Source organism: Sulfurospirillum sp. MES, assembly GCF_000789415.1.
Taxonomy (GTDB): Bacteria; Campylobacterota; Campylobacteria; order Campylobacterales; family Sulfurospirillaceae; genus Sulfurospirillum; species Sulfurospirillum cavolei.
This window is the reverse complement of the sequence record NZ_JSEC01000009.1, coordinates 1-57,671: the sequence shown is the minus strand read 5'-3', so window position 1 is coordinate 57,671 and position 57,671 is coordinate 1. Positions and strand designations below refer to the sequence as shown.

Sequence of the window (57,671 nt, the reverse complement as noted above, 5' to 3'; positions counted from 1 at the left end):
AAAATATAACGACGTTTGTGGTTGATCGCAATATCAATTATACCAACGTGTGTTGGGTCGATTGTAAATTTTGCGCGTTTTACCGTCATGCGAAAGAAGAAGAGGCATACGTGCTCTCGTTTGAGCAAATCGGAGAGAAAATCGAGGAATTGATCGCTATCGGCGGCACGCAGATTTTATTTCAAGGCGGCGTACATCCGACGTTGAAAATCGAATGGTACGAAGCGTTGGTGGAATGGATAGCCACGCATTATCCGAGTATTACGATCCACGGATTTTCGGCAATAGAGATTGATTATATCGCGCGCATTTCCAAGCTGAGTTACAAAGAGGTTTTAACCAGACTTCACGCCAAAGGGCTTTTCAGTATCCCCGGAGCCGGAGCGGAAATTTTAAGCGACCGCGTGCGCGATTTGGTTGCACCGAAAAAACTGAGTGCGCAGCAGTGGCTCGACGTTCACAAAAGCGCGCACGAAATCGGCATGAAAACAACCGCTACGATGATGTTCGGAACGCTGGAGAGCGATGAAGAGATTGTGGAGCATTGGGATAAAATTCGAGCATTGCAAGATCAAACGGGTGGATTTCGCGCGTTTATCATGTGGAGTTTTCAAAGCGATCATACGAAGTTAAAAGCCGAGCATCCCGAAATTCAAAAACAGTCTTCCAATCGTTATTTACGGCTTTTAGCGGTCAGTCGCTTGTATTTGGATAATTTTAAAAATATTCAAAGTTCATGGGTAACGCAAGGCAGTTACATCGGCCAGTTGGCACTTCTGTTCGGAGCAAACGATTTGGGAAGTACCATGATGGAAGAAAACGTCGTTAAAGCCGCAGGTGCGGCTAATCGTATGAATCAAGCCGAGATGATCAAACTCATCAAAGACATCGGCTCCATTCCCGCCAAACGGGATACGGCGTATACGATTTTGGAGAAATTTGCATGAAAAAATTAATAATCGCATTGGTGATTTTGTTACAAGGAGTAGTAGTGGCTCAAGAGATTAGTCATATCAAGGTCGGCGAGGTTGCCGTTCCCGTGGTATTTGAAAAAGATACGACCTTACCGATAGCATCCGTTCAGATCGTGGTTCAAAACGCCGGAAGTATGGAAGATAAAGAGCATGAGGGAATTGCAAAGTTTTTAGCGGCGATGCTCGGCGAGGGAACCAAAGAGATGGGAGCAACCGCGTTTGCCGAAGAGCTTGAGTTTCGCGCGATCTCTTTAGATGCACATGCAGGCGTTGAAACGCTGGTATTTGAAGTTTCATCGCTCAAAGAGCAGTTCCCTTATGCGCTTGAGATGTTGGGGAAATTGGTCAAAAGTCCTAATTTTTCCAAAGAGAGTTTCGAAAAAATCAAACTTTTAACGTTGGGAATGCTCTCCAATAAAGAGAGCGACTTTGACTATATCGCCAATCTCAACCTTCAAAAATTGATTTTTAAAGAGACGCCTTTTGCACACCCCTATAGCGGAGAAGTGAAAAGCATCAAAGCCTTAAAACTCAAAGACGTTGAAGCATTCTACAAAGAACGCGTCAGCTTACAAAACCTCATTATCGTTGCAGGCGGCGACATCGAGCTTGAGGAGCTTAAAACGATGTTGCTTCCCGTGTTAAACGAGTTCAAGCACGGACATATCAAGGCGATGCCGTATTTTGACGCGAATAAAGACGCCAAAGAGCAGATCGTCTACAAAGAGAGCGAGCAAGCTTATATCTATTTCGGGGCACCTTTTTACATGAAAAGCGGCGATTCGGAAGCGTACAAAGCCAAAGTCGCAAGCTTTATTTTGGGCGAGAGCGGTTTTGGAAGCCGTTTGATGGAAGAGGTACGCGTGAAGCGAGGATTGGCATATTCGAGTTACAGTAGAAGCAGTATCGGCAAATCGCATAGCAGTTTTACCGGTCATCTTCAAACGAAGAACGAAAACCTTGAAGAGGCAAAAAAGATCGTCGCGCAAGAGATCAAACGTTTTGTCGAACAAGGAGCGACGCAAGAAGAACTCGACCAAGCCAAACGTTTTTTACTCGGTTCCGAGCCGCTTCGTAACGAAACGCTTTCGCAAAGACTCTCCCGCGCTTTTTTTGAGTATTACAACGGTTACGAGCAAGGACACTCCAAACAACAGCTCGAAAAAATAGAAAAATTGACGCTTCCCGAGTTAAACGCGTTTATCAAAAAACATGACGAAATTACCGCGTTAAGCTTTTCGGTCGTAACCAAACGTGAAAAACATTGAATGCGATCCTCTCGATAAGGAACGTTTCAAAAAATTAGGAGTAGGAACGCTTTTAGATTTAGCGCTTCTGCTTCCCTCTGCGTATGAAAATACCTATCTTTCTCCTTCGCCTCTGCTGGATCGCGTCAATACCGTCTTCGTGAAAATAACGGCTCTTACGCAAACGCCCAAAGTGCTTCAGATTCGTTTTTTTTGCGAAGCGTGGCAGATGCATTTTGAGGGTGTCATTTTTGCGCTTAAGCCTTATCATAAAGCGGTGTTCAAGCGAGGGGGAGAACTCTTCGTCAGCGGCAAGTTGAGTTACAACGGTGGAAGATGGCAGATGATACAACCGCAAGTCGTGACACAGGTCAATACACTGACATGTAAGTATAAAACGCCGCTTCAAAGTAAAACCGTGAGCACGTTGATGGCGCGTTACGTCAGTGAAAAAACCTTGCTCGAAGAAGGCTTACATGTCAAAGAGGCGCAAACGCTTTTAAGCCTTCATTTTCCTACGCCTCAAGAAGCGGCGGCATTTTCGAACGCTTATACGCATGAGACGATTTCCTGCCTCAAATTTGTCGAAATTTTCAATTATCTTCAAAAGCTTTCCGCCAAAAAAACGACCTTTCCTTCGTGTGCAAAACTGGTCGGCGACGAAAAAGCGTTTATCGCAACTTTGCCTTTTCGTTTAACGCACGATCAGCAAAAAGTCATTGCGGAGATTAAACGCGATTTTCAAAGTGAAAATGCCGCCAAACGCGTTATTATGGGCGACGTCGGTTGCGGTAAGACGATGGTCATTTTAGCGTCCGTGATGATGGCATACCCGCAAAAGACCGTTTTAATGGCACCGACAAGCGTCTTGGCGACGCAATTGTTTGAGGAGGCAAAGCGTTTTTTACCCTTACATGTTAAGACGCTTTTGGTCACGCAAGAGTCCGATACGAAAGAAGATTTGGCGCAGTTTGACTTTTTAGTCGGTACGCATGCGCTTTTGTATAAAGAATTGCCGAGGTGTGCATTGGTAATGGTCGATGAACAGCACCGTTTCGGTACCAAACAACGAGCCTTGCTTTCGGCTTTAGTCTCTTCCAAAGGAACGTGGTATCCGCATTATTTACAGTTTTCGGCAACGCCGATTCCCAGAACGCTGAGTATGATACAATCGTCGTTGGTCGATTTTTCGTTCATTAAAACTTTGCCGTTTCCCAAAGACATCACGACGTATGTGATCGCAAAAGCAAATTTTAAAATGCTTTTGGAGCATATTCGCCGCGAAATCGAAGCAAAAAGACAGTGCATTATCGTCTATCCGCTGGTGGAAGAGAGTGAAGTGATCCACTATCAGTCGATCGACGAAGGGCGCGGTTTTTGGGAAAAACACTTTGAGGGCGTTTTTGTCACGCACGGAAAAGATAAGCACAAAGAGAGTGTCTTAAAAACGTTTAAAGAGGAGGGCAATTTGCTCATCTCGACGACCGTCGTGGAAGTGGGCATTTCGCTTCCGAGGCTTTCGACTATCGTGATCGTCGGTGCCGAGCGTTTGGGACTGGCAAGTTTGCATCAACTACGAGGTCGCGTAAGTCGTAACGGGCTTAAAGGGTATTGTTTTTTATACACCAATACGCCGCAAAACGAACGCTTGGAAAAATTTAGTCAAACTTTAGACGGTTTTGAGATCGCCGAGCTCGACTTAGCGTATCGTCAAGGCGGTGACGTGGTGGAGGGCGTGATTCAAAGCGGTAAGAAATTTTCGTGGTTTGAGATGGGACGCGATGAAGCGATTTTAAAAGAGGCTCAAACTCGATTGGCGGTACAACGTTAAACGAAGGCGGAAATATACAGAAAAGCCCACGTCAAGCAAACCTTGACGTGGGCATGAAGATTAATAAAGACCGAATCGTCCGTCGGTTTTTTTATACATAACGCGGAATTTATCTTCCATATCGTGGAAAACGAGGAATTGTTTATCGGAAGCTTTAAGCTCGTTCATCGCGTCTTCTACTTCAATCGGCTTGTAGCTGTCTAAACGCATCGGAACGATCTCATCGTCGCTACCTTCTTGATTTTCGACGACAAGAGGGGCTTCTTCGACTGCTTTATAATTGGTAATTTTATCATGGTGGCGACGTAGAACTTTTTTAGCGCGCTCAATCGCAAGATCGACCGCCGCATAGACGTCTTTGTCTTTTTGTTGGATAACGATCGTATTTTTATGTGCCATGTTAATCGCAAATTCGACGTTAAAGCCTTTTTTACCGTTTTTTTCGTCTGCTGCGATCACCGTACGCACGGAGATAATATCCAAATTGTATTTGCCAAGAGCATCAACCGCTCCTTCGATATAAGCCTTAATCGGCTCGGTCAAATCAAATTGTTTACCTACGATACTCGTGTTCATCTTGTCTCCTTTTCCTTCCCGCACGGTGCGGGTTTATGAGGTCAGTATAACAAATGAAACCTTAAATGAAAAGGAGTTTTCAAGCTTGAAATTACGGCTTTTGGATCGTACGGCGATGCAAGCGAATCGGTTCGGTGGAGATGTTGTTTCCGGGCGTTGTTTCAACGACGGTATCGATAATGACGGTAACATTGGAGTCGGTGGTTGCTAGGGCATTATCGCCTAAGATATTGCATGCCAAAGGAAGCCCGTTACCGATGTAATAAATCGTAGCATTGATATCAAAAAGAGCATTGACTCCGGCCTGGGGGTATTGTGCATTCACTGTGTTAATGCATCCATTTGTTGCGTTGATTTCATGAGCGCTGATGGCCAAAAGCGCAAATTCGGTTCCGCTTTGAAGTAAAAGTTCGGCTTGTTCTCTAAGATAGAGATCGCTGGTTTGTTTGGTAGAAAACGTTGAAAAAGAGAGGGATAATGCCGCAATAGTAGCAATTAAAACGATAAAGATAATGGCGGTAATCAGTGTAAACCCTCTTTTCATTAGTAAATCACCTTTTCTTTGCATGCGCTAAAGTCAAAATTACTGGCAATACTTTGGTTGGCATCATGAATGCAGAGTTTGATACGAATACTATCGCCGTCTTGTCGAATACGAAACGTACTGACATGCTCGGCAAGTACCGTCGGTGTACCGTTTGTCGTATAGGTTTCGCCTTCCCACGGTTGATAATTGTAATAAAGCGTCAGATTAAAATCATCGGCAGCTCCTACGGGTGCGAGAGCATAAGCACTATGGGCGAGGTAGTATTGTTCAAAGATATCTCTATTCCCATCACCGTCATAGTCGATCAAATCATCATTGGCTGCATTGGATAGAAGTTGTAAAATGGAAAAATTCGCCGCACAATTATTACCCACGCATCGAACCTTTCTTGCATAAGGGTTGTTCCCTATAGTAATGGCATTTTCATAATAATTTGAAAAAGTACCAGGCTTTGCTCCTTTAAAAATAAGTGCAGGGTGCTTAATTGCCGTTCCATCCATGGCAACATTATTGTCGGTAAGAGATTTGATAATATTGTTGGTAAAATCCAACCTGCTTCCCGGTGTGGAAAGCGTTCTTGCCGCATGGCTTGTATTAACCGTATCGTTCATATCGATTAAGCCGCTCCATCCCGGAACGACGGAAGTTCCGTTATGTTCGCCCAAAAAGCTTTCGTTGCTGATCCCGATCCACTCGATTGTGTCGTATCCTGCTATCGCATTTGGTAGTGCTCGCCACGAGGCACCGTTATCGTTGCTTGCTCTTACGCTATCTTTGATGCGATATTGTAGACGCTTGGCAACTTGCTCGAGCGTAATTTCGGTTTGGCTCTGTAGGCGATTGATCGCGCGCGTTCGCAAATAGTTTTCATACATTTTCGTGATAATCTCGGCTCCGATACTTGCGATAATACCAAAAATCACGATGACCATCACTAACTCTATCATCGTAAAAGCGGAGCGTTTTTTCATTGGTACGGCCTTGAGGGAAGAAGCATGGATTCTCCGATGTTACATGTAAAGGCACGTAACGTTATATTTTGGTCGCCGCCTGAAACAGTCACTGAAATCACTTTTATATTTGTCGGTGTTGTAGGTGCATTGTTAGGATTAAACGTAAAATCATTCAGTGTGCCATTACTACTATAGGTTGCGTTATCTTCTGCATAATTAATGCTTGTTGTTAGGTTCAAGTCAAAAATATAATCTAACGTTCCAGCATCTTCTCCTGCTGTAACGACCAATGTAGTGGGTGGTAAACCGTTAAAATCGTCGATATCGGTAAAATTTCCGCCGTCACCCGCATCTGCACCGATAGCACTTGCCGATGCGCCCGTGGCAGAGCATTTACGCCGAGAATCGGCATTGACGTGACCAAGACGGCGAAATGTCGTTCCATTACAATCAAGTTCCGTATCCGGGCTAACGGTAGTAAGGACAAAAGAACGTGACGCTGTTGAATCGTAACTATTGTGATCCCACTCATACGTGAGGATATTGCCTATTTTTGCCTTTGCTGCTAAAATTGCTTCTTGTTGCATCGCAAAAGCATCGTTTCGTTGAACTTGCGTGAGAATAAGAGGCAAACTCATCACGACAATCCCCATAATGACGATCGTAAAGACAAGCTCAATAAGCGACATAGCAGAACGCATTACCATTCCATCCTACGGTTGGTACGTGTTGAAGTGTTTAAATCAACGGTTTGCCCCAGTGACCCTTGCCCCGCCCAATCGCCTTGTCGTGTAAACGCAACCGAGAAGTCATTGGTTACTGCTGCTGCATTGTACAAATTAAAGAGTAACCATGGCGATGGTGTCATTTGTATAGTATCGGTATAGGGGGCATTATTTGCAGCATTATTGGTTAAAGTATTGTTTTCAAGACCATTGTTAATGTTATTAGAAATAAGAGGAGCAACACCCGTTATACCACGAGATGCAAAAGCGTTTACACTGCCATCAGCAATTACATGGAAAGGATTTTGGTACCATGTTAGTGATGTTGGGCTTTGTGTCCCTATCGCCGTAAAAGCACTAGTGTTACAATCTTTACAATAAACTTCATAGCGAATGGTAGCAGTTATTGGACTTTGTCCTCGATAATCCGTTGAATAAACACGACCGTAATAAAGTGTTACATTTTGATCATTTGTACGATTAAAGTCTGTGCCTGTAACACCGGTAGTATCCGTAATTTGTATAATATTAAAATCTTTTGTAAAAATTCTAAAAGGTTCATCAGGCATATTTATCGCACGTGTAAAGTTGAAGAACATTTTGAGATTGCTTGCAGTACCGTTGGTAAAATTTCCTTCTGTTGAACTAAAAGTAGCTCTTGCTACGGTATTATTGTTTTCAAAATTCGAAGTGCTTTCATCTTCAAAGTAGCGAATACGATTACGCTTATCTTGCGTTGTCGCATTTAATTCAACAGTATAGGTAATATCTTTTGCATAACATTTTTTCGTATAATTTGTAGCAGCCGTTAAATTATCATCCAAGACAGCCGTCGTCGTAAAAAGAAGTTTAGCACTCATATTTTCGTCATTTGAAAGATATGTAAAATTACCGTCATTAAAATTTTTCAGTTCTAACGTATTCATAAATTTTTTTGGACTGAAAGTGAATGTTTGAACTTTTTTAATTTGGCATCCAACTTTTCCATCTGCATTTGGAGTTGATGAAGTGCTTCCTATGAGGCAATCACCGCTTTTTTGATCATTTGCCGTCCAATCATTATCTAAAATTGTAACATTTACATCTCCTACATTATTATATATAAAATTATCAAACGTAGAAATTCCATTATTGAATGTCATAGGCGTAAGAGGTGTATTTTCTTCTGGAAGAGTACATTCTTCGGGAATAATCAGATCTAAAATAGCCTTTAAATTACCGCTATTCGTAGCAACAACTTGGTCATATCCGCTTGTTGGAGCATTTGCGCTAGTGATGGCTTTGACGGTAAGCGTATAGTTGGCACCGCCTATAAGAGGTTCTTCATCGGGTGTCATCGCATAGGTATAGGTTGCTGGGCGAATCGAAAAGCTATCTTGTGAGCAGACGTATTTACGTACGTTATTAGCGTCGGTATAAGCTATTTGAAAAGCAACATCCCTAGAAGCGGATCCATAATTAAGCGTTTTTATTTGTTCACTATTCCCTGTAAAAGTTACTTTTGTTATACCGGAAAGAGGTGTTGCAGCATTACATAACTCTTGGTTAGCGGCATCGTTGTGCTCAATATATGCGGGTTTGGCGATAAGACTTAAATTGACGTCGCCTGTATAATTTTTAAGCGTTGAGTAATCGGAATTAAGTGCCAATACTTTGACTTGAAAATCTTGCCCGGCAATTTGTGTGTACAGCGACGTATTGTTAAGAGAACCGTTATAGTTGACGACGTTGAAAAGACCTAGAGGAGGTTGAATAACAGATGCCGTCGTGTTGAAATCAATGCATTGTTCTATAGTTTGAGCTTCGTTAGGATCAATAGTGATGCTATCGGTTTTAAAGGAAGCTTTAAAAATTAAATAATTAGAGAGATTGATCGTTGTTTGATTGTTTTCGGGTAATTGATTGACTAATTTTACATAAGCTTTTTTACTATTATCTGTAAAATCCGTAGCAACATCTAGCGTACCTCCTTGAGTTCCGGTAGCACCCGTTCCAAGGCGCCATGTACTTAAATTCGTGGTAGCGTTATGTTCTCCAATATCACTATCTTTATTATCCGTAATAGTATCATAGGTGTTCTTGCCTATATTTTTAATAGAAGTTGATCCAGCTTGATAATTCATCGTCGTCATATTTAAATCAATTTTAACGAGCTTTGCCGTTTCGATATCTGTGTCGCTTGTTGACCGTTTCATATTGGAAATCCACATGTCAAAGGTATAATTTTTATTTGCTTCAATGGAATCTATAAATTTTTTATTTTCAAAAATTGTTTTGTTGCTATCATCACTGATGCGTTCGATATAATAACACACGCGAGGTTCATAGAGCTGCGTTGCAAATGCAAATACGGAAAGGTAGTACACATCGCTGTTTGTGCCTATGGTTAAAGAGGCACTTGTGTTATTGTTTTTAATGATATTTAAGCCTGTACTTCCAACATCATAGGTGTGAATATCAATACCTAAGTTATTTTGACATGAAGGTTGTCTTGTTGTGACATAGGCGTCGTCTTTTGTGATACTTGCATTAAATGTATTATAATCGCCAGTATTTGTACTATTATCGTTGAATCGTGTTAGTCTTGTGCCATTCATAGTGACATAATCACCTTTTAAATTGACATCGCCTTCACCTGTGAAAATTAGAAACTTAGAGTTTACGGCTCCTTTAGATGGGGTTAAAAATCCAGAAAGCGTAAAATTTTCCGAGTTATTGGTAGCAATTGTTTTGTATCCGTCATAGATTGTAATATTACGTAAAGTTTCGTCGTCTTTAGTATAAACGACGACGATACTCCAAGCACCGTAAGCACCCAGTCCGTCTATATATTTACCTGCATAGGTTGTAATATCCCCGACAGTATAAGTTCCAGGCCCATTCATATAATTTGTAATTTCAACCGAGCCTTGATAGGGAAAATAATCTTCTCTGCTACCATCCCAATGCATGTTAGCAGATGGAGCGTTTAGCGTAACGTAACTTTTTCCAGGAGCTTTGAGTTTGATTTGTGCAGCATTGGCGGAATTGCTTGAGGTGGTTCGTCCTTGCCAGTACAAATAAGCCTTTTTGATTGTAGCACCTGTGGGAATTTGAAGATCACTTGAAGAAGAGTTAAACGTAGAACTATCCCCATCCACATCCCAATAGCGAGTGACTAAATTATCGTCTGCATTATTCGTTGTATTTCCAGGGCAGGTGGTGCTTCCATTATCGTTTCTTCCTAAAATAGTGTTGCCAATTTGGCGAATATCTCCACGTAAATTTTCAGTATACAAAATAGAAAAATCTTTATAATTATTTCCGGAAAATATGATTCCACGGGTAGCATTTAAGCTATATCCGGTTTTATTGTTTGTACTGCGCGTTAATTGCAACGTATATGTCCCAGCAGAAAGATTTAAACTGATTGAATCAGAAGATCCTTTTGTTATGGTGCTACTCCATATAGCTGATGATGAACACGCATTGTTTGGATATAGGCTTACGGTAAATGTTCGATTTGTCCAATCAAGCCACCCATTGCTACTTATATTATCAATGTTTAGGTTGATTGTATCGGCTTGAGAAAGAGTAATCGTATAATAATCAGCTGAGAAGCTATCATTACTATTATTATAAGTTCCTACAGTACTAGCATTCCATGTGCCTTTAGCTGTTCCACTGCAAGCTGCCCACGTAAAAGGGCTAAAGAGAGTCATTAAAAAAATAAATAAAATAAAACTACTTTTTTTCATGCATCACCTCTGACATATCTTTACATGTAAAAGCTAAAACGCATCAAATGCGTCACGTTCTACTCAGATTTCTCTTTATTCAAATACTGAGCGATTCCTTCCATCAAACCGAATTCCGGATATTTGTTGGCGTCTAAGACCACTTGTGCCATTGCGCCGTTATCGACGTTAAAAACCAACGGGGCTAAAAAGTTTATCGTAGAGGCTTCAATGGGCGTGGCGATAATCATAATATTGAGGATAAGAATGTTTGATTTTTCGTTAATATCGAGGAGTGTTCTAAAATATTCGGGGATTTCAAATTCGTAAGGTCTCAGCATAAAGGGGTTGATAAGCGTGAATGTTGTCGTATCGGACTTTGAAATAAATTTAACGAAGAATTCGTCGATTTTTTCAAGTTCCACTTCTTGAATCGATTCAAACCCTAAAAGAGGCATTTTAAGACTAAAAACCATACAATTCCTTTTGAAAAATAGTTATTTTGATTTATTGTAGCATTTTGTTGGTTAAATGGCTCTCATTTTTGCTGAAAAAAGAAAATTAATCCGTTATATAGTAAGATAACGAAAAAACGGGTACAATAAGATTTTTACTGTAACGAAAAGGATAGAATGAATGAAGATAGCAAATATGCTTGTCGCCGCGTCGTTAGTCGCTTTTATCAGCGGATGTGCTTCCAAGGATAAGGAAGTTTTTAACATGCCCGCAACGTATTGGTATGAACAGATTGCCAAAGAGATCAAAGCGCAAGATCTCGAAAAAGCCGACGGATTTTACACGTCGCTCGCGAGTGAACATATCGAATCGCCGCTTTTGCCTGAAGCGATGATGATGCTTGCCAACGCTCACATGCAAGACGAGGAATACGTTTTAGCAAACTTTTATCTCGACGAGTATCTAAAACGTTACGGTAGCCGTGAAAATGCCGATCATGTCCGTTTTATGAAGATTAAAGCCAATTATGAATCGTTCCCCAATCCCAATCGCAATCAGCAACTTTTGATGGATACGATTGCGCAAACCAAAGAGTTTCTTACCAAATACCCCAACTCTAAATTTCGTCCTTTAGCGGAAACGATTTTAGTGCGTTTGGAATTAGGCGAGTACTTTTTAAACGAAAATATCAAAAACCTTTACACACGTGTCGATAAACCCGAAGCGGCAAAAATCTACGAAGATAAAATCACTAACTCTTCTTTAGGAAAAGCACAAATGATTGAGCCGAATATGCCGTGGTATCGCTCATGGTTTGAAAAATAGACTTTTTATTTACTTCTTTACTCTATAATCTAATAGGCACATAAAAGCTCAACTTTTATGTGCTACTTTGTAAAATACTATAAACGTTACATTAAATTTATACGGAGTGATAAACGATGAAGATCACCGATTATACCGCATTTCCTGCGGATATCCCGATTGTTGTCGAGGATAATTTATTCTTATACCCATTTATGATCTCACCGCTCTTCTTAGCCGATGAAGAGAATATACGAGCCGCTAACGAAGCGTTAGAACACAACTCTTTAGTGATGGTCTGTACGGCCAAAGTCGGAGGGGAACAAGGACGAGATTTTAATGCAATTTATCCTGCGGGCGTGATAGGCTCTATCATGCGCAAAGTCGAATTACCCGACGGTCGCGTCAAAATTTTATTTCAAGGGATGCAAAAAGGCAAAATTTTAAAAGAATTAGGCTCTATGCCGCTTCGCGCGACAATCGATCTGATTCAAACGCACCGATCCGAAGCGATGAAAGTCGAAGCGGCACTATCGGTTTTACGCGAGAAAATTACGCAACTTTCGTCTTTAAGCGGTCAATTTCCTCCGGATTTGCTCAAAACCGTTGAAGAAAACAGTGACGTTAATCGTATTATCGATTTGATCGCAAGTACGATGAAGCTTAAAAAAGAACAAGCCTATAAACTTTTTGTCGAAGCCGACGATGAAGTCAGACTTTTACAAATTATCGATTACGTGATTGAAGAGATCGAGTCGAGTCGTTTGAAAAAAGAGATCAAAACCAAAGTTCATTCGCAAATCGAGAAAGTCAATAAAGAGTATTTTCTCAAAGAACAGCTTAAACAGATCCAAAAAGAGCTAGGTACGGACAATCAGCGCGAAGAAGAGATCGAGGAATACCGTAAAAAACTCGAAGCAAAAAAAGAGTATATGGAAGAAGATGCCTACAAAGAGATCAAAAAGCAGATCGATAAGCTCGCTCGAATGCATCCGGATTCTGCCGATGCAAATTTGATTCAAAGCTATCTTGACTGGGTTATTGAAATTCCTTTTGGCAAAGCGGCTAAGAAAAACCTTGACGTGCTTGAGGTTAAAGCGCAACTGGATAAAGACCATTATTCGCTTGATAAGCCTAAAGAGCGTATCGAAGAGTTTTTTGCCGTACGCGAACTTTTAGCCAAACGCGGTATCGCCGACAAATCGGCAAACGGCGCGATTTTATGTTTTGCAGGTCCTCCGGGCGTGGGTAAGACCTCTTTAGCCAATTCGATAGCAAAAGCACTTAAACGCAAACTTGTTCGTATCGCTTTAGGCGGTTTGGAAGACGTGAACGAACTTCGAGGGCACAGACGCACGTATATCGGAGCAATGCCCGGACGCATCGTTCAAGGCATTATTGAAGCCGAAGAGATGAATCCCGTCGTCGTTTTAGACGAGATCGATAAAGTCGCCCGCAGTTACAGGGGCGATCCGACGGCGGTACTTTTAGAAGTGTTGGATCCCGAACAAAACAATAAATTTAGAGATTACTACCTCAATTTTAATATCGATTTGAGTAAGGTTATTTTTATTGCGACGGCGAATGAAGTCGGTTCTATTCCCGCACCGCTTCGCGATCGTATGGAGTTTATCTTCGTGAATTCCTATACGCCGCAGGAAAAATACGAAATTGCTAAAAAATACTTAATTCCTCAGGAATTGAAAAAACACGGACTTAAAAATAACGAAGTGGCGATTTCGAAAGCAACGTTACAACTGATTATTTCCAATTATACGAGAGAATCGGGAGTCCGTAATTTACGTCGCCGCATCGCCGACATTTTGCGTAAAGTTGCCAAACATCTTTTAATGGATCCTAAACTAGAAAAAGTCAGCATTACCAACAGCAACCTCAAAGAGTATCTTCCTAAAACGGTTTTCGAGATCGACGAAGTCGATAAGGAAAATAGCATAGGAATCGTCAACGGACTTGCATGGACGAGTGTCGGAGGCGACGTATTGAAAGTCGAAGCCATTCGCATTCAAGGCAAAGGCGGCATACAAATTACGGGTTCGTTGGGCGATGTCATGAAAGAATCGGCAAAAATCGCGTTAAGTGTCGTCAAAGTTTTGATCGACAACGGCAAAATTAGCGTTCCTCTTTCTATTATTCCGACGACGGGCTTGGACAAAGAAGAAAATGCCAAAACCGTTGAACCTAGCGACGTATACCGACGTTACGATCTGCATATTCACGTGCCTGAAGGCGCAACGCCCAAAGACGGTCCGAGTGCGGGTATAACGATGGCAACGGCGATTGCGTCCATTCTCTGCGACAAAAAAGTCAAAAGCGACGTTGCGATGACGGGCGAAATAACCCTCAGCGGTAAAGTGTTGCCGATCGGTGGACTTAAAGAGAAATTGATTGCGGCGTATAAAGCGAAAATCAAAACGGCATTGATACCGAAGAAAAATTACGAAAAAGACCTCGAGGAAATTCCGGACGAAGTGAAAGAAAAAATGACGATTATCCCGGTCAGTAAGATTGAAGAAGTGTTGGAGTTCGCGCTCGTAAAATGATGTAAAACGTAAGGTTTGGAAGCGCGTTCCAAACCTTACATGTAAGCTTTATTGTTGCAATTGCTCAAAAGGCACGGCCACGACTTTTTTCGTGTCGATGATGTATGGGATAACCGCCGTCGCACGAGCGCGTTTGATCGCAAGTTCGACCATCTCTTGGTGACGTTTGCAGTTACCGGTTAAACGGCGAGGCATAATTTTGTATCTCTCGGAAAGTGAGTGTCTCAAAATTTTTGCATCTTTATAGTCAACGTATTCTATTTTTGCTTCACAATATTTGCAGTATTTACGTGCAAATTTTCTTTTCTCTGCCATCTTTTTATCCTTCTTTATTTACTAAAACGGTATTTCGTCATCGTTAATATCGATGCTCGGAATATCATGACCACTCATTTCGGGAGCTGATTGTCTTGGTGCGCCGGCCGGTTTTGGGTTGGGGGTATAACCGACGTTTGGCATAGAACCGCTTGTCGAATCACCGTAACTTCCGCCCATATCACTTTCGTTTTGTCCGCGAGAATCAATCATTTGAAGCGTTTCAACCGTGATGGAGTGTTTCGAGCGTTTAACGCCTTGTTGATCCGTCCACTGATCGAGTTTCAAACGACCTTCCACCAATACTTTTTTGCCGCGGCTTAGGTATTGGTTGGCAATTTCCGCCGTGCGTCCAAAGAAAGTGATATCGATAAAGCAAACCTCTTCACCTTGGCTACCGTCTTGTTTTTTGAAGCGACGGTTAGTCGCAAGTCCCGTTGTGCATACGGCACCTCCGTTTGGCAGGTAGCGAAGTTCGCAATCGCGCGTGAGATTACCAAGCATAATCACTCTATTGAACATCGTGGCTCCTTATTTAAGCTTCAGTCGTAACAGTATCTTCTACAATCTCTTTAGTCTCTACAACAGCGGGCGCATCACTTTTTTTCGTGATTTTTTCCACTTGTTTGTTCCAGAAACGAAGTTCTTTTTGATTTTCAAATTTTACGGTCATAAAGCGGATAAACTCTTCCGTAATACGGATAAGTCTTTCAACTTCTGCAATCGCAGCCGTTGGGGCAGTAAAGTAGAATACAACGTATGTACCGCGCTCAAATTTATCGATTTGATACGCAAGTTTGCGGGTACCCATATCAAGTGTGGCAGCGATAACCGCGCCGTTTTTTTCTAAAATTTCTTTTAGAAAGCCTAGTTTTGCTTGTAGTTCTTCTACGGTTAGCGTAGGTTTAACTACGACAAGCAACTCATAATGTCGCATAATGTCTCCTTATGGATTTCACCCAAATAATATCTATTTGAGTAAGGATTTTTAGAATAGACGCGGATTATACTATAAAAAACTTTGAAATTTTATTAAGGTAGAGAGCAGATAACTGCTTTTTTCAATATTTCCGGCTTTTTTAAGTCGGTATTCGGCATCGGTTAAAAGCGTTAAAAGCCGTTGGTAGGTTGCCAAGTCGATTTTAATGGAAATTTTAGAGCGTTCGGCGGCGAGTTGCGGCGGAAGAGGGTAACCTAAAATCGCTTTGGCGTCAAACGTGCCGTGAAGTTTGATGTAGGCGTGAAATAAAAAAAGTTGCGAAATATGCGTTTGCAGAGCATTGACGATACGAATTTCTTCAATGCCGTCGCCTTCGACAAGGCGTAAAAACTCCTCTTTAATATCTTTTTTTTCCAATAACTTACCCATAAAACGGTCCATGGAAACCGCTCCGAGACCGTAAACGTGCGTATGAATATCGGCGGTTTGAATCTCTTTCCCCAGAACAAGCAGTTTTTCGCACTCGTTAACGCACAACGCTAAATCTTCCGCATGCAAAACGTACAATTCTCCCAAAGCGTAACGATCGATCGCGAGCCCGATAGCGTTTGCATGTTGGGCTAGAAGCGATACGGCTTCGTTATAGTCGGCTTTGAAGAGACGAACGAAAAATTTGTCGAAAGCTTTGGTCATCGGCGTTGCTTTTTTATCTTCACCGAAATATTGGTAAATAAAATAGCTAGAATCGTTTTTCGTACACAACTCGACTAAGGTTGAAAGTTCTTTTGCGGGAAGCGGCTTATCGGTTTTAAGGATTAAAATATTGCGATCACCGAAAAGCGAGGCTTGCGAAAGAAAATTTTTTGCCGAACCGAAATGGTATTCGTCGTAATACATCATGAGTTTTTCTTCGCCGGATGCATTTAAAAGTTCCAACAAAGCACGGGTTAAAAGATTGTTTTGGTAAGCACATGCGCCGTAAAAAAGCGTTGTTTTGGGAACCTTTTTGGTTTTTAAAAGATTTTCAAACTCTCTTTTATACATCAAAGCTCCTCGTAACGCGTGCATAAATCCTTGCCGTAGCGATGTTGCTCTCGACGATTTTAATCTCAACGCGCTGCAAAAGATGCACGTCATCATCCAGCAAAAAGATGCGAGCGCCCTTGATCGTATCGTCTAACTTTGCAATCGCGTTTTGCTCGGTTTCAACGACGATTGCTTTGAAATTTTCGCCGACATGTAAGGCCATATAGCGTGCAAATTTACGGTCCATATAATCCCAAGCGACTTTGTCGCTTTCACGCTCGAGAAGGCTAATTTGTTCGCATAAAGGCGCGATGTCTTTGAGCAAAAATGCCAATTTTTTATCGTCGTGTGACGTTTTGGCTTTCAAAAGGCGGTGCAACGTCAAGTCGCTGTAACGACGAATCGGTGAAGTGAAATGGGTGTACATGTCAAATCCGAGTCCGAAATGCCCTTTGTTTTCCGGTTCGTAAATGGCTTTCTTTTGGCTTTTGATAATGAGTTTATCGACTTCGTCGCGAAGGTTCAGCGTATCGGCTTTTTGTTGAATCTCTCGAATCATTTGCGGCAGATCCGAGCGGAGCTTCACGTTAATACCGATCAGTACCAAATCGCTCAAAAGTGCTTCCATTCGTTCATAAGAAGGGCTTTCATGCGTTCTAAAGATACCGAATCCCAGTTTTTTAGCGGCGGCTTTGTTGGCAAGAAGCATACAATCTTCGATCAGTCCGTGAGAAGGGGTCTCTTCTTCGATGCTCGTCGAGATCAGATTTTGGTTTTCATCGACGCGCATTCGAATTTCCGAAGCACGAAACGAAAAGGATTTTTCCAAGCGTATGGTACGCAATTTTTTCGTCAAAGCATTCAGTTCTAAAAGGTATGCCAAAATAGGTTGGTCCGTTGCGTCGGCATCGCTAAGATCGCCTTTTAAAAACAGATCGATTGTCTCGTACGTATAACGTTTTTGCGAATGAATGACGCTTTCGAATAACTCTTCTTGGATCGGTTCACATGTCAGCGGGTCGAGCGTTATTTTAAACGTATAAGCGAGTCGATCGACGTTTGGTTTGAGCGAACAGATATTTTCGCTTAAAGCGCGTGGTAGCATCGGAATCGCTTTATGCGGAAAATAGATCGAAAAACCGCGAACGAGAGCTTCTTTATCGATATAACCCATAGCATGTACGTATTCGCTTACATCGGCGATAGCAACGTATAAAACGTGGTTTTGCACGTCAAAATAGATAGCGTCGTCAAAATCTTTGGCATCCACGGGATCAACCGTGCAAAAGGGTAGATGTGTTAAATCGACGCGATGTGCATAGTAGCTTTTGTCGACAAAATCGCCGTGGCTTTTGGCTTCGGCTTCGGCTTCCGGGCTGAAAAACTCTTTTTTATCGAAAAGAGCCAATGAAATCTTTTCATCGACGCTCGGATCGTCTAAAACGCCTAGCACCTCTTCGATCGTATTGGACGTATTGTCGATTTTGAGGACAGCTCCCAACGGTAATTGTTTAAGCGATTTTTGGCTGGCGGTTATCTCAAAGAGTGCTTCGTTTTGCACGTTGGCACCGACGACTTTGCCTTTGCTCATTTTGGTGTAGACGATGCTTTTGCTAAAGGCGCGTTGAGCGATGTAAACAACCACGGCTTTAGGACGCGAACTTCGTTTATTGGCAACGCGTTTAACGACGACAAGATCGCCTCTCATCGCACCGTGCAAGCTTGAAGATTCAATGAGAATATCTTTGGCGCTCGTCGGCTCTAAAGAGCTTAAAAAACCGGTTCCGTTAAATGCGACGTCGAGTTTTCCGGCTTTGTAAGAAGGATCTAAACTGTAAAGATCGTTTTTTTGAACTAAGGCGCGTAGTTGAAGCAGTGCTTGAAAATGAGGCAAAAAAGCGGAAGGCACATCGTGTCGTGCCACTCCGCGACTCAAACTTAAAAGAAAATCTCTCACTGTATGAATTGCTCGTACGTTTCTAGAAACGGTTCTTTTTGAAGGCGGTACTCTTCCAAAAGCACTAAGGCGTTTTGAATCGACGTATCGCTTAGTTGGGCAAAAATATTAACGGCGGTTTGCACGACATGTAAAGCGCGTGCGCACACTTTAATATGCTCGGGAGCTTTTTCGGGCGTACGCGAATATTGAATCGCTTCCACAAGTTCGCTTTCCAAATTCCATTGCTCAAAAATCTTAGCGGTAATCTCTTCGTTTGAAAATCCGACGTACTCTTTTTCCAAAGCATCCAAGGCATCTAAGGTCGTAACGTTTAAAAGTGCTTCTTGAAAGGCCTGTTCTTTGTGGCGTTCGATGAGTTCATGTGCAATAATAATCTTTCCGACTTCCATCATAAAGGACGCGGGTTGAAGAATGTCGAGAAGAGATTTATCGACTTTAGAGTACCACTTGAACATGAACATGCTTTGCAAGGTACTGATATCGAGGAAGATATTGTTATTGATGTTGTAAGGTTCTAAATTAATTTTAATATTTTGTTTGATCGCACTTGAAAGCGCAAAACCCCGAACCGTCGCCATGCCGAACAAAGAGACCGCATGGGCAATGTTCTTAATTTCTCGGCTAAAACCGTACAACGGCGAATTGGATGATTTGAGAATATTGGCGGTTAACATCGGATCGCTCTCGACGACTTGTACCAAATCGGAAAGAGAACTGTTTTTATCAACGCAAATGCGCTGGATTTTCAACACGGTATCGTCAAGCGGCGGTAGAGCCTTGATTTTTTTTAAAATATTTTCGTCCATAACCGATCCTGCATAAAGAATGTTATACGTCACATTCTATCTCGTCTTGCTTTATAGTTTCCTTTTAGATGGTGTTGTAAAGTTTTTAAGTAACACTTCTGTAAAATGCGTGAAATTTATACGACAAGGATCTGTTATGGCAATTACCGTCTATTATGACAAAGATTGTGATTTAAGCATTATTCGCTCAAAAAAAGTAGCGATGATCGGATTTGGCTCTCAAGGACATGCACATGCGGAAAATCTTCGCGACAGCGGCGTAGAAGTCGTCGTCGGTCTTCGCAAAGAAGGCAGTTCATGGGCGAAAGCGGAAGCAAAAGGATTTAACGTGATGAGCGTTGCCGAAGCGACGAAATATGCCGACGTGATTATGATTTTGTTACCGGACGAGATGCAAAGCGACGTTTTTGCTGCGGAAATCAAACCCAACCTAAGTGCCGGTAAAGCGATTGCATTCGGACACGGTTTTAACATCCACTACGGTCAAATTATCACTCCTAAAGGCGTCGATTGCATTATGATCGCTCCAAAAGCGCCAGGTCACACGGTTAGAAGTGAGTTTGTTAACGGTGGTGGTATCCCTGATCTTATTGCAGTTGATCAAGATGCAACTGGCACAGCAAAAGCCCTTGCACTAAGCTACGCTTCAGCGATTGGTGGTGGTCGTACGGGTATTATTGAGACAACCTTCAAAGACGAAACAGAGACCGATCTTTTTGGTGAGCAAGCGGTTCTTTGTGGTGGTGTGACATCTTTAGTAGAAGCGGGTTTCCAAACGTTGGTGGAAGCAGGTTATGAGCCTGAGATGGCATACTTTGAGTGTCTACATGAACTTAAACTCATCGTTGATTTGATGTACCAAGGCGGTATTGCCGATATGCGTTATTCTATCTCTAACACCGCAGAGTATGGTGACTATGTGAGTGGAAAACGTGTGATCAACGCTGAATCAAAAGCAGCGATGAAAGAGATCTTGGCTGAGATTCAAGATGGCCGTTTTGCCAAAGATTTTATTCTTGAGCGCAAAGCAGGATACACTCGCATGAACGCAGAGCGCGCTAAAACAGAGAGAAGCCTCCTTAACAAAACAGGTGAGAAACTCAGAGCGATGATGCCTTGGATTACTTCTAAAAAAATCATCAACAAAGACAAAAACTAACGTTTCGGTTCTTTCACAATGCGATGGCGAAAGAACCGAAAATAACACGAAAAGTGTGTGGGTTTTCTAGCGAAGAAAACCCGCTTTTTAACGTCATGTCGGGTGTTTTACTCTCAACAACGGCGTAAAGAGTTCGAGGAACTCTATCTTGATTTATTCAAAGAGGTTACATGGGTATAGTTATTACCGTAACGTCGGGTAAAGGCGGGGTCGGCAAATCCACCACTACCGCCAATCTTGCCGTCGGACTTGCAAATTTGGGCAAAAAAGTGGTTGCTATCGACTTTGATATCGGGCTTAGAAATCTTGACATGATTTTGGGGCTTGAAAATCGTATCGTCTATGACGTCGTCGATGTTATGGAAGGGCGATGTAACCTTGCGCAAGCGTTGATCAACGATAAAAAATCGAAAACGCTTTATTTTTTACCCGCAAGCCAAACCAAAGATAAAGATATTTTAAATAAAGATAAAGTCAAAGCGTTGATCGAAAATCTCAAAGAGAGTTTTGATATCGTGATGATCGATTCGCCTGCGGGTATTGAAAGCGGGTTTGAACACTCGATTTTTTTAGCCGACCGTGCATTAATCGTTTCGACGCCCGATGTCAGTTCTGTTCGCGATGCCGATAGGGTTATCGGTATTATCGATGCGAAAAGTGAAAAAGCTACCAATGGACAAGAGGTCGAAAAACACATTATCATCAATCGTATCAAACCTGAAATGGTCGATGCGGGTAATATGCTAAGCGTCGAAGACGTTTTAAGTATTTTAGCGCTCCCGTTGATCGGTATCGTCCCCGACGATGAAGATATTATTACCTCCACCAACACGGGTTCGCCTATTGTCAATAAAGACAAATCCCTCTCTGCCGAAGCTTATCGCAATATAGCCCGTCGTATTTTGGGCGAAGATGTGGAATTTTTGGATATTCGTGCAAAGAAAGGAATTCTTGCAACGTTGAAAGGAATCTTTAAATGAGTTTCTTGGATAGTTTTTTCGGTCGTAACAAAAACAGTGCCGATGTCGCCAAAAACCGTTTGAAGATTATGCTTGCCCATGAAAGGGCGAGCTGCAAACTTCCCTATATGGACGACTTGCGCAACGATTTGATTGCGGTTATTCGTAAATATACCAAAGTTGAAGACGTGAAAATTACCTCGCAGACAAATCAAAATCTTGAGTTATTAGAGGTCGAAGTTATTCTTGGAAAGTAGTGTGTAAGCAGTGATGGTAAAGAAAAATAAAGAAAAGAGTTCCAATAACGTTGCCTCTTCGCCTAAAGAAGTTCGTTCGCGTACATTGAAACGATACAGTCTGATAGTAATGTTGATCATGACCGTTATGATCCTCTCCTTCGGAGTTTACGTCTATATGACGACTTCGTATGCGCATTATCAAACGGTGCAAAAGCAAAACAGTGCTTCTAGCGAAGAGTTGATGCGTAAAATGAAACAGATGCTTGACGATGAAAAAACGCGTTTGGCGTCTCTGGCTACGCCTCCTCCTGCTCTTGAAGAAACCAACGTGAGCCGATCCGAAGAACTCCCGATGCCTCCGGAACAGAAACTAGAACAAAATGCTTCCGTAGAGACTCTTGAACACAATGTAACGACACCTTTGCATAAAGAAGAAGAGCCTAAAACGCCGATTCTTTCCGAAGCTCAAGATTACGAGCAAAACGTCAAAGCCGCTAAAACGACGAAACACTCCGAAGTGATGCGAAAAACGTACCCTGCCGGAACGACGCCGCGTTTAGCGATTATTATCGACGACGTATCGTTTCCGTGGCAAACGCGCTTGATTAAAGAGATTCCCTATAAAGTGACGCCTTCTTTCTTCCCTCCGACCAAAGGACATCCCGAGACCGTGCGCCTCTCCTACGAGTTTGAGTTTGCGATGATTCACCTTCCGATGGAGTCGAAAAACTATTCGTCTCCGGAACCGGATACCTTAACGACGCTCGATTCGAGTGACGTGATAGAAAAGCGTATTAGCCGTATTAAAGCATGGTTTCCGCATATCAAATACTACAATAACCATACGGGCGGAACCTATACCGCCGATTACAACGCGATGGATCGTTTGATTAAAGTGATGAAAGCACGCGATTTACTCTTTGTCGATAGCCGAACGATCGGTAATTCGAAAGTCGGTGCGGTATGCAAAAAATACGATATGTTTTGCTACTCCAGAGACGTCTTCTTGGATAACAGTTTGGATAAAAGTGCGATTCGAACGCAACTTAAAGAAGCGGTTACGAAAGCAAAGAGAAACGGATACGCTATTGCGATCGGGCATCCGCATAAAAGTACGTTAGAGGTTCTGAAGGATTCAAGCGATCTTTTAGAAGGTTTGGATTTGGTCTATCTCAAAGATTTATGATGATTCAAACGATAGACTTTCATATCACGGAATGCGAAGCGATGAAAGTCTATCCCAAGAGCCTTTTTTACGTCGGCGATACCTCCTTGTTACGTCAACGAAAAATTTCGATCGTCGGAACGAGACACCCGTTTGCCTATACTAAGACGATGACGCATACGCTTGCTTCAAAACTTGCGAACGCGGGTGCGTGCATCGTAAGCGGAGGAGCGCAAGGCGTCGATGCAACCGCGCATTGGGGTGCCGGTTTTGATAAAACGATTATGGTTGCCGGAACGGGTTTGGATATTCGCTATCCTTCTATCAATCGTAAAATGATTGAAACGATCGAATCGCAAGGATTGGTTTTGAGCCAATTTGAAGCGGGTGCTCCTTCTTTGAAATGGGCATTTCCCCAACGAAACGAATTGATCGTCGCGTTAGGAGAAGCGTTAATCGTGGCGCAAGCCGACCGCAAAAGCGGAACGATGCACAGTATTCATTATGCGCTTCAAATGCAAAAACCCATTTTTGTTTTTCCGCATCGTTTGGGCGAGAGCGAAGCGACGAATGATTTGCTACGCCAAGGGCTAGCGACGCCGATTTTGGATATCGATGCCTTTGTCGAAAATTTAGGGTTTACGGCGTCTACATGTCAAGACGATTTTTTACGTTATTGTGAAATGCAACCGTTGTACCACGAAGCGGTTGAAAAATTTGCCGATCGGATTTTCGAGTATGAATGTTTAGGAAAAATCAAAGTTGAAAACGGACGTATTATTCGTGTTTAAAGGATGCAACGATGGGATTTGAGTGGATTATCGCTTTTTTAATTTTGGGTGCCGTTGTCGGCTTTATGGCGGGATTATTGGGCATCGGCGGCGGAGGCATTATGGTTCCGGCGTTAACGACGATTTTTCTGGCACAAGGCGTTGCGGTTGAACAAGTCGTCCATATGGCGTTAGGCACGTCGATGGCGTCTATCGTAATGACGTCGTTTGCCAGTATGCGGGCACACCATAAGCGAGGCGCGGTTCAATGGAGTATCGTTAAAATTATGGCTCCCGGCGTTGTTATCGGTACGTTTGGAGCGACATTTTTAGCGGCATCTATGAAATCGGCGCAATTGGCGATCTTTTTTGCGGTTTTTATGGCGTACGTGTCGATTCAAATGGCCGTAGATAAAAAGCCGAAACCTTCGCAACAAATCGTCGGGAACCAAGGGCTTTTCGGCGGCGGTTTGTTTATCGGTATCGTCTCGGCACTCGTTTCGATCGGCGGCGGTTCGTTAACGGTACCGTTTTTGGTTTGGCAGAACGTCGATCTTAAAAAAGCGATTGCGACTTCGGCGGCGATAGGCTTTCCTCTCTCGATTGCAGGTACGATCGGTTACATGTTAAACGGAATTTTGCAAGAAGGCAGTGCCGGTTTGCAATTAGGCTACGTTTACCTTCCCGCCGTAGTCTTAATCTCGCTCGTGAGTTTTTTTACGGCTCCGTGGGGTGCCAAAATGGCGCATAATCTTCCGGTTTCGAAATTGAAAAAGATTTTTGCGCTTTTGTTGATGGCGTTGAGTATCAAAATGTTGAGTTCGGTTTTATAAAGGCAAAACAATGGCGATAGAACAGGTAAGGGCTTATTTTCAAACGTACGGTTTGGAAAAAAAGATTATCGAATTCGACGTTTCGAGCGCAACCGTCGATCTGGCGGCACGTGCATTGGGTTGTGAGCCTAAACAGATTGCTAAAACGCTTTCGTTTTACGACGAACGAGGCGGTGCGTTGTTGATCGTTGCCGCGGGAGACGCGAAAGTCGACAATCAAAAGTTTAAAGAACGTTTTGCGATCAAAGCGAAAATGTTGAAAGCCGAAGAGGTCGAACCTTTGGTCGGACATGCCATCGGAGGCGTTTGTCCTTTCGGTATTCGCGAAAACGTACGCGTTTTTTTAGATGTGTCGTTGCAACGGTTTGATAGGGTGTATCCCGCTGCCGGAAGTGCCAACAGTGCGATTGCTTTGGATATTCCTTCGTTACAAACGTATGCACGCTCTTGCGGTTGGGTCGACGTCTGTAAAGCATGGCAGGAGTGATGCCTTGATGAAAAAGAAACCGATGAAAGGGATAATGTTAACGCTTTTAATACCTCTAGTGCTTTGGGCTGCAAGCAATCCTTTCGAAGATCAAACGGAGCATGCATCGGAGCCTTGGTCGAACCGATGTTTAGAGCGCGTCGAAATCGTCAATAAACTCTCAGCGGATCTCTTATTTGCCTCAAGTGCGTATTGTATCCAAGAGGAAAAATACGATCAAGCGGCGGATTTGTATTTAACGGCGACGGCGTACGGGTATTTTGATAGTTTACGCGTTGCCGATAAATCGGCACGCGGCGTTTTAGATACCTTGAAAGTAACCTATTTCAGTCCTCTAGATGCCAAAAAACGCGATCGTTTTGCGCAAGTTTTACGTGACAAACTGGATCATTTAGCCTCTACATGTCGCTTTTTAGAATCGCTCGGAAAACCCAATTATATGCCGCGCTATATGATCGAAGCGGCACAAAACCCTTTATCGCAAAAATCGCCTAACGGATTGGTCCCTAACTACAACGCCAAAGCGTTATGGGACGAAACGCGTTTAGAGTATTTGCGTTGCCGATAAGAAGCTCATAATGAAAAAAATAGCGGCGATAGATATCGGTCTAAAGCGCATCGGAGCGGCACTGTGCTTAGGTGAGTCTCTTGTCGTGCCCCAAGAAGCGATTTTACGAAAAAATCGCGATCAAGCCGCACGCGATGTGGATACGTTTTTGACGACGTGGCATATCGACTGTTTGGTCGTAGGCTTGCCCAAAGGCGGCAGTAGCGAAGCGGAGATGAAGCGACGCATCGAGCATTTTGTCGGACTTTTACGTTTTAGCGGCGAAGTGGTTTACCAAGATGAGTACGGTACAAGCTTGGAAGCCAAAGAGATGATGCAAGGCACAATGCGCCAAAAACGCGACGGACGTATTGATTCGATCGCGGCTAAAGTGATTTTAGAACGGTATTTAGAAACCTTAAAGGGATCGCATGGTTGAGTTGGAAGTTGCGGAAATTATCGGGACGATTGCCTTTGCCCTCAGCGGTTTTTACGTAGCCATTAAAGAGCGTTTGGATCTTTTGGGTATTTTTATTGCTTCTTTTTTAACGGCGTTAGGCGGAGGAATCGTACGCGATATGATCGTCCAAAGAGCACCTTCTACGTTTACGCATATGCTTCCCTCGTTGTTGGTTATCGGTGTTATCATTTTGAGCATTGCGCTTAAATTGCATCAAAAAGACGAGATCGAAAAGACGTTTTATTTTATCATCAGCGATACGCTGGGGTTGGTCTCTTTTTCTATCTCCGGTGCGCTTATCGGGTTACAAGCGGAATTTAATTTCTTCGGCGTGGTTTTAATGGCATTAATTACGGCCGTCGGCGGCGGCGTGCTGCGCGATATTTTACTCAATCGCGTACCTTTTTTGTTGACCAGCGAATTTTACGGTACGGTCTCTTTGCTCGTCGGTGCGATTTTGTTTGCGTTTGATGCTTTTGGCATTCAAGGATACGTTGCTTTTATGGTTGTTTTTGCCTTCGGCGTTTCGCTTCGGCTGCTCGCGTATTATAAAAAATGGAACTTGCCTAAAATTGGGTAGGCATTTGCTATAATTGCATTTTTTTTGAGGAGTAGCCAATGGATTTTGAAACCATGGACAAAACGTACGTGTTGCATACTTATGCAAGAAACTATGTCAATTTTAAACACGGCATCAACGCAACGTTGTTTGACGACAAGGGAAGAGATTATATCGACTTTACCAGCGGTATTGGCGTCGTCAGCGTAGGACACGGCAATCAAAGACTTGCCGATGCGATTAGCGATCAAGCACGTCATTTGATTCATACCTCAAACCTCTACATGATAGAACCTCAGGCAAAATTGGCTCAAAAAATTCATGAACTTACCGGATTTGACGTAGCGGTTTTTTTCGGAAACTCGGGTGCGGAAGCGAATGAAGGTGCTATCAAATTAGCCCGTAAGTACGGCGAGAAAAAATTTGCCAATAAACGTTATAAAGTCTTAACTTTAGAACATTCGTTTCACGGTCGTACGATTACGACGGTGAAAGCGACGGGGCAGGAAAGCTTTCATAAAACCGCTTTTGCACCGTATCCTGAAGGTTTTTCCTATACCAAAGCAATTGCGGATCTTTATGGAAGCATTGACGATGAAACCGTTGCGGTTATGTTGGAACTCGTACAAGGCGAAGGCGGCGTCAAAGCTTTCCCCAAAGAAGAGATTCAAGCCCTTGCGGCGTTTTTAAAAACAAAAGAGATATTACTGATTATCGACGAAGTGCAAAGCGGCGTCTTTCGAAGCGGCGAATTTTTGGCGACGACCTTGTACGAGATCGAACCGGATATTATTACGCTTGCGAAAGGTCTAGCAGGCGGCGTTCCCATCGGTGCAGTCATTACGAAGCACAAAGATATTTTTGAAGCGGGCGATCACGGCAGTACGTTCGGAGGAAATTTCCTCTCAACGCGCGCAGGTTTGGAAGCTTTAGCAATTTTGGAAGAGTATAAACAAAGCGGTATGCTTGATGAAGCACTGATCTATTTCGATGCGAAATTAAAAGCGACATGTCAAGCATTTCCGAGCTTATTTGAAAGCGTTGAAGGGCTAGGTTTAATGCGAGGACTTCGATGCAAAAGCGACGATATTTTAGCGGGTATGATTAAAAAAGCTTTCGAAGAGGGCGTCTTGGTTTTAAAAGCCGGACAAAATACGTTGCGCTTCTTACCGCCTTTAACCATTTCCAAAGAAGAGATGGACGAGGGCTTTAAACGTTTAGAGCGTGCATGCAAGGCTCTTGGATAAACATTGAAATTTAGTGCTTACATGTACGAATGGCTCTACGGCGATAGGGGCTATTATACGCAAAAACGCATTATCGGAAAAGAGGGCGATTTTTACACCGCCGTGAGTACTAGTATGTTTTTCGGCGGATCGATTGCCAAGCGTCTGATTTCGACGATTCAAAGCGGCTTTTTAAGCCCGACATGTCATGTCGTTGAAATCGGTGCGCATAAAGGGTATTTGCTTGCCGATATGATTCAGTTTATCTACACGCTGAAACCGGAGTGGCTGAAAACGCTACGCTTTGTCATCGTTGAGCCTTTTTGGCAAAACGAACTCATGCAAAAAGCCTATTTCCAAGAAGCGTTTGGCGATGCCGTGACGCTCAGGCATGTCAAATCCTTGGAAGAAATAAACGTTGAAGAGGCTTTTTTTGTTGCGAACGAGATTTTCGACGCTTTTGCCTGCGAAGTGATTTACGACGACAAAATGCTGTATATTGAAGAAAATCGAGCGGTGTTTAAACCGATGGACGAACCGACTTCCCTTAAAGCGAAAGAATACGGCGTTCGTAAAGGCGAATTGTGTTTAAGGTATGAAGCGTTTGCCGCTTCAATGGCTCACAGTGCCGATCGTTTGGAGTTTGTCACGTTTGATTACGGGCAAAAAGAGGCTCGCGAAGATTTTTCGCTTCGCGTTTACGCCAAGCATCATGTTTATCCCTTTTTTGCATTAAGCGATCTTGTCGAAAGTTCGCAGCGCGAAGCGCATACGTTCGATACTTTTTTTGCCGATGCGGATCTTACGTATGACGTCTGCTTTGCCCATTTATTTCAAGCCTTTGAAAAAAACGGTATGCGCGTGGAAAAATTTTGCTCTCAAATGAAAGCATTGGTCGATTTCGGCTTGATTGAACTTTTAGAGCTTTTTGCCCAAAAAGCGACAAAAGAGGCTTACGATCGAGAGAAAAATCGCGTCAAAACGCTGATTGACCCCGCTTTTATGGGTGAACGCTTTAAAATGGCATGTTTTCGAAAAGGAGCATTGAAATGCAGTTAATTATCAACGGAGTTTTGCAAGAGACGAATGCGACAACGATTCAAGCTTTGATGGCGGATTTGGGCATTGAGACGAAAGTGATGGCAGCTGCGGTCAATATGAACATTATCAAAAAAGAGCAGTGGAACTCTTTTGAACTTCACGAAAACGATAAAGTCGAATTTTTACAGTTTGTAGGCGGAGGTTAATGCCAGAGTCGACGCTGACGCTTTTGCCCTTCGATCACGGCGACGGCGACGGCAAAGCCGTTTTCATGCGTGATAGATAAAGAAACGTCGCTAATTCCGTACGTTTCGACAAGATGGCGTGAAAGCGTGAATGAGGGAGCGTTGCGTGCATCTTTGAGAATTTTAATATCCATAAATCCGCATTGGCCGCAAATCCCGATACCTAATGCTTTAGAAATCGCCTCTTTTGCGGCATAAAAACCCGCAGCCGTCACATCGTTTTGCACTAAGCTAAGCTCTTCTTCGGATAAAAATTTCGCGAACGCTTTATCGCCGAAGCGTTCGCGCATATGCGTTATGCGTGCGATGGATACGAGATCAATACCGATCATTGAACCACAAAATCGGTAAAATAGATATTTTTCACTTGTCCGTCGGAAAGGTTTTCGTTGATCTTATCCAACACTTCTTCTTTGAGCTTGTCCTTGCCTTTGAGTGTACTGACTTCCTCAAACGTTTTAGACGAGAACGTGCGAATAATAATATCGCGAATGAGAGATTTTTTGTGATCCATCTCAGGTTGTAATTTAGCGTCGCTGAGTTCTAAATCGATGGAGACTTTTAAAAAACGGTTGCCGCTTTCGCTAAGTAAGTTGACGACAAAAGGCGTCATCGGGTACATCGGTCCTACGGTTAAGTGATCGGTCGATTTTTTACTGCCGCTTTTTTTAGGAACCGCTTTGGTTTCTTGCGGTGCCGCCGCATGTCCTGCATCCGCACTAGCTTCGTCGTGAGAGCCGCTTAAAAGTAAAAAAGCCGCTGCTCCACCGCCGACCAACAAAAGTACCAATAATGCGATAATAACGATAAGAACGGTATTGCCTTTTGCTTTTTTCTCAACGACGGCTTCGCCGTCTTCAGGTTTTTTACCCGCCATTTTCTTCCTTTTTATCCAAATAAATTTCGTATAAGACATATCGTCTAAACGATAATTTTTTTTACATCCATTCGATTAATTTTGATACTTCGTCGATAGGATAGCACTTAACGCCATCAAGCGGTTCAAGCGGTAGCGAAGGAACGATCGCTTTTTCGAAGTGTTGAGATTTTGCTTCTTTGAGGCGTAAATCAAGGTTAAAAATATCGCGTACGTCTCCGATGAGTGAAACTTCTCCGATAAAAACGGTGTCTTTGCTGATCGGTCGGTTGCGATACGAGCTGATAATAGCGGCGATAATCGCCAAATCCGCCGAAGTTTCGCTGATTTTAATACCGCCGGCGATGTTGACGAAAACATCGTACTGGTTAAACGGAAGGTCGAGTTTGCGCTCCAAAAGGGCTAAAAGCATCGTGAGACGATTGATTTCGTATCCAGTGGCACTACGCTTAGGATTGGGATAGCCGCTATCGCTGACTAAAGCTTGGACTTCCAAGACGATCGGGCGCGATCCTTCCATCAAAACGGTAATGGCAGAGCCTGCTTGTGCTTTACCTCGCGTGAAAAATTTTTTCGAGACGTCTTTGGCACTCACAAGTCCCGCTTTCGTCATTTCAAAAATACCCACTTCGCTGGTCGCTCCGAAACGGTTTTTAAAGCCGCGCAAGAGACGGAGTTCTCTGGATGAATCACCCTCGAAATACAAAACGGTATCGACCATATGTTCTAAGACTCTAGGCCCTGCAATCGCACCTTCTTTGGTAATATGCCCGATAATAAAAATCGCGATATTGCGTTCTTTACCAAAACGCATAAGCTCAAACGTGATTTCACGTACTTGCGAAACGCTTCCGGGGGCGGAGGCGATTTTTTCGCTGTAAAGGGTTTGGATCGAGTCGATAATCAAAATTTTATACGGATGTTTTTCAAGCTCCGTAAAAATCGTATCGAGTTTAATTTCCGAAAGCAGATAGAGGGCTTCGTAGTTGCTATCGACGCGATTGGCTCGAAGTTTGATTTGGCTTGAGGATTCTTCGCCGCTGACGTAAAGCACTTCTTTGCCTTCACGCGCCAAGTTTCCCGCAATTTTCAACAATAAAGTCGATTTTCCGACTCCGGGGCTGCCTCCGATCAACGTGAGACTTCCTTCGACGATACCGCCGCCGAGGACGAGATCGAGCTCTTTGTCTCCCGAACTAAAACGTTCAATTTGCTCGTACGTTACTTCGGTAATAGAAACGGCACGGCTTTGTGCGGAATCGGGTTTTGAGCCGGTCTCTTTTAACACGTCGATTTGTTTTTGCGAAAGTTCGATAAATTCGTCCCAAGCACCGCAATTGGGACATTTCCCCAACCACTTAGCACTTTGGTGACCGCACGCTTGGCACTCGAAAAGAATTTGTTTTTTAGCCATGGTTGGGCGTAAAAATGGCGTCTAAAATCGTATCGACATATTCGTCGGAATTGAAAGGAATCAAGTCGTCTTTTCCCTCGCCGACGCCGACGTAGAGAATCGGAAGTTCCAACGCTTTGGCGATGCCGAAAAGCGACCCGCCTTTGGCTGTACCGTCTAGTTTGGTGATAATGATCGCATCGATGCCGATCATCTCGTGGAAAGCTTTGGCTTGATTAATCGCAGATGTGCCTTGCGTACCGTCTAAAATCAAAATTTTGCGGTGCGGAGCACCAAGAAGTGCTTTATCGCAAATGCGTACGATTTTTTTGAGTTCGTTTGCCAAATTGACCTGATTGTGCAAACGCCCTGCCGTATCGATAATGACGCGGTCGATTTTTTTGGCGATTGCGGAGCTAATCGTATCGTATGCGACGGCTGAGGGATCGTGCCCTTGCGCGGTGTAAACGATACCGACATCCACGCGCTCTGCCCAACTTTTCAATTGTTCGATCGCCGCGGCTCTAAAAGTATCCGCCGCACCCAACAATACGCTTTGAGAAGCTTTTTTATAATTATGTGCCAGTTTGGCGATCGTCGTCGTTTTTCCCGCTCCGTTGACACCGATTACCAGCTCCACGAACGGTGTTTGTTCCGATGAACGTTCGGGCATTGGATAGGTAAAATAGGCTTTTAAAACGCGTCTCACGTCGGCTCTTGCGATGGAGGAAGCAGGTGGAAGATAGTAAAGAATCTCTTCGACGAGTTCATAGGGAATATCCGACTCGATGAGTATCTCTTCCAAAAGCGTTTTATCGATTTTCTCGACGCGTTCGGGCAGAATATCTTTGATCGAACCGAGTGTTTTTTCGAGTCCTTTTTTAAGAAAACTAAACATTAAAGCACTTTTTTAATATCGGCTTCAATCATCTCTTCGGGAATGGCACCGACGTAATGTGTAGAGTATTTGCCGTTTTTATCGTAGAGGAACATTAACGGAATATTTTTAACACCGCCGACGCTTTGCGCAAATTTAAAATTTTCGATACCGTTGACGATAACGTAGTTAATGGCGTTATATTGAATAAAACTGTTGAGTTCTTCTTGCGACTTGTTTTCTTCCAATAAAACGCTTAAAATTACTAAACGGTCTTTGTATTTGTCTTGAAGGTTATTGAGATGGGGAATTTCGGCTTTACACGGAGGACACCATGTGGCGAAAAAATTGACTAAAACAACTTTGTCTTCGTAGCCCGAAAATCGAAATCCTTTCTCGATCGGCGTTACGACGATTTCTTTTCCGTTGACATCGTGTAGAACGATTTTTTCTGCTTTCGCTTCTTTCACTTCTTCTTGCACTTTAGCGGGTTCGGTTTGGTTATCGGTTTTCTTTTTTTCGGAAGAACACCCTCCTAAGAGTAGAAGCGTCGAGACAAGTAACAAGGTTGCCCAAAGTTTCATTATGGTCCTTTTTTTAGATTATAAAGGATATGATTGTAGTCAAACAAGCCTTAAAGTGACAACAATGGAAAAAATTAAGTTCGAAAGCAAATCCCATTTTCGAGCCTTTGCCAGAGCAAAACTCGAAACTTTAAACGGTTGTTACAGGCGGGATAAAGTGCTCCAGCGTCAACTCTCTTCTTTTCTTTTTCATATGCGCGTCCATTCGATTCTCTTGTACAATCCGCTTGCAATCGAAGCGGATATTCGTAGCGTTATTCATACATGTAGGCGTAGAAAATGCAAGGTATATGTTCCGTTTATGGAAGGTATTAGTTTCAAGATGGTAGAATGGAGATTGCCTTTAGAAAAGAGAGTCTTTAACATCTTAGAGCCCAAAAACTCTTTTAAGTTAAAGCCCAAGATTGATCTTGCCGTGGTGCCCGTCATCGGGGTTGACGGGGCATTCAAAAGAGTGGGTTTCGGGAAGGGAATGTACGATCGTTTCTTTCAAACCCTCGCTAAAAAGCCTCCTATCGTTTTTATTCAAAGGGAGTTGTGTATGACGCAAAGCCGTTTATCCGAAGAACACGATATTGTAGCCGATATTTATTTAACCCCGTATCATACTATCATCAAAAGAGGGGAAAATGGTCCTAGAGTCGTTAGCCGTAGGTGGAGCCGCATTAGTCAGCGGCGTTGCGGGATTTTTCATCGCCAAGAAGATGGAAGCCGCAAATTATGAGATACATGTCGCTCAAGCAAGAGCCAAAGCTAAAGCCATCGAGCATGAAGCGGAACTGATTCTTAGTAATTCGAATTTAAAAGTCAAAGAGGCGGAATTAGAAGCCAAACGTAAGTACGAAGATCGCACGATCGCTCTTAAAAAAGAGCATACCGACAAAATGCTGGAATTAGAGAAAAAAGAGCGTAGTTATAAAGAAGAATTGAAAAAAGTCGGTAAAGAGCGTGAAGAGCTTGAACAACTTCACGGAAATGCGACGAGTTTATACGAAGAGGGATTGCAGCTCAAAGAAGAGTACGCCCAAAAAGTCAATGAAGCGTTAATCGTTTTAGAGCGATCCGCGGGCTTGACGCAAAACGAAGCCAAAGAGATCGTTCTTGCCAAAGTCGAAGAGCAATCGCGTGCGGAAATCGCGCATACGACGCGTCGATTGGAAGAGGAAGCTAAGCAAGACATCAAACGTCGCGTGAATTATATCTTAGCGCAAGCTACGACGCGTTTTGCGGGCGAATTTGCCGCGGAACGTTTGATCAACGTCGTCAATATTAAAGACGACGAGCTCAAAGGGCGTATTATCGGTAAAGAAGGACGTAATATTAAAACCCTTGAGATGCTTTTAGGTGTCGATATTATCATCGATGATACGCCAAACGCGATTATTTTAAGCAGTTTTAATCTTTACAGACGTGCCATTGCGACGAAAGTCATTGAGCTTTTAGTGCAAGACGGCAGAATTCAGCCGGCACGTATTGAAGGCATTTACGAAAAAGTTAAGGACGAATTTGACCAAGGGTTGATGGAAGAGGGTGAAAATATTATCATCGATCTAGGGCTTTCAAAAATGCATCCGGAAATCGTCAAATTGATCGGTCGCCTGAAATTTAGAGCCAGCTACGGCCAAAATGCACTCGGTCACTCTTTGGAAGTCGCGCACTTAGCCGGCATCATTGCGGCAGAGACCGGCGGTGACGTACTGTTGGCAAGACGCGCCGGTATCCTACACGATATCGGTAAGGCGTTAACGCATGAAACGGCGGGTAGCCATGTCGATTTGGGCGCGGAGATTTGCCGACGCTACAAAGAGCATGATGTCGTTATCAATGCGATTTACGCACATCACGGTCACGAAGAACCGACTTCCGTCGAATCGGCTGCCGTATGCGCCGCCGATACGCTTTCCGCCGCACGTCCGGGCGCACGACGCGAAGTTTTGGAGAGCTTTTTGAAACGGGTTCAAGACATTGAAGAGATCGCCAAAAACAAACAAGGCATTAAACAAGTCTATGCCATCAATGCCGGTCGTGAAATTCGCGTAATCGCCAACGCCAAGCTTATTAACGACGACGAAGCGGTTTTATTGGCGAAAGAGATCGCACAAGAGATCGAAAACAAAGTTCAATATCCCGGCGAAATTAAAGTCAACGTCATTCGCGAATTGCGTGCGGTCGACTTTGCGCGCTAAATTTTAACCTAAAGCAAGAGACACGTTCTCTTGCCTTTATCGGATTTTTATGCCAGTACACTACGACTTTAAAACGCTTTTTCGTTTCATCAAACCCTATAAAAAAGAGCTTATTACCGCTAATATCGTCGCTTTTGTCGCGGCAATCGTTAATACGCCCGTTCCGCTTTTAATGCCGATGCTCGTGGATGAAGTTTTGCTGAAAAAACCGGGATTTTTAACCCGCACGATCGATACTTATTGTACCCACCTTCAAAGTCCCGTTGTTTACATCGGTATCGTTTTACTGAGCGTCATTTTTTTAAGATTTGTTTTTTTTCTTTTAAATTATTGGCAAACCAAACTCTTTACGATCGTTTCCAAAAACGTTGCATTTCGCGTTAGGGAAGAGGCGTTGCACCATTTACAAAATGTGGCGATGAATCAGTTCGAGTCTTTCGGTGCTGGAAAAGCAGCATCGCTGTTGGTCACGGATATCGAGACGATCGATACGTTTTTAGGCGTTTCCGTCAGTCGGTTGATTATCTCTATTTTAATGATTTTGGGTGTGGGATCGGTACTGTTATGGATTCATTGGCAGTTGGCTCTTTTTATCTTGATTTTAAATCCGATCGTTATCGTTTTTACGACGAAATTCGCGAAAAAAGTCGCACAACTGAAAAAAGAGCAAAACAAGGCGTTTGAACTGTTTCAAGACGCATTAAACGAAACCTTGGAGATGTTTGTTCAGATTCGCTCCACCAATAAAGAAAAGCTTTTTTTCGACAAGGTGCATAACCACTCTCGCTCGATTAAAGAGCATTCCATCATCTTTACCTATAAAAGCGACGGAGCCAATCGTTTTTCGTTCTTGATTTTTCTTTCCGGCTTTGAACTTTTTCGCGCCGCGAGTATTTTTGTGGTCGCCTATTCGGATTTGAGCATCGGATTGATGTTGGCGATTTTCGGTTATTTATGGGTTTTAATGCCTCCGATGCAAGATATTTTAAATATCCAGTATGCTTACCACAATGCGCAAAAATCGCTTGATCGCATTAACGAAATTTTTGCTTTATCGCTTGAGAAAAAAGGGCAACACCTGCACAATCCTTTTATCGGTACGCAAACGAATGCGATTGAGGTTAAAGACTTGAGTTTTAGTTATGACGGAGAGAAAAAAATCTTAGAGCATATCGATTTACATATTCCAAAGGGATCGAAAATTGCTATAATAGGCGCGAGCGGAAGCGGAAAAACGACCTTAGCGCATCTTTTGGTCGGACTTTATCCTTTGGATGAGGGCGACATTGCGTTTGACGGCGTTTCGATCCGAACGATCGGTTTAGACGTCGTACGCGATCATCTTTTCTTGGTTTTACAAAATCCGCAACTTTTCAATGCGACGATTGCGCAAAATTTGATGATAGACGCGACATGTGAAGAGATTTTGGTCAAAGATGCATTGCGTATCGCACAGCTTGATACGTTGATCGACGAGTTGCCTGAGGGGCTTGAGACGCAAATCGGTAAACACGGTATTCGGCTTTCCGGCGGCCAAAGGCAGCGGCTTTCGATTGCGAGAATGGTCTTGCAACGTCCCAATATCGTCGTTTTGGACGAATCGACGTCGGCATTGGACGTGCATACGGAAACGAAGCTTTTTTGTGCGCTAGAGTCGTATTTGGAAGGTAAGACGACGATTATCATCGCACATCGACTCAGCACCATTAAAAAAGCCGATTATATTTACGTTTTAGACAAAGGTAAAATCGTCGAAGAGGGAACGCATGAAGTGCTCATGCAAGCCGAAGGGGCGTTTTTTAATTATGTTACGGAAAATCAAAGGAGTAAAATCTCATGAAAAAAATATGGATATACGTTATGACGGTTTTGAGTTTAAGTTCGTTAGCGTATGCATCGGCGGAAGAGAATCTTTTGGATTCGGCCAACGCCATTAAAAATATGATATACGATTCTAAAATTAAGATTCCCGAAAAAGTACGCGATAATGCCCAAGCCATCGCGATTTTTCCCGGAACGATCGAAATCAGTATGTTTTTAGGCGGTAGAACGGGCGAGGGTGTGATGGTCGTGCGTAAAGAAAACGGCATGTGGAGCTATCCGTTTTTCGTTAAACTCGGAGGTGCGGGTTTTGGTTTACAGTTGGGTGTCGAGAAAAAAGATATTTTGATGTTCTTTAAAAGCCGCGATATCGTTCAAAAACTTTCGAACAATAAAATGACGCTAGGCGTCGATGCTTCCATTGCCGCAGGTCCTGCGGGAGAGAGTGCGGGAAGAGGAAGCGAAGTCGATTTTTCTTCGGAAGTGTATACCTACACGAAAACGCAAGGCGTCTTTGCGGGTGTTTCGTTTGACGGTTCGGTCATGAACCACGATTACGATCGAAATATCGAACTCTACGGCAATAGCATCTCTCCAGAGCAAATTATCGAATCGGACGGCTTAACCGCTTCGTATGCGATTGAAGAGTTCTTGAAAAGTATTCAGCGTTTAACGCACTAAGGATTTTTGTGGAAGATATTTTAACCTCCCTCTCAACGTACGGGTACCTCTTACTCTTTTTCTACTCTTTCGGCGGCGGGATGGTCGCGATTATTGCGGCGGGCGTCTTAAGCTATGCCGGGCAAATGGATTTAACGCTTTCGATCGTGATCGCCGCAATCGCAAATACGATCGGAAGCGCGTTTTTATTTTCGATGGGACGCTACAATAAAAAAGCGTTATTGCCTTATATCAAAGCGCATCGAAGAAAATTGGCGTTAAGCCATCTTTTGATGAAAAAGTACGGCGACAAAATTATTTTCATTCAAAAGTTTATTTACGGGCTTAAAACGCTTGTACCGATGACGATCGGTATTACCAAATATCCGATCGTCAAGTTTCATTTGATTAACACCGCTGCGGCTATCGTATGGGCTCTTTCGTTAGGAATTGCCAGCTACCAAGCGGGTGAAATTTTGATGCGCATTGCCGCTTATTTTTCGAATAATCCTTTTATGGCACCGGTTATTCTTTTGAGTATCTTGACACTCATTTGGTTTTACTTCCAAAAAGCTACCGCTAAAAAGGTTTAAGGACACTCTTGGCTTCAAACATCCTCGCGGTGTTTGAAGAAGTCCTTAGAAAATTTTATTGCTTAAAATCAGCATTTTCTCTTCGACACGGTTCATAAAGGACGTATAAACATTTTTTGAATGGTTTAGCGTAGACAATAAACTTTTCATAACGACACCTTTGTGATAAAATTTTCATCCATTTTACTAAAATTGAAAAATATGCTACAATTTTATTTCAAAATGAAATATTGGAGGCGAAGATGCCGGATATATTAGCCGTTTTGCAAAAAGTCAAAGATGTTCTCTCTCAGGAAGTCGGAGAGCGGAAGGTTTTCGATAAAGACGTTGCCGAAGCCCTCGGAATCAATCAGCTGACATTGGCGACGATGAAAAATCGCTCCAAAATTCCCTATAAAGAGATTTTAGAGTTTTGCGCCAAGCGAAAAATTTCGATCAATTGGCTTTTATTCGATCAAATCGTCGAAAGTTTACAGGCCGAAACCGATAAGTATGCACGTATTCACTATTTTCGCGATATTTACGCTTCTGCCGGCGGCGGAGCGTTAAACGAAGACGAAAGCAGCGAAATGATGTATCTGGACGAAGAGATCGTCCGGAAGTTAGGCGGTATCGGAATGATTAAGCATATTCAAGCGATCAACGTTTTAGGCGATTCGATGGAACCGACGCTTTTTAGCGGAGACGTCGTCTTTATTAACCAAGAATATACGAATGCAAAAAAAGCGGGCATCTACGTCGTTTCGACGCCTGCGGGTCTTTTTATCAAACGATTACAGTTACATGTGAACGGTACGGTCGCGTTGGTATCGGATAATGAAGCATATGCGCCGGAGATTATGGACGCGCAAGAAGTAAATGTTTTAGGCAAAGTCGTCGGCAAACTCTCTTGTAATATTTGAGGGTAAAAGGTTACCCTCGCGGCGATACTTAACGGTCTTTCTTTGCCCAATATCCCGCCAAAAGCGCGCCCGATATATTGTGCCAGACGCTAAAAATTGCACCGGGAAGGGCACTTAAAGGCGTAAAGTATTTCATTGCCAATGCAACGGCAAGACCAGAATTTTGCATACCGACTTCAATCGCGACGGTTTTGCAAATACGTCGATCGTATCCTAGCCACTTCGTGATCCAATATCCGCCCGCAAGTCCGCAGAGGTTGTGCAACATAATGGCTAAGATCGTCATCATACCAACCGTGGCGATCTTTTGTTGATTGAGTGCGACGACGATAGCAATAATACTCACGATGGCTATCATCGAAAACGTCGCCAAATAGGGCTCGATGCGTGCAATTCGGCGAGATAAAAAATAATTGGCGACGACGCCTAAAATGACCGGAACGATCACCATTTCTAAAATACTCATCAGCATGCTTTGCGCGGGAACCGAAACTTTTTGCCCGACGTAAAGCAAAGTTAAAAAGGGCGTTGCGACAACGGACAAAAGCGTAGAAGTCGTCGTCATCGTGATCGAAAGAGCAACATCGCCTTTGGCAAGATAGGTAATGACATTAGACGCTGTACCGCCCGATACGGCACCGACGAGTACCATACCGATTAACAGTTCGGTGGAAAACCCAAACAGTTTTGAGAGCAAAAACGCCGCAAGCGGCATGATGAAAAACTGCAATCCGACGGTAATCGCGATAATTCGAGGCGATTTCAGCACACGCGCAAAGTCTTCAAGGCGCAAGGTAATGCCCATAAAAAACATCACGGCGATCAGCAGCGTTGAAATATGCATTTTATAGGGTGTAAAATATGCGGGCATTTGATAGGCAAAGAGCGAGAAAAAAAGCGCCCAAAGCGGAAAGAGCGCATTGACACGGTGGATCATCGTAAAACCTTCCTTTATTTTTTAAAGCCATCCCGTCGGATAACGTTCGCTTTGAGTCAAGCGAAACAGCGTGACGATACGAAATACGGGTGATGCGAACGCAACGCCGTTGGAAGATGACATGTAAGCTTTCAAAACTTACATGTCGAAAGAGTTAGAGCTTCTCTTTGATTTCGATTGAGACGATTTTATCGTTTTGTGCGATACTGTCGAGCGTTTTAAAACTCTCTTTGTCGTCTTTTTCGATCCCGCCGAAGACCGTGTGCACGCCATCAAGATGTGGGCAGTCGACGAAGCAGATAAAAAACTGACTACCGCCGGTGTTTGGACCTGCATGTGCCATCGAGATGACACCTCGCTTGTGTTTACTTTTTTGTCCTTTACACTCGCAGGCAATAGACCAACCAGGACCGCCCGTACCGCGACCGTTAGGGCAACCGCCTTGTGCCATAAAGTTTTTAATGACGCGATGAAACGTAAGTCCGTCGTAAAATTTATCGTTGGCGAGCGTCGCAAAATTGGCGACGGTGTTGGGCGTCTCTTCCGCATTGAGCTTTAACACGATTTTCCCTTTTTCGGTCGTAATAATCGCGTAAGCAAATGCCGCGCGTTGTTCTTGCGTGTAGTCGTAGGTTTTAAGTCCCGACATAGGTGTCCTTTAATGAAGTAAGATTATGTAAAGATTTATTATAACAAATTTATGCTCTGATATGCTTATGCGCTACACACGATCGTCTTTGGATATTGCGGCGATTCTTCGGTTCGCGCAATCGCGGATATGCGTTGTAAAACCTCCATTTTACCGTGACGTTTTGCAAATTCGACCAAAATTTTATCCGTCGGGAAAAAACGACAATACTCCAAAAACGTCTTTTCCCAGTCGATTGAAGAGCTCGTGTTTGCGATCGCGTCTTCGAGTTGCGACATGTAGTATTGACGCATGATATTGGCGACGTTTTGCCGACAGACCGTGAGGCTCATATACGGCAAGATATTGGCATAAACGGCACCGTAGTGTTTGGTACTAAGCAATCGGTTTTGCTCTTCTTGGAAGGCGATTTTGAGTTGCTCCAGTGTAACGATCGGCGTATAATTGGTCTGTAAACGGTATTGTTCTTGAAGCTTAACGGCTTCAAAAAGGCGATGATGTTCAAGGTGGTCTTCGAGAATCATCAATGCTTTTGAAACCTCTTTGAGGCGATTGGCTTGATGACGATAGGGACTAAATTGGTGCAAAATATCGGCTAAGGTCAGGGCTTGATCAAAAAAACGGTTTTCCAACGAGACGTTGATTTCGTGTTGCAAGCGTTCGGCGATTTGCAGCACTTTTTGATACAGCGGCGTATACTCTAAAAAGAGATTTTGCGCGACCAGCTTAAAGTAAAAAGCAAAATTTTTCTCTTTGGCGGCATTTTCGGCGAGCGTAAAAATACCGGAACGTTTGAGCATATTTTCGATGATGGATTGCTTCTCTTCGACGTCCTCAAAAAGATGCAACGCCTCTTTGGCACTCTCTTTGTTATGGATAGGCTCTCGTGCAAGTAAAATTTGCGCTTTTTGGAAACTTTTCGTCCATAGTGCTTCCATCGTGGCATATAAAGAACTTTTTTTCAGTGCGGGTTTTAGTTTGACCAACTGATAGGCCAGTGCAAAATGAAAACTGCGGATATAACGGTGTAAGCTCATCAGATCGGGTTGAAGGAGGGAAAGATCGGTAAATTCCAGCTTGCATTTGGGATGGAAAAGGTAAGGTTCGGCTATTTTTTGCGCTCCTTCGATTTCGCCGCGCGCCAAAAGCTCCATAATCGTTTTTTTCTCTTCTTCCCAAAACTCGTAGATTTTTTTGGTTTCGCGATGCGTCATCAAAAAGATATTTTTATTGAAAAGCAAGGAAGCTTCTTTGATTTGGCGCAAACGAATGTGGTTGATAAACTCCGTTTCAAATTCGCGGTGGTTGTAAAAAACGACTTCGCCCGTTTTGAAGCCGATGATAAAATACTTTTTACTGCGAGCAAGCGTCGTAATGCCTTGGTAGGGAAGATTGACATGGTATAAAATTTCCAAGGTTTTAACGTGAATCGCAAAAAGAACCGACTCGCGCGTGCCGACGTAGAGAAATTTTTGACTGTGCGAAAGAATGAAGACGCAAGGCCACAAGACCGTATCGAGGAGCACTTCTTTTTCGATTTTTTGTAGGTAAAGGTCAATTTTGAGCAGTTTGGAATTACGGGTAATCGCCAAAAGATAGCGATCGTCTAAAAAAAGCATCATTTCGATGACGGCATCGAGCTTTTGTTCGAAAATGACGCTGCGCGTGTTGAGTTTGTACACGACCAACTCTTTGGTAAACGAAGCGCGTGCCGCTAGCCGATAGGTTTCGGAAACTTCCACCGCGCTGATGACGTCGCTGCTGATCGGTAAATCGGCCTGTAAACTTCCGTCCAAGGTCGAGACGACGTAAGCGCGTCCGTGTTCGTTACCGGTGATCAGATAGTTGCCGTTTTCGCTAAATGCCGCTTTGCTGATCTGTTCGTTTTTATTGTACGAAAACGTAAAAATCGGCAAAATTTTCGAATCTACTTCGACGAGGTGCTCTACCCCTTTTTGTGAGAAAGAGATGTAGGCTAAGTGCTGCGTAATCGCAAACGGACGACGGTAATAATCGAAAAGATCGTGTTCGTAAAGATGCGATAAGGACGTACTTTTCGTGATCTTAAGCGATTCGAGATCGATTTTGTGCAGGCGGCAGTCGTTATCGATGAGTTGAAGCGACATGTCGTCTTGCGCCAAATGCATACGCGAAACGGCGCTGTGTAAAATTATCTCCCTAGAACTTGGCAGCATAGTTCAAAATCCTCTTGGGGAATGACGCTGATAAGATAATGCGTCGCATAAGGCGTAATTTTGACGAGAACTTCTTGCATATGATCGATCGTTTGGATCGTTCCTTTGAACGTGATGTCTCCTTCGTAGGGAAACTTATCGAAGATGTCGGATAGGGTTTGAAAATAGTCCATTTCTTCAAAATAGACGAGTTCTTTGAGAAAAAGATTTTTTTGCGTCAACTTGACGAAAGTCTCTTCTTTGACGTGGTTCATTGCCAGCGTTTCGAAAGAGGCGTTGTAACGTTCGCATCGAAATGTTTCGTCCAACATCGCCGCGGCAAAAGGCAGTTGTTTTAAAAATTCGTCTTCTTTGAGGCTTAAGGCAATATCCAAAGAAGCTTGGTTTTTTGCTTCTTGAATGCGATGCAGTTCGGTCAAATCTTGAATAATCCCGATAAATTCGATAATGTTGCCTTTAGCATCTAAAATGGGAACGACGGTCGTGTAATGATACAACGGCGAAAGCGTGCGCGTTTGGTTGATGAGCAGCCCTTGCCACGTTTGTTTAGCTAGGATCGTTTTCCATAGATCGGTATACGTTTTTTTATCGGTTGATGGGTGAGCTATGAGTTGGTGCGTTTTACCGACGATCTCTTCTTTACTATAGCCCGTAGCTTTGCAGAAGTTTTCGTTAACGTCGGTAATAACGCCGAATTTATCGGTTGTAGAGACGATGGTCGCTTTATCGAGGGCTTCTTTGTAGGCTTTTAAAACGGCATTTTTCAAATCCAAAGAGCGCGATTGCATTTGGGTCAGTTTTTCTAACTGGGCGTGAGCTTCGCGTAAATCGTGTTCGATTTTCCGTAACTCCTTTTTATGGTGTATATGCTCGACGATTTTGTGCAAAACTTTGAAAATTTGCTCGCTTTGCAGCGGCTTGGTAATAAAATTATCGACTCCGAGATTGATGAGTTTCACGAGGTAATCGATTTCGTTGTGTGCGGAGGTCACTAAAACGGGTTGTTCGGGATAAAGCTCTTTGATCTTCTCGATCATTTCGATGCCGTCCATTACGGGCATACGAATGTCGGTAATGACTAAATGGTATCGGTTTTTTGCGAGCTTTTGCAATCCTTCTTCGCCGTTACTCGCCAAATCGACTCGGCTGAAGATGTCGCTTAAAAAGAGGCTAACTTCTTCGCGCAAGGCAACGTCGTCTTCGACATACAAAACATCCAGATCCTTGCTCCAAGCAATGAGTTGATCAATCGCATTTTCCATAAAGCTCTCCGCATCGTTTTATGGGACTATTATATAACGTAAGCGTTGTATTTGAGTTGTATTTTTTGCTATACTAACCCAAAATTACTCCCAAAAATTGCCTAAAGGGAACATCGTGCGTCATTCACTGTCGTTACTCCTCGTTGAAGACGATACCGCGCTTAATGAGGAATTGTGCCTTTTTTTAGGAGATTTCTTCGATACGATCGATGCTTTTGCTTCGGCGGAAGACGCTTACGCACGTTACTTAACCCGCACGTACGATTTGGTCATTACCGATATTCAGCTTCCCCAACAAAACGGGCTTCATTTGATTGAAAAGATTAAAAAGAAAAATCCTACGCAAACGGTGATCGTCATCTCGGCATACAAAGAGACCGATTATTTTCTAAAAAGTATCGATTTGGGGATTTTTAGTTTTTTGACGAAGCCTTTCGATTCGCAACATTTAATCAATACGATGATCAAAGTTACCGCCCATCTTTGCGCGCAAAAACCTCAAAGCGTTCCGACGAGCGACCTTGTCGTGTTACACCCAGACGTCGTTTTTTCGATGAACGAACGCACCTTACATGTCAACGATATTTTGGAGACGCTAACCGCAAAAGAAGAGGCGTTGCTTTATATTTTGGTCAAGCATGCCGATACGTTTGTACGCAATGAGCAGATCGCCCATGTCGTTTGGCAAAGCGAAGAGGTCAACAGTTCCACGCTTCGCGCTTTGGTCAAGCGTTTACGCGACAAACTCGGGTATGAAAACTCGATCGTCAACTTGAAAAACAGAGGCTATAAACTCAACACGAAGACGGCTTAGGAAAATGTGCCGGAGCTTCGAAAAAGAAGCCTTGCGAAAAGTCCACGCCCAAACGCTTGATTGTTTCGTATTCCTCACGCGTGGATACGAACTCCGCAATCACTTGAACGTTCATCTTATGTGCCATCGCGGTAATCGTTTCGACGATATTTTGATTGCGCGCATTTTGGTCGATGCCTAAAATAAACTGTCCGTCTATTTTGAGAAATTGAACGCCGATATTGTCCAAACGGTTGAGGTTTGAGCGGTCGCTTCCGAAATCGTCTAACGCCAAACGGTATCCCATGGCTTTGAGGACGTGAAGGTTCTTGAGCGGCATTTTGTTCAGGTCGCTTAAAATAATGTCTTCCAAAATTTCGAAAATGACGCAATGCGGGTCGATGCGGTATTGGGCTTGCTTGACATGTAAGAAGTCGATGAACGTGTCGTCGAGTAAATCTTCGTTGGTGATGTTCAGCGAAAATTCGATGTTTTGATCCGCGAAACTTTTGAACGATTTGTTAATCATCATACGGGTTAGGTTGCTCATCAAACCGCTTCTTCGCGCCGCTTCCAAAAAGTGCGAAGGCGAAATAACCTCTCCGTCGTCCTCGATGCGGGCGAGACATTCGTATTTGGCGATTTTTTCTGTTTGGTTGTCGATAATAGGTTGAAAATAGGGAATAACGCGGTCTTCTTCTAAGGCTAAGCGAAACTTTTGAATCCACGTCGTTTCGACTTCGGAGCGTTTTAAGAAAGGATCGCTTGCGTTATAGACGTTGTACTGGCTCGGAATACCGCGCATCTTAGCTTCGCGCAAGGCGATACGCGCGTTGGAGAGCAACAATGCTGGGTTCCGAGACGTTGCGATACCGCACGAGAGCGTCACGTAGATCGGACGATTGTTCATCTCTCCGACGGGTGTTTCTCTAAAAAAAGTTTGAATCTGAATCGCAAAAAGCTCGGGGCTGAGTAGATCGGGGTCGAAGAGAATGACGAATTCGTCGGAATTGTAGCGATACAGATGAACGTCTTTTGCGAGGTTATAGCGCAGAAATTCACCGACTTTGTACAAAACTTCGTCCGCAAAATCGACGCCGTAAGTTTGATTGATAAAGCTAAAATCATCGATATTGTAAAGCATAACGGTGAGTGCGTGGTCTTGTAAAAAACGGTCCAAAAACGTGTAGAGCATCGTGGCGTTTTGGAGTTTCGTCACCTTGTCGAGCGTTAAAAATTCATGTACGATTTGATCGTTTTGCTCCAGCTTTTGGTGTTGTTCTTGGAGCAAGGCTTCGAGTTTTTCTTTATTTTGAATGTTGTCTTTGCGCTCTTTGATGAGTAACGAGACTTTGTAAAGCGTTTCTAAAAGCTGTTCAAAATCGATCGGTTTTAGGATATAGCCGTTGACGTTGTTACGGATACTCTCTAAAAAATATTCGGTTTCGTTGTGTGCCGAGACGACGACGATCAGCTGAAATGGGTTGATCTCTTGAATGCGTTTGATGAGTTCCATGCCGTTCATATGCGGCATATTCAAATCGGTAATTAAAATGTCGTACACGTCGGGTTCTTCTTGATAGCGCGCGTATGCTTCTTGTCCGTCACTTGCTTCGTCGATTGAGGCGAACAGATCGCTTAAAAGCGCGACGGTGTTTTCACGTAATATTGCATCGTCTTCGACGTATAAAACGCGTAAATGAGACGTCAGCGTTAAAAGCTCATTGATCGCTACGGACATCGTATTCTCCCCGAATTTTCACGCTGAATTTTGCTCCGCGTTTGGTATTGCAGACGCTTAAAATGCCGTGACAATGCTCTTCGATAATCGTTTTTGACATGTAAAGTCCAAGCCCAGTGCCGTTTTTTTCCGCTTTGGTCGAAAAGTAGGGATCGAACACTTTGGAAATAATCGCCTCGGGGATACCTCCGGCGTTATCTTCGATCTCGATGACAAAAAATTCCTTCTCTTCGTAAGCGTTCAAGCGTATCGTAGCATTTTCTATTTTTTTGTCAAGAAGCACGTCTTGGGCGTTTTTTAAGATATTAATGAGCACTTGCGTTACTTGCGCTTCGTACGTGATAAATTCGCGTGTCGAACGGTTGTCGATCTCTACGGCAATTTTGTGAACGTCAAGGCTTTTCCCGATAATGCGAAGCGTTTTTTCGATAATGTGCGCCAAAGAGCTTTTTTCGTGACGTTGGTCGGGTTTGAAAAAGTTACGAAAATCGTCGATCGTATTGGTCAAAAAGTGGATGTAATTTTCGATCTTGTCGATGGCCGTCGTTAAAAATTCGTCTTGCGCGACGCGTCCTTCCGAGGTCGTAAGGTCAAATTTTTTGAGGCTTTGCTTGAGTTTGATGCTTGCCGTGACCGTTGAAATTGCGCCCAAAGGTTGTCGCCATTGGTGTGCGATCATACTGATCATTTCGCCCATTTGCGCAAGACGGGATTGATAGATCATCATCTTTTGAGTTTCCATATTTTCCAAGATGCCCTCTTTGATTTTTTTATCCATCGAATCGTACAAGTTTTGCAGCTCGTGACTCATCGCCGAAAAGTTGTCCAAAAGGGTGTTCAGCTCGATAATGTCCGAATGCGGAAGTTTGGTCGTAACAAGCTTGTCTTTGAGGCTTCGGGTCGCTTGAATGAGTTCGTGAAGCGGGGTTAAGATTTGCGAGGAAAAGCGTTGGGCTCGGCTAATGAGAATAAATAAAAAGACCAAGTAAAACAACGCCATAAAACCAAGTGCGATATAACCGATGAAGTCGGTTTTTGCTTTCAGGTCTTTGCCTCTTTTTAACAAAGAGTCCTTATCCAAAAGTAAAACAAGCTTCCAACCCGTTTGCGAAATGAAGTTTTGCGTGATCAAAAAATCGGTGTCGGCATAGCGAAATTCGTCCAAAGGAGTGTTTTCTTTGACCATTTTTGTGAGAAACGAAGCTAGGGCGTTGGTTTTATTGTCGAAAAGGTTAAAATCTTTCGGCTTTGAAATCGTATTTTCTACGGGTGCATCATAGGCGTGGGAAGTCAGCTCGTGAATCCCCAAATAAGACTCCAAAGCTTGGCTCATACCTAACATGTAACCGTGTTCGTCGACTAAAAGGCTCATGGAACGATAGGGAAGGCGAAGGGAGAGAATATTGGAAATCAGCTGATCGATCGTAATGTCGACGCCTACGACGCCTTCTAAAAAGTCGCCTTTGTACACGGGTGCAATCGCGCTAATCATCCAACCAAGACCCGCCGGATCGAGGTAAGCGTCCGTCCAGACGATCTTTTTCTGAGGGTTATGCTTTTCGTCGGCAAGAAAATAAAAATTGTACTTAGGAATATCAATGTCGTGTGCGTACTGATTGAGTGCGTCGGGCATAAAAGGGCAAAGGCGGTTCATCGAATCGTGACTGTTAAAATAGACCTGTGCGATATTCGGATTGCTTTGAAGCATTGTGTTGTAAAAGCCGTCAAGTTCTTCGGTTGCGATTGCTTTTTCAAGACGATACGGCGATGTTTGCTTGACGTTGGAGTAAAAAAGCGTACATGCGTTTGGCGTTTGTTGCGTATTGGTGATGACGCCGTTTTCCAATTGCTGATAATTGTGGCTTTTAATGCCGACATGTTGAGGATCAAATCGGGCAAAAAACGTTTCATGTTCTTGAGCAAAGAGTGCCGTCATATGCGAGACGTCCTTAAACGTAACGTTAACGATTTCGGCGGAACGACTGCTAATCTCTTTGATATGAATCTTCGTCTCTTCGATCAAGGCTTTTTGCGTGCTTTCGCTCACATGCGCATTGCTCCAAAAGTAGGCCCATAGAAGCATTGCTTCGATCAAAAGAAGAGGAAAAATAATGGATTTGAGGTACTCTTTTTGGATGAGTTTCGATAAGCTTTGGCGTAACATGCATTATTCCTCTTTGAGTTTGATGATAAAACGTGCCCCGATCGGGGTATTTTCGGCATAGATCATACCGCCGCAGTGTTCTTCGATGATGGTTTTTGACATGTAAAGACCCAATCCCGATCCGTTTTTCTCGCTTTTGGTCGAAAAATAGGGTTCAAAAATATACGGGAGAATGTGTGGGGGAATGCCTCCGGCATTGTCTTCGATGCTTAAAACGTGCCACTCTTCTTGCTCTTCGATGTGGATAAAAATATGCGGATATTTGATGTGACGCTCTTTGATGACATCTTCGGCATTTTTCAAAACGTTTAAAATGACTTGCGTCACTTCGCTCGCATACGTCAAAATCTCGTGTGAACTTTGGACGTCGACTTTGATCGCGATGGTGTTGATCTCCAACGCTTTGCCGATGATGTCAAGCGTACGGTTGACGAGTTGGGCGAGGCTTACATGCTCTTTTTGTTTGTCGGGCTTGAAAAAATTGCGAAAATCATCGATCGTGTGAGTTAGAAATTGCACGTACGATTCGATTTTTCCCATCGAATCCAGCAAAAACGCCTTAGACTGCTCTTTGGCTTCTTCACTGCTCGTATCGAGGCGATTGAGTGAAACTTTAAGACGGATCGATGCGGCGACGGCGGAGATAGAGCCTAAAGGCTGACGCCATTGGTGTGCGATCATGCTGATCATTTCGCCCATTTGCGCAAGACGGGATTGTTGCAAGATGTGCTTGTCTTTTTCACGGTTTTTAGCCACTTCCTCTTCGATGCGGCGTTCCAAATTTTGGTTGATTGCTAAAAGATCGTGGTGATTTTTGCACGCGCGCACGGCATTTTCAAGTTTGGAGTGAAACGAAGAGACGATAGAACAGAGCAGTTCAAGGTCTTTTTTATCGGAATAAAAGAGAAAAACCATACTGTCGTTATCGATCGTGACGTATAAAAAAGTATTTTGTCCTTCCGTTTGGACGCTAATGTGATCGTTTGAGCTCTGCACGTCGGGTCGTTTAAAAAGCGGTTTTAACGCCTGTTTGCCTAAAAAGCAGCGTTCGACGTAGCCTTTTTCTTCGGAAACGTATTGCCAATAAAGCGATGCGAGCGCACCGGTTTTGCGCGTAAAAACACGCAAAAAACGCTCGACCATCGTTTCCAAGTTTAAGGACGTTCCGATGGAACTGACGCATTCGAACGTCAAAAGCAGCTGTTCGTTGAGGTATTGCATCGTTTCTCCTACTTACATGCGCGGTCTAACGTTTGTTGATGAGAATCATACAACACTTAAAGGGTTCCTATGACGCATGTATTGTTATAAAACTCGATTCCTTCTTGATTGGCGTTGGCAATTTCGCCTAAACTTAAAACGCCCCACAACGGAATCGCGTTATCGTACACGGAAGTAATCGCTTCCAACTCTTCGCCGTAACGCTCTTTAAGAAGTAAATAGCGTGAAATACAGTCTATCAGTAAGGCGTTGCTGTGCGCTTGTGTTTTGACATGTAAGGAAGCAACGGCCGCTTCGCGAGCCGCTTCGATAATGGCGTCGGCTTTACCTTCTAAGATGGAAATAACCGAATTTGCGTCGATTTGTGCATTGAGCGTTAAAGACTGACCGTTTGTCGAAAAGGGTTCTCTTATAATAAAGTCTTTGTTATAACGAACGATGCCCAAAGGAAAGCGTTGCGCGATCGTGAAAAAAGGCGTCTGATCGAAAGGAATGTCGCTGATTTTTTCGACGATGGAACGGTACACGCTATAGGCATCTTGAAAGTTGATCTTTTCCAACGTATGCCCCGAACAATGCGTCGCAATAAAAGGACCCATAACGGTCGTCCAACCGTGTTTGATCCCCAGACCGACACTTTGCTTGGAAGCGACGACGATGGCGTAGTTGGTGTAGCGTTGCGTGTTGTCGAAAAGAAGATACGATGCGGGATCGAGCGTCATTTTACCCGCGCCCGCGCCTAGAATGCGTGCTTGTTCGGGTAATTGGGCATAGAGGACTTCTAAAAAGCGATCGGTATGAATCGAATAACCGTCGATAAACGTTAAGACCGCGTTGGTCTCTTCGGGAAGTTTGAGTTGGGTCGTATTGTCCATGGGGACAATGCACGAGAGGGTCGAGTCGGACATTTTCGCGACGATAATTCCCGTATCGTATGTGTGATGTCGGTAAATAACGCGCGGAAAAACGGCACCGACAAAGGCAATATCGTCGGGCAAAGTTGCCAACGGCGCAATGTCGGTTTGATCGGCGACGAGCAGTAAATAGCGACCTTTTGTAAGACTCGTATGCAGTTTTTCCGCACTCTCGAAAAAAGAGATTTGTTCAAACATCATCCTCTCCAAAGTTTTAATGCGGTCATTGTACACCATCTAGCGTGACAAACGCGTTGTATCAATCGGCTCATATCGCTTGCAACGTGTTTGCAACGTTGGCGTGTTATGATGGCGTTAATGTTTTAAAAAAGGTCGAAACCATGAGCGAATATAAACAGTACAACATTCAGATGATCGATTTTATCGGTCACGGAATATGGGATTGGAATATCGCAACCAATGAAATTTTTTTCTCTCCCCAATGGAAAAAAATGCTCGGATACCAGCCCGATGAAATCAACGATACGATAGACGCATGGAGCTCTCGCGTGCATCCGGACGATTTTACGCAATGCCTGAATGAATTGGCGGCATTGTTTAGCGGCAAAATCGTGCATTATCGTTGCGAACATCGCATGCTTTGCAAAGACGGACACTATACCTGGATATTAGCGCAAGGCGGCGTTATCGCACGCAATGAAGAGGGTTCGCCCCTACGCGTCCTCGGTACGCATACCGATATTGACGATCTTAGGCGCGCGTTGGAAGCAAAATCTAAGCTTTAACCAAAGGCTCGCATACGGCTTGGGTCGCTTCAATCAGCACGGACGGGGCAAGATGCAGTTGCACGCCCCGAAGCCCCGCACTGACGTACACTTTTTCATGCTGATGAATGCTCTCGTCGATAAACGTCGGGTAGTGTTTCTTCATCGCCAGCGGCGAACAACCACCCCTGATGTAGCCCGTCAGTCCTAAAAGCTCTTTGACTGCCACGAGTTCACACCGCTTAGCGTTTGCAACCTTCGCCAAAGCTTTAAGGTCGATCTCCTCAGCGGCGGGAATGCACGCTACTACAATACGCTTCGCTTCATCACGCGCTACTAACGTCTTAAAAACACATTCAGGTGCAACACCAAGCGATTGTGCCGCATGCACCGCACTCAAATCCTCTTCGTCCACTTCGTACGAACTCATCTCATAAGGCAGTTTCAGCGTATCCAAAAAACGTGCCGCATTGGTTTTTTTTAGGTTCATTCTTTTTCTTTCAAGTTTTTTACAAATGGTAGCAAAAAACGTTTCAATTTGAAATATTTTACCAATAAGTAATAAAATAGTAGTAAGATTATTTAATCTTAAAAAAAAGGATTTTGTGTGAGATATTTTGAACTGAGATGCGTCGCATACCTAAAAAAAGAGATGGCTTTTGAGCGTAGCTTTGAGTTGCTTTCCAAATACATCAGCTTTTGCATGTACCAAGAAGGAGAAGGCGAAGTCCACCAAAAAGAGGGCTTCAAATACTACGTTTTTAGCGGCTTTAAACCCAAAGACGAGGACATTCAAAAGAAAACCTATCGAGGCGGTGAACCGTACCCCTTTACCATTCGCTCCCTCGATGAAACGCTCATCGACACACTTTCAACTACGCTGCGCCAAAACATCAACAATGAAAATCTCCTTGTCGTCGAAGCCCATAAAAAAACCATTTCACAGTTTTTCATCACCGAACTCTACAGTGCCACCCCCGTCATCGTCTCGGTAAGCAACGGCAAATACTGGACCATGAACGAAAGCGGCGACATCGTCCAACTCCAAAAACAACTTCATGAAAACTTAGAGAAAAAATACCAAAGCTTCTTCGGAGAATCTTTACATGTAAACCAAAATTTCATCCAGCTCATCGAAATCAAAAACAAAGTCCCCCAAAATATCCTCATCACCAAAGAAGGCAAATCCATCCGATTTTTTGGGAATAAATTTAGGATCGTGCCTAATGAAGATGAGGTGAGCCAGAAATTGGCGTTTGTGGCATTAGCGTGTGGGGTTGGGGAGAAGAATAGTTACGGCGGTGGATTTATGCTTGGAAGGGGGATAAGATGATTAAAGAGATTGTGGATATTGGTAGAGTTTCTAATAAACTAGGTTCTGTTTTTACATTTAAAGATTTGCCAAAATTTTATGTGGAAATCATTCTGGAATGGGATGGAAAAGATTTTACCTTTATCCCCAATGAAACTATACAATACACTAATGATATTGAAAAATATTTGGAGTATGGTGTGCATAGAGGGAAAAAAGGAAGTACCTTATATTTTTTCCCGACATCATTTATTGTTACAAAAAAAGAGTTAACAACAGACAAAGCAAAATTACTTAAAAAATTCCAAGATGGACAGAAAGAAATTATTGCTTTTATTAAAGATGAAAAATATAGGGAGAAAAAAGTATTTTTAGAAAAAAAATCTAGTTGTTTAATTGATAATCTAAATTCTATTTTAGAATTGGCAAGTGTAGGATTGGATAGAGCTAATCAAGACAAAGAAAAGAATGAGCGAAAAGATGAAAGTATTGCGATTGTCGTTAAAGTGAAAAGTGATATTAAAATTGACAATGACACTATCTTTGAGATCTTTCAGTCTATTGAATTTTATAATACGGCTAATATTCTTGAACAAGGGGCAGGTAAAACGAAAGCACATACTATGGGTAACTGTAATGTTACTCAGCAGAATGATTTGCTTTACTATCCGAGTGGAAGTTTTTACTATCCATTTTCAACCGACAAAATTAATGTCAAATACAATTTGACTGATGCTAAAAATATTTTTGTATTGTCAAAAGAAGCCTATATCAATTTTATGACTGGAACAACTTTTTTAGAAAGTAACAACCGTTTTTATTTTATGGGTTTGAACTCTTATATTACGGCTTCTTGCTTAAATGACGAAGTTTTAAAGGAGTTTCAAAAATACACCAAAGAAGCGCAATCCAACTTTGATGGATTGCTTAATCTAGTCAGTAAATTTTTCCAAAATAGAAATGAATTATTACTCAATTTTTATTTTAATGAGCCTACTAAAACGGGTAATAATATAGTGGAATACATCAAAGATGTTATACCGTCAACTTTGATTCGAAATGTAAAATTATTTAAAGAGTATAAAGAATTTTATGCTCAAGAATTTAATAGAAAGCTTGATAAATACAGTTGGCAACAACATATTTATCATATTTTTTATAAAGATGGCTACAGAAAAATGAGAACAGCATTATTTAGAAAAATAGCATTGAATGATAAGATAGATGCTCCTCAAGTGATGTTGTTTCTGAATGAAAAGATGCAATATGGAATTAGTAAAAAAGAAGATGATAAGCAAAGATACTATAGTGGTGATGTTGTAAAACATTATATATTTTTATGCTGGATATCAAAAATCAACAAAGGAGAAAGCACAATGAATGAACAAGAAAAACAAGAGGCGTTTGTAGGTAAAAGCTACGAAGAAAAATTGACCTATTTTTTACAAAATTGTAATTTGGTCAAAGATTCATCATCAATGAAAATAGGGGCTTGTATAGGACTTGCCATCAAGATACTTAGCTGGTCTATTAATAATTATGATAAAAAAGCATTAGCATTTGTAGGTAAACGAATTGAGCGAAACAACCTCAATTCGGTACAAATATTTATGAATGAAATTTTTGCTAAAACAAAATTTCATGAATTTGAAGGCTTGCAAAGTATAAATATAAAACTTTCTACCCAAGAACTATTAAAACTTGATGATAAAAGATTTAACAAAGATGAGTTTATCTTTGGGCTATTTTTAGGCAATGAACTTTATAACAATGTAAAATCAGACAAAGACCCAACCCCACCAACAAATGAAGAGGAGATAACAGAAGATGACACAACAACAGGAGAAGAAAATGAATAAGAGAGAGTTTTTATTTTTGTATGATGCAAAAGATTGTATCCCAAACGGAGACCCATTTACGGGTGAACAAAGATATGATGAAGATACACAACAGGCGTTAGTTTCGGATGTGAGACTTAAACGATACATTAGAGATTTTATTGATGATAATGAAAATGATGAGGTATGGCTCACTAAAACTAGTGATAAAGTTTTTTATTCTGATAAAACAGGCAAAAAAACGACAGGAATGAGAGCATCAGAGGTATCTCCAAAAGCTGAGAATGTTGATAACTTGCAAGATTTAAAAAATAAGTGTATTGATGTGCGATTATTTGGAACTGTTGTCGCTGGTAACAGTAAAAAATCAGCAGAATATAACACTCAAGCCACTGGTGCTGTACAATTCAAACTTTTCAATAGAACATTGAATAAAGTGTTTTTGCCTACAACTCAGAATACCTCTATTATGGTGAGTAAAGATGGCAATGAACAAGGTTCGATGGCGACTTTTAGTTTTATGCCTTATGGCTTATTTAGTTGTATCGGTTATTTTAACCCTACAACTGGAACAGAGAATAACATTAATGAGAATGATTTAGAAAAAATGAAAATAGCCCTTTGGAATGAGATAAATCTTAAAAATACACGCTCTAAAACAGGACAACAATCAAGACTTTTGATAGAAATAGAATACAAAGATGACTATTATAAAATTCCTGACATTGAGTATTCTATTACGCTAAAAGATGAAAAAAAGTTCAAATATCGACAGTTTGACGATATCAAAGACGACTTAGATTTTACAAAATTGAGTGATTTTTTGAATCGCTCTGAAGAGCTTATCAGTACGGTTAAAATTTATATTGACGAGTTTTCTTTTGCAAAAAACTTTTTGAGTGTTGATGAAATATTAAAATCAAAAGTTCAATATTTTGCAATCAAAGGCAAAGAAATTAAAGAGCTGTAAATGAAAAAACAGGTCATTAAATTTAAACTCAGTGGTGATTATGCACTGTTTAAAAAACCTTTTGCAAATAATCAGCCTCAATCTTTTGTTATACCACCTAAAACCGCTATTTTAGGCTTGATTGGAGCCATTATGGGATGGAGTAAGGAAGATTATATAAAAAATCTTCCTTTTGAAAAATTTGGCTATGCTGTAAGACTTTTGACCTCAAAAATCAAAAAAGAAACGGTTGGAATCAATCTTATGCAAGGTAAAAATGGCAAGTTTACATTTGAAGAAAATCCTATCAGTCATCCATCCCCTGATCGAGGGCAACGAAGTCCAACGAGATATGAATTTATAAAAGATATCGAGTGGGAGATATTTTTAAAGATAGGAGATTCTTCAATTAGAGAAAAACTTTTTGAAAGACTTCAAAAAAAGATTTTTGTTTATAATCCAAATCTTGGGATGCAACAGCTTTTTGCAAGAATAGATGGGGAAGATTTGATTAATGTTGAATCGGCGAAAGAAATAAGTGATAACCTTTACACCTCTTTTGACAAGCATTTGGTAAAATTTACTATCAACAAACCAGTGGCTTTTTATAATGAACTCATTCCTGTATCTTTCAATGACGATAGAAGTTTACCAATAACCAAAGAGATGATTAGTTTTGTTGGAGATTATAGTCTAAAAATTACCAATAAAGATGAATTGGAAGAAAAACTCTATGCAGACAATGACGGACGACTTTATCAATTCATTTAATCTCATTTCGCACACTGAGCCAAACAGAAAGCTCATTGTGCATCTTGGGGAAGCGTACAATAAAGCTAAAAAACGACTAGATGAGCTTGATATAAACTTTGATTTGTTGTCAATTTCACATGAACAATTTGAAAAATTACTTCAAATCACCGTGTTTTGCCATGATTTTGGAAAATCATCTATTTATTTTCAAAAGAAAATTTTAGAAAGTCTCACTAAAGGCAAAGAAGAAAAAGAAAAAAAACTTTCTGAGCATGGTCTTATTTCTGCATTTTTTGGCTATTTTATAGCGATTGAGTCGTTTGCTTTTGATAAAAGAGTCGCAAGTTTCGTTTTTATGGCGATTCGCTATCATCATTTAGATTTAGACAATGCCGAAACTATGCAAACGGTTGATAAAGAAGCAATCAATAAGGTACTCAAAATTTTTGAGGGTGTTAAAAAAAATAGCTCCGAAGTAGATGCAATGTATCATCATTTTTTAGGTATCAATGGAATAATCGAAAATTTTGGAACTTTCTTGATAAATAATTTTCCACATGATGAAATTGAATATTTAGAGAAGTTTTTTTGGTTTAAAGATGAATATCAAAATAACGATATTTTTATCTTTATGCTTCTATTCTCATTACTTATTTATGCAGATAAAGAAGATGCTATTTTTAGAGATAGGATTGCGGACAAAATCCAAAGTCACACTATTATTTCAAGTAAAGTTGATGATTTTAAATCTGAGTATTTTAAAACAAGAGATAAAACACCGCTTGATAATGTAAGAGAAAAAATTTACCAAAATATTGTGGATGAATTTAACAGTAATGAAATAATAAAGAATAAAGTATTTTTTATCAAATTACCAACAGGTGCGGGGAAAACGCTACTACTATACAAACTGGCAATGCAACTTAAAGAAGAACAGAATTATCAAAAAGTTTTTTATCTTTTACCTTTCATTACTTTGATAGAGCAAAATGCTAGCATTCTTAAAGATTTGCTAGAGTTTATGGGAATCAATAGCAATGATAATCGTGTTTTTTTAGAAAAACATTCCCTTGATCTGGCTACACTTATTAGGACACAGAAATGATAAGATTTCTACATAATAAGGAAGGATTGATAATATGGTCAACAAAGCTCAGAAATATACACAAGAGTTTAAAAACTCAACAATACAATTAGC

Annotated in this window: 57 protein-coding genes (1 of these 57 running past the window's edge); 31 read left to right on the top strand and 26 right to left on the bottom strand. The window is 42.4% G+C overall.

Translation table 11 applies throughout. The features are described 5' to 3' along the window. The 3 genes in view from OA34_RS10710 to recG are tightly spaced (at most 44 nt apart) and all read left to right on the top strand, a layout consistent with a single transcriptional unit that may run on beyond the window. On the top strand, positions 1-947 hold the 3' portion of the coding sequence (locus OA34_RS10710) for a dehypoxanthine futalosine cyclase (protein WP_039675190.1). 103 nt of this gene lie to the left of the window's left edge; the window shows 947 of its 1,050 coding nt (coding positions 104-1,050); its start codon lies beyond the left edge, outside the window; the stop codon is at positions 945-947. A gap of 44 nt (positions 948-991) precedes the next feature. Further along, positions 992-2,242, top strand: coding sequence for a M16 family metallopeptidase (locus OA34_RS10705; protein WP_353681570.1), 1,251 nt, complete (start codon positions 992-994; stop codon positions 2,240-2,242). Next, on the top strand, positions 2,229-4,052 hold the full coding sequence (gene recG / locus OA34_RS10700; RefSeq protein WP_286682995.1) for an ATP-dependent DNA helicase RecG: 1,824 nt from the start codon (positions 2,229-2,231) through the stop codon (positions 4,050-4,052). Before OA34_RS10705 ends, recG begins: the two co-directional genes overlap by 14 nt. A gap of 60 nt (positions 4,053-4,112) precedes the next feature. On the opposite strand, the gene hpf is transcribed toward recG, so the two are convergent. The 6 genes from hpf to fliW form a co-directional block, all read right to left on the bottom strand. Then, positions 4,113-4,628, bottom strand: a complete 516-nt coding sequence (gene hpf / locus OA34_RS10695; protein ID WP_039675186.1) for a ribosome hibernation-promoting factor, HPF/YfiA family — start codon at positions 4,626-4,628, stop codon at positions 4,113-4,115. Between the two features lie 91 nt (positions 4,629-4,719). Further along, complete coding sequence (locus tag OA34_RS10690; RefSeq protein WP_039675184.1) at positions 4,720-5,172, bottom strand: type II secretion system protein; 453 nt, start codon at positions 5,170-5,172, stop codon at positions 4,720-4,722. Then, the gene (locus OA34_RS10685; RefSeq protein ID WP_039675182.1) at positions 5,172-6,146 is read right to left on the bottom strand and encodes a type II secretion system protein; all 975 of its coding nucleotides are present in this window, start codon (positions 6,144-6,146) and stop codon (positions 5,172-5,174) included. The genes OA34_RS10690 and OA34_RS10685 overlap by 1 nt, the downstream gene beginning before the upstream one ends. Continuing rightward, positions 6,143-6,829 (bottom strand): type II secretion system protein, encoded by a 687-nt coding sequence (locus tag OA34_RS10680; RefSeq protein ID WP_039675180.1) that lies wholly within the window; start codon positions 6,827-6,829, stop codon positions 6,143-6,145. The genes OA34_RS10685 and OA34_RS10680 overlap by 4 nt, the downstream gene beginning before the upstream one ends. Then, positions 6,829-10,590 (bottom strand): hypothetical protein, encoded by a 3,762-nt coding sequence (locus OA34_RS10675; RefSeq protein WP_039675178.1) that lies wholly within the window; start codon positions 10,588-10,590, stop codon positions 6,829-6,831. Before OA34_RS10675 ends, OA34_RS10680 begins: the two co-directional genes overlap by 1 nt. Before the next feature lie 59 nt (positions 10,591-10,649). After that, positions 10,650-11,045 carry a flagellar assembly protein FliW gene (fliW, locus tag OA34_RS10670; RefSeq protein ID WP_039675176.1) on the bottom strand — a complete coding sequence of 132 codons (396 nt, stop codon included), beginning with the start codon at positions 11,043-11,045 and terminating at the stop codon, positions 10,650-10,652. A 160-nt stretch (positions 11,046-11,205) separates the two neighbouring features. Between fliW and OA34_RS10665 the strand changes: the two genes are divergently transcribed. Together OA34_RS10665 and lon are read left to right on the top strand one after the other, a co-directional pair. Next, positions 11,206-11,850: an outer membrane protein assembly factor BamD gene (locus OA34_RS10665; protein WP_039675174.1), complete on the top strand. Its 645-nt coding sequence runs from the start codon at positions 11,206-11,208 to the stop codon at positions 11,848-11,850. Between the two features lie 116 nt (positions 11,851-11,966). Continuing rightward, positions 11,967-14,390, top strand: coding sequence for an endopeptidase La (lon, locus tag OA34_RS10660; protein ID WP_039675172.1), 2,424 nt, complete (start codon positions 11,967-11,969; stop codon positions 14,388-14,390). 48 nt (positions 14,391-14,438) lie between these two features. Here the strand turns inward: lon and rpsR are convergent, their stop codons facing one another. The 6 genes from rpsR to OA34_RS10630 all read right to left on the bottom strand — a co-directional run bounded on the left by rpsR (position 14,439) and on the right by OA34_RS10630 (position 19,437). Next, the gene (rpsR, locus tag OA34_RS10655) at positions 14,439-14,705 is read right to left on the bottom strand and encodes a 30S ribosomal protein S18 (RefSeq protein WP_039675171.1); all 267 of its coding nucleotides are present in this window, start codon (positions 14,703-14,705) and stop codon (positions 14,439-14,441) included. A gap of 21 nt (positions 14,706-14,726) precedes the next feature. After that, positions 14,727-15,227, bottom strand: coding sequence for a single-stranded DNA-binding protein (locus OA34_RS10650; RefSeq protein WP_039675169.1), 501 nt, complete (start codon positions 15,225-15,227; stop codon positions 14,727-14,729). Positions 15,228-15,240: 13 nt separating this feature from the next. Next, the gene (rpsF, locus tag OA34_RS10645; protein WP_039675167.1) at positions 15,241-15,642 is read right to left on the bottom strand and encodes a 30S ribosomal protein S6; all 402 of its coding nucleotides are present in this window, start codon (positions 15,640-15,642) and stop codon (positions 15,241-15,243) included. Between the two features lie 72 nt (positions 15,643-15,714). Next, the gene (gene holA, locus OA34_RS10640) at positions 15,715-16,689 is read right to left on the bottom strand and encodes a DNA polymerase III subunit delta (RefSeq protein ID WP_039675165.1); all 975 of its coding nucleotides are present in this window, start codon (positions 16,687-16,689) and stop codon (positions 15,715-15,717) included. After that, entirely contained in the window at positions 16,682-18,628 is a 1,947-nt protein-coding gene (locus OA34_RS10635) for an RNB domain-containing ribonuclease (protein WP_039675164.1), read from the bottom strand. The genes holA and OA34_RS10635 overlap by 8 nt, the downstream gene beginning before the upstream one ends. Continuing rightward, the gene (locus OA34_RS10630) at positions 18,625-19,437 is read right to left on the bottom strand and encodes an HDOD domain-containing protein (protein WP_039675162.1); all 813 of its coding nucleotides are present in this window, start codon (positions 19,435-19,437) and stop codon (positions 18,625-18,627) included. The genes OA34_RS10635 and OA34_RS10630 overlap by 4 nt, the downstream gene beginning before the upstream one ends. Positions 19,438-19,573: 136 nt before the next feature. On the opposite strand from OA34_RS10630, the gene ilvC reads away from it, so the two are divergent. The 13 genes from ilvC (at position 19,574) to thiS (ending at position 29,088) form a co-directional block, all read left to right on the top strand. Beyond that, positions 19,574-20,596 (top strand): ketol-acid reductoisomerase, encoded by a 1,023-nt coding sequence (gene ilvC / locus OA34_RS10625; RefSeq protein WP_039675160.1) that lies wholly within the window; start codon positions 19,574-19,576, stop codon positions 20,594-20,596. Positions 20,597-20,766: 170 nt separating this feature from the next. Next, complete coding sequence (gene minD / locus OA34_RS10620; protein WP_039675158.1) at positions 20,767-21,576, top strand: septum site-determining protein MinD; 810 nt, start codon at positions 20,767-20,769, stop codon at positions 21,574-21,576. Further along, entirely contained in the window at positions 21,573-21,812 is a 240-nt protein-coding gene (minE, locus tag OA34_RS10615; RefSeq protein ID WP_039675156.1) for a cell division topological specificity factor MinE, read from the top strand. Before minD ends, minE begins: the two co-directional genes overlap by 4 nt. 13 nt (positions 21,813-21,825) lie before the next feature. After that, positions 21,826-22,980: a divergent polysaccharide deacetylase family protein gene (locus tag OA34_RS10610; protein ID WP_039675154.1), complete on the top strand. Its 1,155-nt coding sequence runs from the start codon at positions 21,826-21,828 to the stop codon at positions 22,978-22,980. Beyond that, on the top strand, positions 22,980-23,750 hold the full coding sequence (locus OA34_RS10605) for a DNA-processing protein DprA (RefSeq protein WP_039675152.1): 771 nt from the start codon (positions 22,980-22,982) through the stop codon (positions 23,748-23,750). The genes OA34_RS10610 and OA34_RS10605 overlap by 1 nt, the downstream gene beginning before the upstream one ends. A gap of 11 nt (positions 23,751-23,761) precedes the next feature. Further along, complete coding sequence (locus tag OA34_RS10600; protein WP_039675150.1) at positions 23,762-24,562, top strand: sulfite exporter TauE/SafE family protein; 801 nt, start codon at positions 23,762-23,764, stop codon at positions 24,560-24,562. A gap of 10 nt (positions 24,563-24,572) precedes the next feature. Then, entirely contained in the window at positions 24,573-25,049 is a 477-nt protein-coding gene (locus OA34_RS10595) for a YbaK/EbsC family protein (RefSeq protein WP_039675148.1), read from the top strand. Positions 25,050-25,071: 22 nt separating this feature from the next. Then, entirely contained in the window at positions 25,072-25,617 is a 546-nt protein-coding gene (locus OA34_RS10590; RefSeq protein ID WP_039675146.1) for a hypothetical protein, read from the top strand. Positions 25,618-25,627: 10 nt separating this feature from the next. Beyond that, positions 25,628-26,035, top strand: a complete 408-nt coding sequence (gene ruvX / locus OA34_RS10585; protein ID WP_039675144.1) for a Holliday junction resolvase RuvX — start codon at positions 25,628-25,630, stop codon at positions 26,033-26,035. Continuing rightward, positions 26,028-26,636 (top strand): trimeric intracellular cation channel family protein, encoded by a 609-nt coding sequence (locus OA34_RS10580; RefSeq protein WP_039675143.1) that lies wholly within the window; start codon positions 26,028-26,030, stop codon positions 26,634-26,636. Before ruvX ends, OA34_RS10580 begins: the two co-directional genes overlap by 8 nt. Before the next feature lie 38 nt (positions 26,637-26,674). After that, positions 26,675-27,862: an aspartate aminotransferase family protein gene (locus OA34_RS10575; RefSeq protein ID WP_039675141.1), complete on the top strand. Its 1,188-nt coding sequence runs from the start codon at positions 26,675-26,677 to the stop codon at positions 27,860-27,862. Positions 27,863-27,865: 3 nt separating this feature from the next. Beyond that, entirely contained in the window at positions 27,866-28,900 is a 1,035-nt protein-coding gene (locus OA34_RS10570; protein ID WP_039675139.1) for an SAM-dependent methyltransferase, read from the top strand. Further along, the gene (thiS, locus tag OA34_RS10565; RefSeq protein WP_039675137.1) at positions 28,891-29,088 is read left to right on the top strand and encodes a sulfur carrier protein ThiS; all 198 of its coding nucleotides are present in this window, start codon (positions 28,891-28,893) and stop codon (positions 29,086-29,088) included. Before OA34_RS10570 ends, thiS begins: the two co-directional genes overlap by 10 nt. Here thiS and acpS read toward each other — a convergent pair. The 5 genes from acpS to OA34_RS10540 all read right to left on the bottom strand — a co-directional run bounded on the left by acpS (position 29,085) and on the right by OA34_RS10540 (position 32,858). Next, positions 29,085-29,459, bottom strand: coding sequence for a holo-ACP synthase (gene acpS, locus OA34_RS10560; RefSeq protein WP_039675135.1), 375 nt, complete (start codon positions 29,457-29,459; stop codon positions 29,085-29,087). The genes thiS and acpS overlap by 4 nt on opposite strands. Further along, positions 29,456-30,004 (bottom strand): flagellar basal body-associated protein FliL, encoded by a 549-nt coding sequence (gene fliL, locus OA34_RS10555; RefSeq protein ID WP_039675133.1) that lies wholly within the window; start codon positions 30,002-30,004, stop codon positions 29,456-29,458. Before fliL ends, acpS begins: the two co-directional genes overlap by 4 nt. 61 nt (positions 30,005-30,065) lie before the next feature. Next, positions 30,066-31,418 carry a DNA repair protein RadA gene (gene radA / locus OA34_RS10550; protein WP_039675131.1) on the bottom strand — a complete coding sequence of 451 codons (1,353 nt, stop codon included), beginning with the start codon at positions 31,416-31,418 and terminating at the stop codon, positions 30,066-30,068. After that, positions 31,411-32,295: a signal recognition particle-docking protein FtsY gene (ftsY, locus tag OA34_RS10545; protein ID WP_039675130.1), complete on the bottom strand. Its 885-nt coding sequence runs from the start codon at positions 32,293-32,295 to the stop codon at positions 31,411-31,413. Before ftsY ends, radA begins: the two co-directional genes overlap by 8 nt. Beyond that, positions 32,295-32,858 (bottom strand): TlpA family protein disulfide reductase, encoded by a 564-nt coding sequence (locus tag OA34_RS10540; protein WP_039675128.1) that lies wholly within the window; start codon positions 32,856-32,858, stop codon positions 32,295-32,297. The genes ftsY and OA34_RS10540 overlap by 1 nt, the downstream gene beginning before the upstream one ends. Positions 32,859-32,922: 64 nt before the next feature. On the opposite strand from OA34_RS10540, the gene OA34_RS10535 reads away from it, so the two are divergent. From OA34_RS10535 to OA34_RS10510, 6 genes are all read left to right on the top strand, one after another. Continuing rightward, a complete protein-coding gene (locus tag OA34_RS10535) occupies positions 32,923-33,582 on the top strand; it encodes a 5-formyltetrahydrofolate cyclo-ligase (RefSeq protein ID WP_039675242.1) in 660 nt (219 codons plus the stop codon). Continuing rightward, complete coding sequence (gene rny, locus OA34_RS10530; protein WP_039675125.1) at positions 33,488-35,044, top strand: ribonuclease Y; 1,557 nt, start codon at positions 33,488-33,490, stop codon at positions 35,042-35,044. The genes OA34_RS10535 and rny overlap by 95 nt, the downstream gene beginning before the upstream one ends. A 49-nt stretch (positions 35,045-35,093) precedes the next feature. Continuing rightward, on the top strand, positions 35,094-36,884 hold the full coding sequence (locus OA34_RS10525; protein ID WP_039675123.1) for an ABC transporter ATP-binding protein: 1,791 nt from the start codon (positions 35,094-35,096) through the stop codon (positions 36,882-36,884). After that, positions 36,881-37,546: a lipid-binding SYLF domain-containing protein gene (locus OA34_RS10520; RefSeq protein ID WP_039675121.1), complete on the top strand. Its 666-nt coding sequence runs from the start codon at positions 36,881-36,883 to the stop codon at positions 37,544-37,546. The genes OA34_RS10525 and OA34_RS10520 overlap by 4 nt, the downstream gene beginning before the upstream one ends. Before the next feature lie 8 nt (positions 37,547-37,554). Further along, positions 37,555-38,118, top strand: coding sequence for a DedA family protein (locus tag OA34_RS10515; RefSeq protein ID WP_039675119.1), 564 nt, complete (start codon positions 37,555-37,557; stop codon positions 38,116-38,118). Positions 38,119-38,360: 242 nt separating this feature from the next. Beyond that, on the top strand, positions 38,361-39,020 hold the full coding sequence (locus OA34_RS10510) for a LexA family transcriptional regulator (protein ID WP_039675117.1): 660 nt from the start codon (positions 38,361-38,363) through the stop codon (positions 39,018-39,020). A gap of 28 nt (positions 39,021-39,048) precedes the next feature. On the opposite strand, the gene OA34_RS10505 is transcribed toward OA34_RS10510, so the two are convergent. From OA34_RS10505 to OA34_RS10490, 4 genes are all read right to left on the bottom strand, one after another. After that, the gene (locus tag OA34_RS10505) at positions 39,049-39,957 is read right to left on the bottom strand and encodes a bile acid:sodium symporter family protein (protein ID WP_039675115.1); all 909 of its coding nucleotides are present in this window, start codon (positions 39,955-39,957) and stop codon (positions 39,049-39,051) included. A 154-nt stretch (positions 39,958-40,111) separates the two neighbouring features. Beyond that, positions 40,112-40,606: a peptidylprolyl isomerase gene (locus tag OA34_RS10500; protein ID WP_039675113.1), complete on the bottom strand. Its 495-nt coding sequence runs from the start codon at positions 40,604-40,606 to the stop codon at positions 40,112-40,114. A gap of 65 nt (positions 40,607-40,671) precedes the next feature. Beyond that, positions 40,672-42,801 (bottom strand): WD40 repeat domain-containing protein, encoded by a 2,130-nt coding sequence (locus tag OA34_RS10495; RefSeq protein ID WP_286682994.1) that lies wholly within the window; start codon positions 42,799-42,801, stop codon positions 40,672-40,674. Further along, positions 42,777-44,063 (bottom strand): hybrid sensor histidine kinase/response regulator, encoded by a 1,287-nt coding sequence (locus OA34_RS10490; protein WP_039675109.1) that lies wholly within the window; start codon positions 44,061-44,063, stop codon positions 42,777-42,779. Before OA34_RS10490 ends, OA34_RS10495 begins: the two co-directional genes overlap by 25 nt. A gap of 115 nt (positions 44,064-44,178) precedes the next feature. Between OA34_RS10490 and OA34_RS10485 the strand changes: the two genes are divergently transcribed. Continuing rightward, complete coding sequence (locus OA34_RS10485) at positions 44,179-44,877, top strand: response regulator transcription factor (RefSeq protein ID WP_039675108.1); 699 nt, start codon at positions 44,179-44,181, stop codon at positions 44,875-44,877. Here the strand turns inward: OA34_RS10485 and OA34_RS10480 are convergent. The 4 genes from OA34_RS10480 to OA34_RS10465 are packed head-to-tail and all read right to left on the bottom strand — an operon-like array spanning position 44,858 to position 51,094. After that, positions 44,858-46,597, bottom strand: coding sequence for an EAL domain-containing protein (locus OA34_RS10480; protein ID WP_286682993.1), 1,740 nt, complete (start codon positions 46,595-46,597; stop codon positions 44,858-44,860). The genes OA34_RS10485 and OA34_RS10480 overlap by 20 nt on opposite strands. Beyond that, positions 46,578-48,761, bottom strand: coding sequence for a sensor histidine kinase (locus OA34_RS13770; protein ID WP_286682992.1), 2,184 nt, complete (start codon positions 48,759-48,761; stop codon positions 46,578-46,580). Before OA34_RS13770 ends, OA34_RS10480 begins: the two co-directional genes overlap by 20 nt. Before the next feature lie 3 nt (positions 48,762-48,764). Then, positions 48,765-49,982 carry a sensor histidine kinase gene (locus tag OA34_RS10470; RefSeq protein WP_039675106.1) on the bottom strand — a complete coding sequence of 406 codons (1,218 nt, stop codon included), beginning with the start codon at positions 49,980-49,982 and terminating at the stop codon, positions 48,765-48,767. 56 nt (positions 49,983-50,038) lie between these two features. Beyond that, a complete protein-coding gene (locus tag OA34_RS10465) occupies positions 50,039-51,094 on the bottom strand; it encodes an FIST C-terminal domain-containing protein (RefSeq protein ID WP_039675104.1) in 1,056 nt (351 codons plus the stop codon). A gap of 143 nt (positions 51,095-51,237) precedes the next feature. Here OA34_RS10465 and OA34_RS10460 point away from each other — a divergent pair, with 143 nt between their 5' ends. Beyond that, positions 51,238-51,642, top strand: a complete 405-nt coding sequence (locus OA34_RS10460) for a PAS domain-containing protein (RefSeq protein ID WP_286682991.1) — start codon at positions 51,238-51,240, stop codon at positions 51,640-51,642. Here the strand turns inward: OA34_RS10460 and ybaK are convergent. Further along, on the bottom strand, positions 51,632-52,111 hold the full coding sequence (gene ybaK / locus OA34_RS10455; RefSeq protein WP_039675100.1) for a Cys-tRNA(Pro) deacylase: 480 nt from the start codon (positions 52,109-52,111) through the stop codon (positions 51,632-51,634). The genes OA34_RS10460 and ybaK overlap by 11 nt on opposite strands. 117 nt (positions 52,112-52,228) lie before the next feature. On the opposite strand from ybaK, the gene cas6 reads away from it, so the two are divergent. The 5 genes from cas6 to OA34_RS10430 are packed head-to-tail and all read left to right on the top strand — an operon-like array spanning position 52,229 to position 57,578. Continuing rightward, entirely contained in the window at positions 52,229-52,954 is a 726-nt protein-coding gene (gene cas6, locus OA34_RS10450; RefSeq protein WP_039675099.1) for a CRISPR-associated endoribonuclease Cas6, read from the top strand. Continuing rightward, complete coding sequence (locus tag OA34_RS10445; protein ID WP_039675097.1) at positions 52,951-54,792, top strand: hypothetical protein; 1,842 nt, start codon at positions 52,951-52,953, stop codon at positions 54,790-54,792. Before cas6 ends, OA34_RS10445 begins: the two co-directional genes overlap by 4 nt. Continuing rightward, entirely contained in the window at positions 54,761-55,741 is a 981-nt protein-coding gene (cas7b, locus tag OA34_RS10440; RefSeq protein ID WP_286682990.1) for a type I-B CRISPR-associated protein Cas7/Csh2, read from the top strand. Before OA34_RS10445 ends, cas7b begins: the two co-directional genes overlap by 32 nt. Beyond that, positions 55,742-56,491: a CRISPR-associated protein Cas5 gene (gene cas5 / locus OA34_RS10435; RefSeq protein ID WP_039675095.1), complete on the top strand. Its 750-nt coding sequence runs from the start codon at positions 55,742-55,744 to the stop codon at positions 56,489-56,491. It abuts the gene before it with no gap. Then, a complete protein-coding gene (locus tag OA34_RS10430) occupies positions 56,454-57,578 on the top strand; it encodes a CRISPR-associated endonuclease Cas3'' (RefSeq protein ID WP_286682989.1) in 1,125 nt (374 codons plus the stop codon). The genes cas5 and OA34_RS10430 overlap by 38 nt, the downstream gene beginning before the upstream one ends. Positions 57,579-57,671 lie beyond the last annotated feature (93 nt).

Coding starts and splice junctions, on each gene's coding strand:
- hpf (WP_039675186.1), bottom strand. CDS start 4,628: ATGAACACGAGTATCGTAGGTAAACAATTTGATTTGACCGAGCCGATT.
- OA34_RS10690 (WP_039675184.1), bottom strand. CDS start 5,172: ATGAAAAGAGGGTTTACACTGATTACCGCCATTATCTTTATCGTTTTA.
- OA34_RS10685 (WP_039675182.1), bottom strand. CDS start 6,146: ATGAAAAAACGCTCCGCTTTTACGATGATAGAGTTAGTGATGGTCATC.
- OA34_RS10680 (WP_039675180.1), bottom strand. CDS start 6,829: ATGCGTTCTGCTATGTCGCTTATTGAGCTTGTCTTTACGATCGTCATT.
- OA34_RS10675 (WP_039675178.1), bottom strand. CDS start 10,590: ATGAAAAAAAGTAGTTTTATTTTATTTATTTTTTTAATGACTCTCTTT.
- fliW (WP_039675176.1), bottom strand. CDS start 11,045: ATGGTTTTTAGTCTTAAAATGCCTCTTTTAGGGTTTGAATCGATTCAA.
- OA34_RS10665 (WP_039675174.1), top strand. CDS start 11,206: ATGAAGATAGCAAATATGCTTGTCGCCGCGTCGTTAGTCGCTTTTATC.
- lon (WP_039675172.1), top strand. CDS start 11,967: ATGAAGATCACCGATTATACCGCATTTCCTGCGGATATCCCGATTGTT.
- rpsR (WP_039675171.1), bottom strand. CDS start 14,705: ATGGCAGAGAAAAGAAAATTTGCACGTAAATACTGCAAATATTGTGAA.
- OA34_RS10650 (WP_039675169.1), bottom strand. CDS start 15,227: ATGTTCAATAGAGTGATTATGCTTGGTAATCTCACGCGCGATTGCGAA.
- rpsF (WP_039675167.1), bottom strand. CDS start 15,642: ATGCGACATTATGAGTTGCTTGTCGTAGTTAAACCTACGCTAACCGTA.
- holA (WP_039675165.1), bottom strand. CDS start 16,689: ATGTATAAAAGAGAGTTTGAAAATCTTTTAAAAACCAAAAAGGTTCCC.
- OA34_RS10630 (WP_039675162.1), bottom strand. CDS start 19,437: ATGGACGAAAATATTTTAAAAAAAATCAAGGCTCTACCGCCGCTTGAC.
- ilvC (WP_039675160.1), top strand. CDS start 19,574: ATGGCAATTACCGTCTATTATGACAAAGATTGTGATTTAAGCATTATT.
- minD (WP_039675158.1), top strand. CDS start 20,767: ATGGGTATAGTTATTACCGTAACGTCGGGTAAAGGCGGGGTCGGCAAA.
- minE (WP_039675156.1), top strand. CDS start 21,573: ATGAGTTTCTTGGATAGTTTTTTCGGTCGTAACAAAAACAGTGCCGAT.
- OA34_RS10610 (WP_039675154.1), top strand. CDS start 21,826: ATGGTAAAGAAAAATAAAGAAAAGAGTTCCAATAACGTTGCCTCTTCG.
- OA34_RS10605 (WP_039675152.1), top strand. CDS start 22,980: ATGATTCAAACGATAGACTTTCATATCACGGAATGCGAAGCGATGAAA.
- OA34_RS10600 (WP_039675150.1), top strand. CDS start 23,762: ATGGGATTTGAGTGGATTATCGCTTTTTTAATTTTGGGTGCCGTTGTC.
- OA34_RS10595 (WP_039675148.1), top strand. CDS start 24,573: ATGGCGATAGAACAGGTAAGGGCTTATTTTCAAACGTACGGTTTGGAA.
- OA34_RS10590 (WP_039675146.1), top strand. CDS start 25,072: ATGAAAGGGATAATGTTAACGCTTTTAATACCTCTAGTGCTTTGGGCT.
- ruvX (WP_039675144.1), top strand. CDS start 25,628: ATGAAAAAAATAGCGGCGATAGATATCGGTCTAAAGCGCATCGGAGCG.
- OA34_RS10580 (WP_039675143.1), top strand. CDS start 26,028: ATGGTTGAGTTGGAAGTTGCGGAAATTATCGGGACGATTGCCTTTGCC.
- OA34_RS10575 (WP_039675141.1), top strand. CDS start 26,675: ATGGATTTTGAAACCATGGACAAAACGTACGTGTTGCATACTTATGCA.
- thiS (WP_039675137.1), top strand. CDS start 28,891: ATGCAGTTAATTATCAACGGAGTTTTGCAAGAGACGAATGCGACAACG.
- acpS (WP_039675135.1), bottom strand. CDS start 29,459: ATGATCGGTATTGATCTCGTATCCATCGCACGCATAACGCATATGCGC.
- fliL (WP_039675133.1), bottom strand. CDS start 30,004: ATGGCGGGTAAAAAACCTGAAGACGGCGAAGCCGTCGTTGAGAAAAAA.
- radA (WP_039675131.1), bottom strand. CDS start 31,418: ATGGCTAAAAAACAAATTCTTTTCGAGTGCCAAGCGTGCGGTCACCAA.
- ftsY (WP_039675130.1), bottom strand. CDS start 32,295: ATGTTTAGTTTTCTTAAAAAAGGACTCGAAAAAACACTCGGTTCGATC.
- OA34_RS10540 (WP_039675128.1), bottom strand. CDS start 32,858: ATGAAACTTTGGGCAACCTTGTTACTTGTCTCGACGCTTCTACTCTTA.
- OA34_RS10535 (WP_039675242.1), top strand. CDS start 32,923: ATGGAAAAAATTAAGTTCGAAAGCAAATCCCATTTTCGAGCCTTTGCC.
- rny (WP_039675125.1), top strand. CDS start 33,488: ATGGTCCTAGAGTCGTTAGCCGTAGGTGGAGCCGCATTAGTCAGCGGC.
- OA34_RS10525 (WP_039675123.1), top strand. CDS start 35,094: ATGCCAGTACACTACGACTTTAAAACGCTTTTTCGTTTCATCAAACCC.
- OA34_RS10520 (WP_039675121.1), top strand. CDS start 36,881: ATGAAAAAAATATGGATATACGTTATGACGGTTTTGAGTTTAAGTTCG.
- OA34_RS10510 (WP_039675117.1), top strand. CDS start 38,361: ATGCCGGATATATTAGCCGTTTTGCAAAAAGTCAAAGATGTTCTCTCT.
- OA34_RS10505 (WP_039675115.1), bottom strand. CDS start 39,957: ATGATCCACCGTGTCAATGCGCTCTTTCCGCTTTGGGCGCTTTTTTTC.
- OA34_RS10500 (WP_039675113.1), bottom strand. CDS start 40,606: ATGTCGGGACTTAAAACCTACGACTACACGCAAGAACAACGCGCGGCA.
- OA34_RS10495 (WP_286682994.1), bottom strand. CDS start 42,801: ATGCTGCCAAGTTCTAGGGAGATAATTTTACACAGCGCCGTTTCGCGT.
- OA34_RS10490 (WP_039675109.1), bottom strand. CDS start 44,063: ATGGAAAATGCGATTGATCAACTCATTGCTTGGAGCAAGGATCTGGAT.
- OA34_RS10480 (WP_286682993.1), bottom strand. CDS start 46,597: ATGTCCGTAGCGATCAATGAGCTTTTAACGCTGACGTCTCATTTACGC.
- OA34_RS13770 (WP_286682992.1), bottom strand. CDS start 48,761: ATGTTACGCCAAAGCTTATCGAAACTCATCCAAAAAGAGTACCTCAAA.
- OA34_RS10470 (WP_039675106.1), bottom strand. CDS start 49,982: ATGCAATACCTCAACGAACAGCTGCTTTTGACGTTCGAATGCGTCAGT.
- OA34_RS10465 (WP_039675104.1), bottom strand. CDS start 51,094: ATGTTTGAACAAATCTCTTTTTTCGAGAGTGCGGAAAAACTGCATACG.
- OA34_RS10460 (WP_286682991.1), top strand. CDS start 51,238: ATGAGCGAATATAAACAGTACAACATTCAGATGATCGATTTTATCGGT.
- ybaK (WP_039675100.1), bottom strand. CDS start 52,111: ATGAACCTAAAAAAAACCAATGCGGCACGTTTTTTGGATACGCTGAAA.
- OA34_RS10445 (WP_039675097.1), top strand. CDS start 52,951: ATGATTAAAGAGATTGTGGATATTGGTAGAGTTTCTAATAAACTAGGT.
- cas7b (WP_286682990.1), top strand. CDS start 54,761: ATGACACAACAACAGGAGAAGAAAATGAATAAGAGAGAGTTTTTATTT.
- cas5 (WP_039675095.1), top strand. CDS start 55,742: ATGAAAAAACAGGTCATTAAATTTAAACTCAGTGGTGATTATGCACTG.
- OA34_RS10430 (WP_286682989.1), top strand. CDS start 56,454: ATGCAGACAATGACGGACGACTTTATCAATTCATTTAATCTCATTTCG.